The following is a 56,580-nucleotide window of genomic DNA, read 5'->3' as shown; positions in this document are numbered from 1 at the left end:
TTCACGCTGCCCGCCCAGCAGTTCGCGTTGATCTGGGACGCGTTATTCGATCGTTCGCCGCAAAACCTGTTGCTGAAAGGCTATCTGGCGGTGCAGTTTATCGGTTTTAACCCGGATAACCTGCCGGTGATACTGGCGCTGGATGCCAAATATCAGAGTAAAGTACGTGACTTTATCAAACAGACGGCACCGGTCGACATCTACAAAACCATTGAATTCAGAAGCGACAGCGGAGCTTACGATCCCTCTGGGCCGCGACCTATCAAACGCATTTTGGTGAATATCGATAACCAAACCGTTGAGTTAAACAGGGAGCACCCTAATCATGACGTCACGGTCAAGGTCTCGGCATTGGATCTGATCCTCAACCCGGATAAAAAGCTGATTTATCATTACGACCTGCAGGTTTTCTACGTCGATGGCGGCATGACGCCCTACTACGATAAAACTTCCAGCTTTGAGATCATTTACGTGCCGTGAAGAGCGATCAGTCTGCTGTTGGCATCCACAGCAGACTGCGCAAAAACAACATAATCAACCGGCCCGAGGGATCAGCCCCCCCATGGGTACGTTGCAAAGCCAACCCGTGCGCCATCGCCATAAAAGCCGCCGCCAGCTCATGGGGTTCCGCGGGCGGCGTCTTACCCACCTGCTTAAACAACGAGGCTATCACCACGCCAATTTTTGCCTGATGGGTATCCCAGACCTTTTGATACTCGATGGCGAAGGCCGGGCTGCGCTGCGCATGCAGTTGCAGCTCTATCGACAGCATGCACCAGTCCACCTCCAGATTCAGGGTCGCCGACCAGGCCTCCAGCGCCGCAACGACCTGCTCCGGACTGCCCATATCACTCTGGGTCAGGCGGGTGAGCTGTGCCGCCTCGGTTTCCATATGCCGCTGCAACAGTTGCAACAGCAGATCCTCCTTGGAGGCGAAATTGGAATAGAACGCCCCCTGTGAATAGCCAGCCTCGCTGGCAATATCACGGATCGAAGTGCCGCCATAACCGCCGACAATAAATAATTGGCGAGCGGTTTCAATCAGCCGTTCTCTGGTCTGATGTTGGCTCTCCTCACGGGTTAATCGTTTTTTGATCGTTTTCATCTGTATCAACTTTACGCGGATTGTCACTACTCTATAAGCATTCAAGATATCACTTGATATTTTAAACCTCTACCACTAGATTTGGATATCACTTGAACTTTGAAATTCACTTAAGATTTTAATCATGATGAAAATAGAAACGGCATTTGTCACCGGCGCGACCGGTTTGCTCGGTAATAATCTGGTGCGTGAGTTGATCTCTCGGGGTGCCAGGGTCAAAGCTCTGGTTCGTTCCACGGAAAAAGGTCGCCAGCAGTTCGGGGGGATCGAAGGCGTTGAATTAATCGCAGGCGATATGACTGACGTCGCCGCCTTCGCTGAACACCTGCAAGGCTGCGACATCTTGTTCCATACCGCGGCCTACTTCCGTGATAATTACAAGGGCGGTAGCCATTGGCCGAAGCTGAAAGCCATCAACGTCGAGGGTACCAGACATCTGCTGGAACAGGCTTACCATGCAGGATTACGTCGTTTTATCCATACCTCATCTATCGCCGTGCTCAACGGCGAACCGGGCCAGTCGATCGATGAAACCTGTTTACGGCGGCCCGAAGACGCCGATGATTACTACCGCAGTAAAATACTGGCGGATGACGTGGTTTTGGAATTCCTGCGGCAGCATCCAGAAATGAACGGCAGCCTGATCTTGCCGGGCTGGATGTGGGGGCCGGGCGATCTTGGCCCCACCTCTTCCGGTCAGTTGGCCAATGACGTGATGCAGGGGAAATTACCGGGACTGGTGACGGGCAGTTTTTCTGTGGTTGATGCACGAGATGTGGCAATAGCCATGATACTGGCGGCAGAGCGAGGCCAACGAGGTGAACGTTATTTGGCCGCAGGGCAACACATGACCATGCACCAGTTGGTCCCCATGCTGGGGGATATTGCCGGTGTCAAAAACCCCACCCGCACGTTGCCACTGCCGTTACTCTACCTGCTGGCGACGCTACAGGAGGCCTACGCCCGCCTCAGTGGCAAACCGGTGTTGCTCAGCCTGGCCACGGTGCGTCTGATGGTAAAAGAGGCCAACCGTTCTCATTTCAATCACGCCAAAAGTGAACGTAACCTGGGGCTGACATTCCGACCACTGGAACAAACGCTTCAGGATACCGTTGCCTGGCTGCGTAATAACAGGCCAACCTAATCCCCCGGCCAAGGGGAAACAGGGTTCCCCAGCCGTTGTCAGTTACGCCGTCTGCGACTCCACATAGCCCAGGGCCGAGCGCAATGTGGTTTCGTTAAGCGCCAGCGGCAGCAGATGAATCGACTCTCCCGCTTGCAGGGTACGCTCAATCAACCGTTTGATTTGCTCCTCATCGTGAATATCCACCTGCAGGGCAGCCAGACTCACCGGCAAATCCAGACGGTGATAAAGCGCTTTCAACTGCGCCACGGTTTCCGTCTGCCCCAACAACGCGCTTTGCACCAAAATGCCATACGCGACTTTGGTGCCATGCAGGAAGACATCGGTCTGCGGCAATGCGGTCAGGCCGTTATGCACCGAATGCGCCGCGGCGATGCGGGTATAACGATCGCCCAGTCCGCCCACCAAACCGCCGCCGGCAATAATCGCCTCCAGCACATTAAGGAAAGCCTGACTCGATTGCCCTTCTGCCTGGGCTTTTAGCGCCGCTTCGCTTTCGTTGAGCAATACATCGCGCAGCGTCAGCGCGGTATTAAGACCCAGCTGGACGGTGAGCGGCAAACGTTCCGGTTGTGGACTGAGTACCACGGCTTCGTACCATTTCGCCAGGGTGTCGCCGATACCGGCCAGCAAATACTCTTTTGGCGCACGCAGGATAATTTCCGGCTCCACCAACACCAGATGATTGGCATCGTCGAAAATCTCATAGCGCAGGGCCTGCCCCTGATCGTTATACCAGACCGAAAGCGGCGTCCAGGCGGCACAGGTCGCGGCAATGGTCGGGATCGCCACCAACGGCAGCCCCAGCCGACGCGCCACCACCTTGGCGGTGTCCAGCACCGCACCGCCACCAACGCCAATCACCACCTGCCGGTCTGTTCCCGCCTGACGCACGATGTCTTGTACCGTGCTTTCACTGCAGTGGCTGTTAAACAACACCCGGCGGGCATCGGCAGCATCAAACACCGCCGGCAGCCAGGGTTTGGCCGCGGCCAGCGCACGTTCGCCATACAACCACAGCGCGTTGTTCAGCTGTTGCGGGGAATAAAATTGCGTCAGTTGGTCAATGGCCCCGGGGTAAGCAAAATAGTTGGCGGGGCCGGCGACCACGCGAATGTGGCTATCACTCATGTTCAAGTCCTTATTTTGTCTGATCTTGCCATCATAAAGGCGAGTTTAGCGTTGCCTAATACTCTTTAGCATTAGCTTATGATTTTTCGTTCATTGTCATCCGTTCAGCCCGCGTGGAAACTGACGGCTTCAATTCATTCTTTGAATAAACAACCATCCCAATGGTGACGATGAATTGTCCTCCCGTTTTTTAATGATGCTTAACCATGCAGGGTAAAACTTAATGAAACTGTTCAACACCTCATTACTGGCGTTAAGCCTGTTCGCCGTGTTTCCCGCGTTCTCCGCCTCAACAACCGCACCCGTCCCGGCGGCGATCGCCAATCATCAGGGGCCAATCCGCATCGCGGTGATCCGCAATCTGGGTTCAGACGACAATACCACGCAGTTTGTCTCCGGGGCGGTGCAGGAAGGCCGCAAATTGGGTTTCCAGGTCAATACCTTCCTGACAAACGGTGACGACGCCAAGTTCCAGGATTTCGTTAATCAGGCGATCAGCCAGAAGTACGACGGCATTATTCTGTCCCAGGGGCGCGATCCCTATTCCACCGCCCTGCTGAAACGCATTGCCGACAGCGGCATTGCGGTTGCGGCCTTTGATACCGCAGTACAGGGCGAGATCCCAGGCGTTACCGTCAGCCAACAGGATGATGCTTCGTTGACCGATCTTTCATTCGGCCAACTGGTGAAAGACTTCGACGGCAAAGCCAATATCGTCAAGCTATGGGTGGCGGGTTTCCCACCGATGGAGCGGCGTCAGGCGCAGTATCAGAAACTGCTGAAAGATCAGCCTGGCATCAAAGAGCTGGAGTCAATCGGCGCGGTATCCTCCGACGTACAAGGCGACACGGCCAACAAGATCGGCGCTATTCTGGCCAAATATCCAAAGGGTAAAATCGACGCTATCTGGGGAACCTGGGATGCCTTCAGCCAGGGGGCTTATAAAGCCCTGCAGGAAAATGGCCGTACCGAAATCAAACTCTACAGCATTGATATTTCGAACCAGGATTTGGCGCTAATGCGTGCCAAGGGCAGCGCCTGGAAACTCAGTGTGGCCGTAGATCCCAAGCTGATTGGCGCCGTTAACCTGCGTTTGGTCGCCAATAAGATTGCCGGTGAGAAAACCCCGGCAACCTATGAATTTAAAGCCGCCGCCATCCCGCAAGACCTGTTGCTCAGCCACCCGGAGGCCACCAATGTCGCTTCTTTGGTAAAAGTCATTCCTGGCTGGGGCAAATCGGACGATTTTATTGCGCCGTGGTTCGCCACGCTTGAAGCGCAACAGGCTAAAAAATAAGGAGCGATGATAATGGCATCGCCAGCGCTTCCCCAACCCGAATACAGCCGCAACATGCGGCTGATCGGTCACAGCGATCAGGGCGGTAAGCCTGACGGTGTGCAGGTTATGGTTCACCGAGGCTATGCCTATGTCGGGCATATGGTTTCGCAGGGGTTTTCTATTATCGACGTGCGTGACGTGAAAAATCCGCGCGCTGCCGGTTTTTTCCCCGCGCCACCGGGCACCTGGAACGTACATTTGCAGGCGCATGATGATTTGTTGCTGGTGATCAACGCCCGCGATCTGTTTGCCGACACCCGTTTTGCCGATGAAAAGGTCTACTACACCCGAGCCATCAGCCAGACGGTGTCAGGCAATGATGCCCGCGGCTGGAGCGCCGGGGTGCGCATTTTCGATATTTCAACGCCGGACCAGCCGCAAGAGATCGGTTTTTTGGCGCTGGAGGGGATCGGTGTCCACCGCATCTGGTATGTCGGTGGCCGCTGGGCCTATGTTTCCGCCCTGATTGACGGCTACAGCGACTACATTTTTCTGACCGTCGATTTGGCCGATCCACGTAACCCGCAGATCGCCGGACGCTGGTGGCTGCCAGGCATGCACAGCGCCGGGGGTGAAACGCCCAACTGGCCGGAAGGCAAACGCTACGCCCTGCACCATGCGATTATCAGCGGCGACACCGCCTATGCCAGTTGGCGCGACGGTGGGTTAACCCTGTTGGACATTAACGATCGCAGCCAACCGCAGCTAATTGCCCATCGCAACTGGAGCCCGCCGTTTGGCGGCGGCACCCACACCGCACTACCGCTGCCGGATCGGGATCTGCTGGTGGTGCTGGATGAGGCGGTACTCGACAATCAGCAGGACGGCGAAAAGCTGATTTGGCTGTTTGATATTCGCCAACCGGCCAACCCGGTGAGCATCGCCACTTTTCCGCAACCGGATGAGCGCGACTATGTCAGTAAAGGCGCGCACTTCGGCCCGCATAATCTGCATGAGAATCGCCCCGGCAGCTTTGTCAGCTCAACGCTAATTTTCGCCACCTACCAAAATGCCGGTGTCCGCGCCTACGACATCAGCAACCCGTATCAGCCAAAAGAAACCGGCGCGTTGGTGCCCGCTGCACCGGAAAGGATGATGGATAAACGCCCTGACCGACCACGGGTGATCCAGTCCTGCGACGTGTTTGTCGACGCACAAGGGATTATCTACAGCACGGATTACAACGGCGGTTTGTCGATTATCGAATATTTGGGTTGAATATTCAGCGTTGTAACGATCATTTTGCGCCGATTGGCATAAGATGATTGGACGTCAAACAGGATCAACATAAGGGGCAACATGTTTAGTCATATCACCGTAGGCGTCAGCGATCTGGATAAAGCCGCCACATTTTACGATGCCATTTTGTTGCCGCTAGGGTTAAAACAACGCCCGGTCACGCCAGATGGCGGCCCCGCCGCACGTTGCTGGGTGATGCCTGAACAGGCATTGCCGCGCTTTTATGCCTACCAGCCGTACAACCGACAGCCGGCCAGTGCCGGCAACGGTAGCATGGTGGCGTTTACCGCCCAAAATGAACAACAGGTGCGTGAAGCCTATTCCGCCGGCATCGCGGCGGGCGGGACTTCGGAAGGTGAAGCCGGCGAACGCGCTCATTACGGCAAAGGTTATTTTGGTGCCTACCTGCGCGATCCCGACGGCAACAAGATCCATATCGCCTACCGGGGTGACCTGCTGTAATCAGCGTCCCGTTTAATGGCGGCACGGCTCCTGATAGTCATTACCAGCGCAATGGCCACCAATACGCCAGCCGCCAGATAGGTCACTCGCATGCCATTGGATATCGCCTCTGCGGTCGCCAACTTGATATCGTCGGCGTTCGCCGCCAGCATAAACAACGCGCCCATGGCGGAAGCACCGGTGATCAAACCCAGATTGCGTGAGAGATTGATCATGCCGGAGATCACTCCGCGCTGCTCAGATGCCGCATGCTTCATCAGCGCGGTATTATTGGCCACCTGAAATAGCGAGTAACCCAGGGTAATCAGGCAAAGAGGGGCCACGTAGCCGAAAACACCCTGCCTGATTGACATCATCGACATCACGCCCGCCCCCAGGGCCATGATCGCCAGCCCCACGGCAGTTGTTCTTGCCGCTCCCAGGCGATCAACCAGTCGGCCGGCAGGCACACCGAACAAAGCGGCCACCAGCGGCCCGGCTGACATCGCCAACCCGGCCTGTCCCACCGTCAAGCCCAAACCGCGCGTCAGGTAAAACGGCCCCACTACCAGCGACGTCATCATCACCGTCATCACCAGTGCGCTCATCATTAACCCACTGCTCAGCCCTGGCTGGCGGAACAGTGCCGGCTGTATCAAAGGCGATGCCGTGGTATTTTCCAGCCGCACAAACAGTCCGATCCCCAGCCCCGCGCACAGCAACAACAGCAAATTGATGGCACCGAAATCACCATGCCCCAGCGTCATCGACAGTGCATAGCAGGCCAGTGTCACACCAAGCAGCAAAGTGCCGGGCAAATCAAACCTGCCGCTCTCCGATTGCGGTTGCGGCCGACCGTGCGGCAGATAACGGTAAGCCAGCAGCAAGGCCAGCAGGCCCAGCGGAAAGGTAACCAAAAACACCGCACGCCAGCCAAAGCCAAAAATCAATGCGCCACCAAGCGAAGGGCCCAGCGCGGTGCCAATCGCCGACATGCTGCCAAGCAGCCCCATGGCACGGCCGGTATTTTCTTTCCCCAACGTCTCACCGACCAGCGCCATGGTCATCGCCATCATCACTGCCGCTCCCAGCCCTTGTGCAATACGGGCGGAGAGCAGCAGCCAGATATCAGGTGCCATGGCACAGAGTGCGGAAGCGACGCTGAACAGGCCAATCCCCAGCAGCAACAGGCGACGTCGGCCAATGCGGTCGCCCAGACGCCCGACCGCGATGATGGAGGTGGTAATGGTCAGCAGATAGACGATCATTACCCACTGCACCGCCTGAAACGAGGTGTTAAACGCCAGCGCCAGCGAGGGCAAACCGATGTTGGCGATACTGGCACCCAGTGAGGAAACCAGCATGGACAAGGAAAGGCTGGCGAGGATCCCACCGATATGGGGGCTGGGGGCGGTATGCTGAGTAATTGGCTTCATAGTCTGACTCCTGAAAGAACCTGTCAGTAGCCTATGCCAGCCGATAACCTGGCGGAAGACGCAGCATATGCAGTTTATTAGTGCATGCTACGCCATATCACTGTTTGTACTGGGCAGCATTAAGGAGCAAACCTCAAAACCGGATCAGGCAGATGATGGGCAATACCCTCAAGGAGACAATATGAACATGGACCTGCTGTTTGATGATCTGTCAGTACGCGCGGTGCAATACAATGCCCGCAACTCGGTAGAGGATTTTGACGCCTGCATGACGCAATACGCGACGCTGGCTACCCAGGCCAAGGCGCAAACGCCGGGGATTTATGACATCCACTACGGCATGGGCATTGCCGAACGTCTGGATCTGTTCCCGGCCGCCAACCAGCCTGCGCCACTGTTGGTCTTTATTCACGGTGGATATTGGCACTCCCAACGTAAGGAAGAAGCCTGCTCGATGGCCGCCAGCTTCACCCGCCACGGCGTAGCGGTGGCCACGCTGGAATATACCCTGCAGCCGGAAGCCACACTGGCGGAAATCGTTCGTGAGGTGCGCAGCGCGATAGCCTGGCTTTATCACCATGCCGGCCAATATGGCATCGATCCCGAGCGTATTTTTGTCAGTGGCAGCTCGGCGGGCGGCCACCTGAGCGGCATGCTGATCGCCGATGACTGGCAGCATCTTTATCAGGTGCCGGTCAATGTGATTAAAGGGGCGCTGGCGCTCAGTGGCTTGTACGATATTCGCCCGCTGTGTGATATCTACGTGAATGACTGGATGCGTCTGACGTCAGAACAGGCGGCAATGCTCAGCCCGCTATTTATGCTGCCGGAAAAGGCCAATGCGCCACAGATCCTGCTCGACGTAGGAGCCAAAGAAACCCAGGGCTTTAAAAACCAGACGCTGGCCTACTACGCCGCCTGCCGCGAAAAAGGGCTTAATGTCACGCTGCTGGAAGACCGACACTGCAACCATTTCACCCTGGTGAACGAGTTGGCTAATTCTGACAGTGCCATGTTCAAACGCGTCATGGCGATGATTATGTAACGCCGCCCAAACGGCAGAATAGCGCCCGGCTATTCTGCCAAGGTCATTTTATTAAGATCAATTGCGCCTTTGCTATGCACAAAATTGACTAAGGCGAAGGCAACTCCGTATTGCTTCGCTCTCTCTGGGTTACCTGCTCCCTTTCATATTCCATTTGGAAATATGAAAGTCCCGTTCGTTCTTTCGGCCCCCGCAAAATCGCCACACAATGAAGTCTGAATTGCAGCTCCATGCATAACCGCATAAAAAATCAGGTTTATATCTTGTCATCGCTCATAACCGCTCAATTTGCCCGTCTGGTGCTGGATAGCCGGCCCGAAGCCTCCGCCCTGCTGGCCGCCCGTGTTGGGTTGATGGATTATTTCGCCTGCGCATTGCCTATTGCCCAGGGCGCAATCACCGACAGCGGGCTGGCGGCGGTGAAAACGGTATTCCCACCTGTCGGGCCAGAGAACCGCGCGCTGTACTTTGGCTATGTCAGCCACTCGCTGGATTTTGATGATTATCACCCCGCGCTACGCGGTCACCCGACCACGGTGGTGCTGTCTGCGCTGTTAGCGCTGACCGGCGATACCCCGGACGTTAATGCGCTGCTGAGTGCCTATGCCGTCGGCGTTGAAGCCGCCGGGCGACTGGGGTTGGCAGCCGGTACACAGCATTATCAGTTGGGTTTTCACAGCACCGCCACCCTGGGCGCGGTGGCCGCCAGTGCGGCTGCGGCGCGCTATTTACAACTGACACCACAACAAACCCAGATCGCACTCGGGCTGGCCGCCACCCAGGCCGCCGGGTTGCGTAGCCAGTTTGGTTCGGCCGCCAAACCGCTGCATGCGGGACTGGCGGCACGCGCGGCGGTAAATGCGGTGTTGCTGGCTCAGGCGGGTTTTATCGGTCAGTCGGAAGGCGTGATAGACAGCCTGTTGCACGCGCACGGTGACGGACGGCAGCGGCCGGAACTGCTGACCGCCGACTGGGGCGCACCCTGGCGCATTCTGCAACCGGGCCTGGAGTTTAAACGCTACCCGACCTGCGGCGGTACCCACAGCGCCGCCGAAGCGGCATTCATCCTGCGTGAGCGCCTGCTCGAACAAGGCATTACCGCCGCTGATATCCCTGCGGCAATCCGCCACATTCAGGTCAGCTTTCCACCTGGTGCCGATACCGCGCCCTATATTCGTCGCCCGTCAAACGGGGTCGAAGCACGTTTCAGCCTGGAGTATGTCATCGCCGATGCGCTGTACAGCGGTAGTGTGCCGCTGATGCACTACGGCGAAAACCCGGTTGATCCGCTGATTGCTGCTCTGGCGGCGCGGGTTGAGCGCCACGCCGACCTGACGGCTCCACCGGATGAACTGGATGCAGAATTACGCTTCCACCGCGTGACCTTAACCCTGCATGACGGCCGCCAGTTAAGTGACATTGTCACCAGAAAGCAAACTGCCGCCCGCCAAACCGACGTCAACGCCAAGCTGCGCAGCATTCTGCAACTGTTGCCGCATTTGGACAGTGACCGCGTGATCGGCGACTGCGCCTTAGCGCAGCCCGAGGCGCTGCTACGTTTAATCAAATTATTAAATCAATAATAAATATAGGAATAATTATGAGTACTTCACCTTCAACACCATCGCGTCAATTACGTCTCGGCCTGTTTGTGCAGGCGCTGGGCCACCACGTCGGCGGCTGGCGTGCCGCCGGTGCCAGTGGTTCTCCTACGGACATTGACTGGTTCACCTGGATCGCTCAAAAGGCCGAAGAAGGCACCTTTGACATGTTCTTCGTCGGCGATGCGCTGGCAACCAGCGTACACCGTTTGCCCTCTACGATGTCGCGCCTGGAGCCGCTGACACTGTTGGCTGCGCTGGCGGTGAATACCCGTCATATCGGGCTGGCGGCTACCGCTTCCACCACCTTCGATCAACCCTTCCATCTGGCACGAGCCATGGCCTCCATCGACCATATCAGCCACGGCCGTGCCGCCTGGAACGTGGTGACCTCATTCTCCAGCGATGCCGCTCGCAACTTCAGCCGTGACGATCTGCCCTCACACGCCGAGCGCTATGAAGTGGCACGCGAGTTCCTGGAGGCCAGCTACAAACTGTGGGACGGCTGGGAAGAAGATGCCATCGTGCGTGACAAAGAAAACGGTGTGTACGCCATTGACGAGAAAATTCATGCCGCCAACCACAAGGGCAAACATTTCTCGGTACAGGGGCCGCTGAATATTTCACGCTCTCCGCAGGGCCGCCCGGTGATTATCGAAGCAGGTTCCTCACCGGCCGGGCAGCAGTTGGCGGCAGAAACCGCCGAGGTGGTGTTTACCGCCGCCGCCACGCTGGAAGAAGGCCAGGCTTTCTACCGCAGCCAGAAGAAGTTTGTCGCCGATGCCGGTCGCAACCCGGATCACTTGCTGATCCTGCCGGGCGTGATGCCGATCATCGGCCGTACCAAGGCCGAAGCGCAGGAAACCTGGTATCAACTCAATCAGTTGGTAGATATCGATAACGGCATCGAACAACTTTCTGCCCGTTTTGGCTTCGATTTGAGCGGCTTGCCGCTTGACGGCCCGGTACCGGACGTTGGCGCGACCGAAGGCGGCCAAAGCCGTGTGAAACTGCTGACCGATCTGGCAGCGCGTGAAAACCTGACGCTGCGTGAACTGGCTGCCGTGGCCGCAGGTTCTCGCGGACATCGCGTGGTGGTGGGCACCGCCGAAGAGATCGCCGATGACTTCCAACTGTGGCTGGAACAGCAAGGCGCCGACGGCTTTAACATTATGCCTGCGGTGCTGCCGAACCAATTGGAACTGTTCGTCGAACTGGTGATCCCGGAGCTGCGCCGTCGCGGTCTGTTCCGCGAGGAGTATCAATACTCAACCCTGCGTGAAAACCTGGGCCTGCCGCAACCGGCAATCAACTTCGCCAACGTTAAATCGGCTTAATTCGCAGGGGAACATCATGAAAATCACCATTAAACGCACCGCTCTGTCCCTGCTGCTGGCCTCCGCTGCACTGGCACCGCTGGCCAACGGCTTCGCCGCCGAAGGCGATGTGCCCTTCCGTGCCGCCGTGAAAGCCAGCGCCGATCCGGCGCTGCACGACAGCCTGCCTGAAGCCATCAAAAAGGCCGGTTACATTGTGGCGGGCACCAATCCGAATACCCCACCCACCACCTTCTATGAAGCGGATAACAAAACGCTGGCCGGTCGTGAAATTGATGTGATGAGCGCGATTGCCGATCGTCTGGGCGTCGCCATTCACTGGAAAGATACCGGCGGTTTCGACAATATCATTCCCGGCCTGAAATCCGGCCGCTATGACGTGGCGCTGGCCAATATCGATGCCAACAAAAAACGCTTCCAACAGGTTGATTTTGTCGGCTATTACAACGCCTCCAAACTGGCACTGATTGCCCGTAAAGATGCGGCTCTGGGGCCATATACCGATCTGGCGCAGCTTTGTGGCCAGACCGTCGGTGCGGGTGCAGGCACTTCGCAAATCACCCGTTTGCAGCAGGCCAGCGAACAATGCGTCAGCGGCGGCAAACCGGCCATTACCATTCCGATTTTCCCAGACCGCCCGGCCGGGGTTCAGGCGGTGATCAGCGGCCGGGTGCCGATGTTCTTCGGCCCTTATGAAGGCTTGCGTTACCAGGCGACCCACGTTAAACCGCTGGCGCTGGCCGGTGATATCAACATTGAAGGCACTACGGTGGCCATCGCCTTGCCGAAAGGCTCCGAGCTGGTGAAACCGGTACAGGCGGCGCTGAACTCGCTGATTGCCGATGGCAGCTATCAGAAAATCCTCGACGGCTGGGATATCGGTTTTGGCGCGGTGAAAACCGCCGGTATTAATGAAGAGATCGCAAAATGAGTGGGCAATACCCTACCGACGATGCCGAGCTGCGCATTGTCGGTCATCGGCATTACGGCCGCTGGTTCAGCGCACTGCTGGTGCTGCTGATCGTTGGCATTATCGCCCATTCGATGCTGCATAACCCGCGTTTCGAATGGGCCGTGGTGGCGGAAAACTTCACCGAAGAGTCGATTATCAACGGCGTGATCATGACGCTGAAGCTGACGGTGATTTCAGTGATCTTCGGCTTCGCCGGCGGCGTGCTGCTGGCATTGATGCGCCTGTCTGCTAATCCGGTGCTGGTGGCGGTGAGCTGGTTCTATACCTGGTTCTTCCGCGCGGTACCGATGCTGGTGCAGCTTTTCCTGTGGTACAACATCGCCGCGCTCTATCCGCGCATCAGCCTGTGGATCCCGTTCCTTGGGGAAGTTGCCAGCGCGCCGACCAATACCATTATCAGCACCTTCAGCGCGGCGGTGATCGCCCTGGTAATGCATCAATCGGCTTACGCGGCAGAGATTGTTCGTGCCGGTATCCAAAGCGTCGGCAGCGGTCAGTTGGAAGCCGCCAAGGCCCTGGGTTATCGCCGTGGGCAAATCCTGTGGCGGGTGGTTTTGCCGCAGGCGATGCGCACTATTTTGCCACCGGCCGGTAATGAGGTGATCGGGCAGCTTAAAACTACCGCGGTAGTGTCGGTGATTGCCCTGCAGGACGTATTGTATTCGGCGCAGATCATCTACCAGCGCACCTACGAAGTCATTCCGCTGCTGCTGGTGGCCACGCTGTGGTATCTGGTGATGACCTCAATTTTGTCGATCGGCCAGCACTACGTTGAACGCTACTTTGGTCGAGGCAGCCAGGCCAGCCGCAGCAACTGGCTGTTTCGCCGCCGCAAGGCGTCGGTTAGCCAGCCACAGGGAGCTGAATCATGAGCGCTGCCATTCACATTAATCAGGTTCGCAAGTCCTTCTCCGGCACCGAAGTGTTGAAGAATATCAGCCTGCAGATCCCGGCCGGCTCGGTCACGGTGATCCTTGGCCCTTCCGGCTCGGGTAAATCGACCTTGCTGCGCTGCATCAACCACCTGGAAAAACTCGATGGCGGCACCATTCGCGTAGGCGAACAGCTCATCGGCTATCGCCAGAAAGGCAATCACCTGTATGAACTGAAGGAGCGTGAAGTCGCCGAACAGCGTAAAAGCATCGGCATGGTGTTCCAGCAGTTCAACCTATTCCCCCACCGCACGGTGCTGGAAAACGTGACGGAAGCCCCGCTGCTGGTTAAAAAGGAAAAGAAAACCGTGGTGCTGGAGCGCGCAAAAGCATTGCTGACCCGCGTCGGGCTTGAACATCGCATTCACGCCTGGCCACGCGAGCTTTCCGGTGGCCAACAACAGCGGGTAGCGATTGCCCGCGCGCTGGCGATGAACCCGGAGGTACTGTTATTCGATGAGCCAACCTCTGCGCTCGATCCCGAACTGGTAGGTGAAGTGTTGCAGGTGATGAAAGGCCTGACGCATTCCGGCATGACCATGGTGGTAGTAACTCACGAAATCGGCTTTGCGCGCGAAGTGGCGGATCAAATCATCTTTATGGATCAGGGGAAAGTGGTGGAAACGGGGACGGCACAGCAGGTGCTGGATGCACCACAGCACCAAAGAACGCGGGACTTCCTGGCAACGGTACTCTAAAACTGCATCGGGGGCATTGCGCCCCCGATCATTAAATTCAGTCTTTTTTTCGGCCAATGGCAGAGAAAAGATTACACAGCTCACCCAGACCATAAATCGAGCCAAGCAGTACGGCTATCATTACCGGCACCAGGATCACCACGGTTGCCAAACTCTCAATCATTTCTAACATCGTCGTTTCCTGGTTTTAAACAGAGAACCCTCTTCCGAACCCGAGGTTTCCCCTTATTTATCTTGAGGTTATTTTTTGGTTGGTTCCAATCTGTGATACAGATCACACCACCATTTGGCTAATGTAACTGACACAGTTGCATTACCGCAATACAAAAAAATGCTCTCTCCCGGGGGCCAGAACACGTGCCTTTCCGTAGGGGCATCTTCAAGCAGCGAACAAGGGTATGCCCGGCAGCTTGGGTTAACTAAATCCTCAGCGTTATCCGTCAGTACCTCAATAAATACGATTAGCATTGTATTAATTCAAAATTTAATTTTATTTAACAGGCGGGAATTCTCTCTCCATCCAATTGTTTTTGATGGGAATACATATTTTTAATTTCCACAAAAAGCAATTATAAGGAATCAACAGCAAGAATGAAGTAGTTGATGCTGTCCAGATTATGCAAAAATAATAGATGTAGCTTATCGTTAACTCAGAAAGCATTATTAAATTCAGATATAAAACCTCAAGTTGTTAAATTTTTGTTTCAGGGAGAGACTAATGAAATTAAAAGAAAAGAAACGTTTAGGGGCTTCAGCGATCAAAATCCCGTTCGCACATATGAATAGAATACAAGTCGTTAGCCGCCACAATCGCCAGCAAAAGCCTAAGCCAGGGATAATCACCAAACTGACATCAATGACCGTCAATCATCGGGCATCGACGTCACCGGTAAAAATGAAAAAAACGGCCGTTCAATGGATGGAAAATTATGCCTGGCATGGCGTATTTATAATCAGTGGGTTATTTTGGCTGGCGGTTATGGGGTTTATTTGGTTTTTAACTTCACTGTAGAAACCGGTATGGTATTTCATCTCCAGTCCAACCAGATGAAATACCCTACGTATAAGTAACACGATTCTGTTTTATATTTACATCCATGTTTATCAGTCATGTGTAAATGTGTTGGATACATGTTGCACCGCGGTGCCCATCCGCAACATCTTGCTGCTTTGCACCAGCACCTCACCCAATGTCCCCTGACCGGAAACCATAATGTGCGGATGAACCTTCGGATTTTTCACGGTTCCGCATGATGACCGTTCCAGTCGCCGTACAAACTGGCGATTTAATCAACAAACCAGCGTATGACTGCAACGAGTTAAAATCTGGCCGCTCAAAATTAAGAATATTTACCTATTCTAATTTCCTGCGCAGGAATACATTCATCTCAACTTTTACCGGCCGATTAACCTGTGCTTTCTTTGTCGGTTAATTAGGCAATTTACCAGGAAACTCTTATGAACTTTAAACGTGCCGCAGGTGTGATGGTTGTTGTTATGGCAACTCTTTGCGTAACTGCATGTGGGAATATGTCTCACCGCGATCGCAACACCGCGATCGGTGCCGGCGTCGGTGCATTGGGTGGTGCAGTATTGACCGACGGTAGCACGCTGGGGACCTTGGGCGGCGCAGCGTTGGGCGGCATCATCGGTCACCAGACCAGTCGCTGATCCCAGCAGCAAAAAATATCAGTCTCAGATCGGTTATTATCTATTTAAAATAACCGATCTGAAATTCACACCATTCTATTACTTTTATCATCTGAGCTAAAAACTTAATACCCCCCACGTCATTTCATCCCAATAAAATAAAACCCACTTATAATAGAAACTCTGACACTACCGCCACCCACTCTCGCTTTTCAACGACGCCACGACGGATGTTGCTGCTGTTCTTATCCGGCCATTTTTATTTCTTGACTTACACAATCTCAGGATTATAGTTTTCAAATAAAATTTGAAACAAAGTTTCGCATTTGAAACTTTACCAAACTTAAAATAATAAACACTTAACTAAAACTTGTCTCATATATAAAACTCAGCGAGAAATTCCATTATTTCATGGCGGAATAGGCTCGTTTTTTAAAACGTCAGCTTTCATCAGGGGAAAGTCATGCGCAAAGCCTTTATCGCATTTTTACTATTTTCACCAATGAGTTATGCTAACACCATCACCCCCGTCAGTGAGAAGCCTGCCACGAAACCTGAGGCAAAAAAGAGTAGTCCGGCATTCCCGCATCTGCATTGGCAAAATGAGGAAAATAATAAAAACATTGATATCGGTGGTGCATTACGCGCCAACTATCGTTATGAAGACTGGGGCAGCAGTAATTACCGCAACCCACCCCACTTGCGTTTTGATACCTTTCGCATCGATGCCAGTGGCAATTATAATGACGCCTTCTTTGATTCGGGCTTTTGGTTTCAGGATCGCCGAAAATACGCCATCGACCGTGCCTATGTCGGCTATCACCTGAGCGGGAATTCTGACCTGCAGTTGGGCGCACCTTTCAAACCCTTTGGTTTGCAGCCTTATCCCCAGTTTGGCTGGTCCTACGGCATCCCGTTTTATCTCGGTTTCGGGGTCAATAACGGGCTGGGTGCCAAATACCAATTCCATGACCATGGTTGGGCGCTGGATGCCGCCTATTTCCCCCGCATGATGCCGGCAGGCGTGCGCTATGCACCGGAAGTGGGCAATTTCGACGATCTGAAAAATACCAACTACGGTTCGCAACATTTGCAAGCTAACGAGAAGCGCGACCAGGTGAACCTGCGCCTGGCGCGTGAATTCCATCAGGGTGACTGGAACAACGAACTCGGCGCTTCGCTGGCGGTTTCCCGGCTCTATAATCATGACACCGGGGATAATGGCACCTACTGGGCGACAGGTCTGCATGCTTTGGTGAACTACGATCCGTGGCATCTGTCGTCACAAGTAATCCGTTATTCTTATGACGCCAAGGGACCTGAAGGAGCCAACAACTCGGTAATCTTAATGGGGGGTAACGGCCTGACGCCTGCCTATTTAATTCCGGCGCAGGCCACCACGGCGTCAATCAACCTGGCGCGTGATGTCGAGGTGCCCTGGGGGCCGGTGAAAAAACTGCGTTTTTATAACGACTACAGCGTGCTGTGGAAGGATAAGGACGGCGGTTCTGATTCTAAAATGAATACCCTTGGGGTGCAGATCTTTGCCCTGCCGGTGATGGTGTGGGTTGATCTGACCTGGGCGCAAAACGCCAATCCCTGGGGAGGTGCCGAAAACGCCACCGGCTGGACCAGTACTCAGTCTTCCGGCAGCAATAAATGGTATTTCCGCACTAACCTGAACATTGGCTATTACTTCTGATCCTTTTCCCCCTCCAGCGAGGGGGAAGATGGTGTTAGCCCTTAACCTGAGACACCACATTCAACGGTTGGGCGTCAGGCAGGATATTCATATGTTCCAGTACCTGAGCCATGATTTTGCCAAACACCGGGCCAGCTACCGAACCACCGAAGTGTTTGCCGGCTTTCGGGTTGTTAACCATTACCACCAGCGCTACCTGCGGATCGCTGGCCGGGGCGACACCGGCGGTGTAGTTGATGTAACCGCCGTCGTATTTGCCATTAGGCCCCATCTTCTCTGCGGTACCGGTTTTAATCGCCAACCGGTACCCCGGCACTGCGGCGCTGAGCCCGCTGCCGCCAGGCAAAGCATCGCTTTCCATCATATGCACCACGGTTTTTACCGTATCCTCCGGCAAAATGCGCTGCCCCATTACCGGTGGCGTAACTTTGGTTATCGACAATGGACGATAAACGCCGTAGGAACCGATGGTCGCATATTCACGCGCCATCTGTAGCGGCGTTACCCGCAGGCCATAGCCGAAGGAGAAGGTCGCCCGTTCGATATCCGCCCAGCGCTCACGGTGCTGCGGCAGGTAGCCGCTGCTCTCGTTACCAATCCCCAGGTCAGTCGGCAGCCCCAGGCCAAAGCTTTTGTAAACGGCCGGCAACACGGTGGCAGGCAGTGCCAGCGCGATATGTGAAACGGCGATGTCACTGGATTTTTGCAGTACCCCGGTAATGGTCAGTTTCGACCAGTGGCCCACGTCCTTGATTAAATGACCATTGACCCGGTAAGGCGTGGTATCCAGCACGGTATCCGGCCTGATTAAGTGGTGCTCCAGCCCAACCATCACCACCACGGGTTTTACCGTGGAGCCTGGCTCGAAACTGTCGCTGCTGCATACGTTGCGAATATCTTTTGACGGCGTATCCGCATAGTTGTTTGGGTTAAATGACGGGTAGCTGGCCATGCCCAGCACCTCGCCGGTGTTCACCTTCACCAGCACGGCGCAACCGGAGTCTGCCTGGTTGGCGACCACGCCGTCGCGGATCTGCGCATACAGCACGTACTGGATAAATTTGTCGATGCTCAGCGTGACGTTCGGCGGCGGCACAGGATCGACGTTCTTGATCACGCCAATCACCGCCCCGCTGCCATCCTTCTGGTACACGCGCAATCCGTTCTTGCCTTGCAGCAGGTGGTTAAAGCCCAGCTCGATGCCTTCCAGCCCCTGATTATCCTGTCCGACAATACCGATCAGCCCGGCGGCATCCTGGCTCATCGGATAAAAGCGGCTGAAGTCCTGCTCGGTGCTGACGCCGGTCAAATGCAGCTTACTGATATAGCTGGCATTATCATCTTCAACCTTACGGGCCAGATAGACAAAACGCTTATGGGCGTTGGTCTGGATCTGCTTTTGCACCTCAGTCAGCGGCATTTTCAGCACGTTGGCCAGGCTCTGCCAACGTTCATTGGTGAGGTCGGTATGGCTATCGAGAATATGTTTGGGATCCAGCACGATATCGCGTGAAGACACGCTCACGGCCAGCGCTTCACCATTGCGATCGGTGATCATTCCCCGGTTGGTCGGCAACACCTGGGTGCGGATCGAACGCTGATCCGCCTGGTCAGTCAGTTGTTGATGCTCCAACAGTTGTAAATAGCCCACTCGAAACGCCAGCAGGAAAAAGCAAACCAGTATCCCGGCGCAAATCCAGCCAAAGCGAAGGGTTGAATAATTTTTACCGCTTTTTTTTATTAATGGCGCCACTGTTAACCCTGCGTTTTTATTAAGGTTATGTAATGATTTCAGTCTAACCTGACGAAAATCTTTAGAAGATTGCAGTTTGTAAGAAAGTAAAAACAAACGCGTTTACTGTTGCACATCCGCGCTGTCGTTTAACTCCGGTTTAACTTCTTGCCCTTGTTCAGGCTGCGGGGCGTTGGCCGGGTCAAATATATGGTCGAGGATCGCCCGCGCGGTCGGCCCTGCCACCACACCGTCTCCACCGCCGTTTTCCAGAATCAGCGCCATCGCCACCCGTGGATTTTTATAGGGGGCAAACAGCGTATAGAAGATATGGTCACGCAGCCGCACCGGGATCATTTTGGCGTTATAGGTCTGATTTTCTTTCAGCCCAAACACCTGCGAAGTCCCGGACTTGGCGGCAATTTGGTACGGCGCGGTGTGGAACAGCTTGTAGCCGGTCCCGTTTGGCAGGTTGGCCATGCCATACATGCCGTTGCGCACAATGCCCCAATACGGCGATTTGGCATCGCCAATCTGCGCAGCCTGCTTCGGCGGTTGATAGAGGTTCACCTGGCGCCCCTGACGCATGGAATACAACAGATGAGGCGTCTTCACCTTGCCGTTATTGATAAGCGTGGTGAGTGCCTTCACCATCTGGATTGGCGTGGCGACCCAATAGCCCTGGCCGATGCCCACCGAGATAGTGTCCCCCTGGTACCAGGTTTTTTTATGCACCCGCTGCTTCCATTCGCGGCTTGGCAAGACACCGCGATATTCTTCGTTAAGGTCAATTCCGGTAGCCTGGCCGTAACCAAACTTGCTCAGCCAGCTATGAATGCGGTCAATGCCCATTTCATAGGCCACCTGATAGAAGAAAGTATCGGCGGACTCTTCAATCGCCTTGGTCACGTTCAGCATCCCATGGCCGCTTTTTAACCAATCGCGATAGCGACGCTGGGTACCCGGCAACGTCCAGGTCGGTGCGCCAAAGAAGGTGGTATTGGGGGTGATCACCCCGGCGAACAGTGCAGAGGTCGCCATGTAGGGTTTCACTGTGGATGCCGGTGGGTACAGCCCCTGGGTTACGCGGTTTATCAGCGGCAAATCGGGGTTAGCCAACAGAGATTTATAGGCGGAGTAACTGATGCCCTTCACGAAAGGATTGGGATCGTAGCTGGGGCTGGAAACCATCGCCAGAATACCGCCGTCATGCGGGTCTTCAACCACCACTGCCGCTCGTTGCCCTTTGAGCACCGATTCGATATATTGCTGCAGCGTCAGATCGAGCGTCAGGTAAATGTTTTTGCCCGCCTGTGGCGGTTGTTCTTTCAGCAGGCGTATCACCCGGCCGTGGTTATCCACCTCCACTTCCTGATAGCCGGTGGTGCCGTGCAGTTCAGACTCGTAATAAGCCTCAATGCCCTGCTTGCCGATATTGTGGTCGGCGGCATAGTTCTCACTCAGACCGGCTTTATCCAGCCGCTTCAAGTCACTATCGTTGATTTTCGACACGTAACCCACCACGTGGGCCAGTTCGGCACCGTACGGATATTCCCGTTGCTGGTAGGTATCGATGGTTACCCCATCAAAGCGGTACTGATTGACCGCAAAGCGCGCCACCTCGGTCTCGGTCAGCCCGCTTTTCAGCGTCACCGGCTTGTAGCGACCGTTATGGTGCATATCATCGCGAAAGGCGGTGATATCTTCCGGGGTCAGATCGACAATCGGCGTCAGCTCTTGCAGCAACGCGGTCATGTTTTCGATTTTGCTGGGAATGATCTGGATTTGGTACAGCGTAATATTACGCACCAGCGGAGTGCCATTGCGGTCGAAGATCAGCCCACGACTCGGGGCAATCGGCACCATTTTAATGTCGTTCTGATTGGAGCGAGTTTGGTAGAACGCGTGCTGTTTGACCTGTAATCGATACAGGTTGGCGACCAGCACGCCAAAACAGGCAACGACCAGCACCATTGCCACGCCGGCACGGCGAATAAACAGCATTTCCTCTGCGGAATGGTCACGAATTTTATCTTTTAATAGGGCCATACGTGGCGAGTTACCTGTCAGACGTCACAATTTCCCAAGATAAATCAGGGCAGTGAAAAGTCGGCAAGCATAGCGTTATTGGCAAAGGCTCCCCATTAAAAGGTTGCTAATGAAATGGCATAAATGTTTCAGCATGTTGGAATGTTACCAAATGCCGATTTTTCTGCCGCTCAGGGATTGAGCCGTGATTTATGCCGGGCTACAATGTGACGCAGATCACACTAATTCATTTTTGCCCGCACGGCCCCCCACCGACTGCGGCTTTTTCCAAGGACCATGTTCGATGAGTGCCATTGCCACAGGTTTTATCATGATGCGCTGGGAGTTACTGAGCGCCGTTATGATGTTTATGTCCAGCCAGCTAAACGTCGTTTGCCGCAAGACCAGCCGCAACGGCATGGCATTTATGTTCAGCAGCCTGGGGCTGTTCACCACCTGCTGGTTCGTCATGGGCCTGATGGGCATCAGTTTCAGCCAGGAAGGCTTTACGCAGTTCTGGTCCCACGCCTGGGATATGTATGTCGAAGTGGTCAGCAACACCCCCACCGACTGGCCACTGCCCTGAGCCAGAATGGAGAGGCAAGGCGTGACGCGTTTTGCCTCTCCTCTTTTTGCGTTTGAGCGTCGGTGGTAACATCCCGTTATTACCCAAAGGTTCATAAAATAAATAAAATATAATCGGGTGGTCTGAGACCGGCAGGGGCTTATGCTGGCCCCAGACAACCTTGTCACACTGACGGGAAGGCAAACTTCCTGCTCACCTTTCCTGTTCCCCCCTTAATTAATCCAGAATCCGGCTTAATACTTAACCGATGACTGGCCTGGCTGATGGATAGCCATGCGCCGCCATCAGGATGCGTCATGATTTCTGCTTCTGCCCGTATTGCCGACAACAGCGTGATTGAGCCTGGCGTGATTATCGGTGCCCACGTGAGTATCGGCCCTTTTTGCTTCATTTCCGCCGGGGTTGAGATAGGTGAAGGCACCACTATCGCCTCGCACACGGTGATTAATGGCCTGACGCGCATCGGCCGCGACAATGTTATCGGTCAGTTTTCCTCGATCGGCGAAGCCAGTCAGGATCTGAAATATGCCGGTGAGCCGACCACGCTGACCATCGGCGATCGCAATCGCATCGGCAAATACGCCACCCTGCATCGCGGTACGCTGCAAGGCTGCCAACGCACCGTCATCGGTCATGACAACGACCTGCGCGACAATGTGCATGTTGCCCATGACTGCATCATCGGTGACGGCGCTTACCTTGGCGATCACAGCGGCCTGGCGGGTCATGTTGAATTAGGCGATGCCGTCTGGGTCGGTGTTCGGTGCGCGGTACATCAGTTTTGCATTATCGGTGCCCATGCGCGATTAGCCGACGCCACCCTTCTGGTGCAGGACCTGCCTCCCTTTGTGCAGGCTGGCGGTCATCGCGCCAAGCCTGATGGTCTGAATCTGGCTGCACCGGCTTTTCTGGCCGCCGATCCGCAACAGCAACGGGTGATTCACTCGCTGTATGACATGCTCTACCACCGGGCGATGCCGCTGGAGGAGGTTCGGCAGGAAGTGACTCACCTCAGCGTGGAATACCCGCTGCTGAGCCTGTTCCTCGATTTCTTCACGCGCTCGACGCGCGGCATTATCCGCTGAGCAACGTGGCCGCTATGCCACCTTATGGCAACGCACCGCTGAGCCACCCAGATTAACCCGCAAGTTTTGCGGCAGTTGGCAGCCTTCTCCGGCATAAGGGCAACGTTCGCGGAAGAAACACCCCTGCGGCAACTGGCGGTTGCCCGGCAGTTCGCCCTTGCGATCTTCAATCGTGCTGTCGGTCAATGAGCGCCCTGCGCGAGGCACCGAATCCAGCAGCAACCGGGTATAGGGATGCTGCGGCTGGCGCAGTACCTGCGCGGTCGGCCCCAGTTCCACAATTTGCCCCAGATACATCACCGCGACACGGTCACTCATGTGCTGAATCACCGAGACGTTATGCGAAATCAGCACATAGGTCAGATTGCGTTGGCGCTGCAACTCCACCAATAAATTGAGGATCTGCGCCTGCACCGAAATATCCAGCGCCGAGGTAGGTTCATCGAGCACGATGATATCCGGTTGCGAAGATAGCGCACGAGCAATGGAGATACGCTGCCGCTGTCCGCCGGAAAACTCGTGTGGCAAGCGGTCAATCGCCTCCGGCCGCAGACCGACCTGTTGCGCCAGTTCCGCCGCCTGTGCCCGTCGCTGCGCCACGCTGGTATGCTGCTGCACGTACACCGGTTCAGTAATAATGCGCCATACCGGCAGGCGGGGATCGAGCGACGACTGCGGATCCTGAAACACCATCTGCATACCGCTGCCAAACCAGGATCCATCGTTGCGCGCCCGCAGCAACTCACCGCTACTCGGTTTCAACAATCCCATCAGCAACTGCGCCAGCGTACTCTTGCCGCAGCCGGATTCGCCAACGATACCCAGGGTTTCCCCGCGCATGATGTTGAGATCCAACCCGTTGAGCGCGTGGACATACTCACGCGGCTTGCCACGCCAGTTATAACTGGCGGGAAAGCGTAGCCGCACGTCGCGCAGTTCCAGCAGCGCTTCAAGGTTCATTTCGCACCTCCAAATCAATAGACTGCGGATGCCAGCAGGCCACCCGCTGGGCCGGTTCTGCGGCTAATGGCATTAGCGGCGGTGTTTGTCGGCACTGGCCGTCGGCGTGGCTGCAACGGTTGCTGAAGGCGCAGCCCAGCGGCAGCGCACTCAAATTAGGCACCGTGCCGGGAATGGCCCGCAGCAGGCTGCGCGGCTCGGCGCGTTCCGGCGCCGCCAGTAACAGCCCAATGGAATACGGGTGGCTTGGGTGTTCGATCACCCGCTCTGTAGTACCACTTTCAATCACGTGCCCGGCGTACATCACATACACCCGGTCGCAAAGCTGCGATACCACCGCCATATCATGGGTGATAAACAGCACCGCCGTGCCGCTGGCACGCGCTTTTTGTTGCAACAACCTCAGCACCTGGCGCTGCACCGTTACGTCCAGCGCGGTGGTCGGTTCATCGGCGATAATCAGCTCCGGCTCGCAGGAAAACGCCATGGCGATCAACACCCGCTGGCGCATACCGCCGGACAGTTCGAACGGATAACGTTCCATCACGCGTTCCGCGTCGGCAATTTGCATCTCCTGCAACAGTTGAATCGCCTTGTCACGCGCCGCCCTAGCCGAGAGCCGCTGATGCAGACGGATCACTTCACACATCTGGCGACCAATCTTGCGCGTCGGATTCAGTGCGCTCATCGGTTCCTGGAAAATCATCGATACCCGCGCGCCGCGCAATTGACGCATTTGCCGCTCACTGGCATTGAGGACGTCGGTGCCCAGCATCTGCAGCGCTCCGCCGGTCACGCTGTAGCCGTCCTCTGCCAGCAGCCGCAGGGTCATCATCGCCGTCACCGACTTGCCGGAACCGGACTCACCCACCACGCCAACAATCTCGCCGGCCTTAACCTGCAGCGAAACGCGGTTAAGTGCCTTGACGCTGCCGCCGTAGACCGGGAATTCCAGTTGCAGCTCTTCGATAGATAAAACGATAACTTCACTCATCAGCGCCCCCGGGTTTTAGGATCCAGCAGGTCGCGCAGACCGTCGCCGAACAGATTAAAGCCGGTGGCGGTGATCAGGATCGCCGTACCGGGAAAGGCCGAATACCACCACTGGTCGAGCACATAGTTGCGCCCGTTGGCCACCATCGCCCCCCACTCGGCGGTCGGCTGTTGGGCACCCAGGCCGATAAAGCCCAGCGTGGCCGCCATCAGGATCGCCGTGCCAATATCCAGCGACGCCTGCACCACCAACGGCGGCATTACGTTACGCAGCACATGCCAACCGATCAGGTGCCAACGCGAGGCACCAAAGGTGCGCGCCGCTTGCATATAGGCCTGATGGCGTAGCGTCAAGGTTTGGCCACGCGCCAGCCGCACATAAAACGGAATGCGCACCACCGCGATAGCCAACATGGCATTGAACAGGCTGGGGCCGAGCGCCGCCGCCAGCGCCATGGTCAGCACCAGCGAAGGCACCGACAGCATAATATCCATGCAACGCATAATCAGCGCATCCACCGTGCCGCCCATCACGCCGGAGAAGCAGCCAAGCAGCGAGCCAATGCCCCCCGCCAGCACCACCACCGCCAGCCCGGCGGCCACCGACTGACGGCTGCCGACCAGTACCCGGCTGAACAGATCGCGGCCTACTTCATCAGTACCGAACCAGTGTTCTGCCGAAGGCGGCAGCAGGCGTGCGGTAAGATCAATCGCATCCGGGTTGTGCGGTACCAGCCACGGCGAGAACAGCATCAGGAACAGTACGGCAATCATGATAGCGGCACCCAGTAACGTCAGCGGGCTACGCCGCACGCGGTACCAGGCACGGCGCAGGCTGACAAAACGCAAGGCCGGTTGCGCCGCCGGCGGTTGTTCGATTTGAGTCATTGTCATTATCCCTCGCGCCCCATTCGCGGGTCGATCCACAGATAAAGCAGATCGACGATCAAATTCACCATCACGTAGGCGAAGGACACCACCACGGCAAAGCCCATTACCGCCGGGAAGTCCAGCGCCTGAATGGAGTCCACCACATAGGCACCCATACCCGGCCAGGCGAATACCGTTTCGGTCAGTACCGCGCCATACAGTAAATCCCCCAGCGCCAACCCCAACACCGTCACTGACGGGATCAGGGCGTTGGGCAGCGCATGCCCGAGCACCACGCGCCAATGCGAAAGACCGTTGGCGCGCGCAGTGCGGATATAGTCTTCTCCCAACTGTTCCAGCATCGCCGATCGAATTTGCCGCGCCACCACCCCGAGGTGAACAAAGGCCAGGGTCAGCGCCGGCAAAATCAGGTGCTGCAGGCTGTTCCAGAAGGCTTCGCCATTGCCGGTCAACAGGGAATCGAGCAGGTAGAAGCCGGTGATATGGGTTGGTGGATCCAGCCAGTCGTCCAGCCTGCCGCCGCCGGGTAACAGATTGAGTTGGCCGTAAAAAAGGATAATGACGCCCAGCCCCAGCCAGAATGCCGGAGTGGAGATACCGGTCACCGACAGTAACCGCACCAGATGATCGGGCCATTTATTGCGATAAACCGCCGATACCACGCCAAGCGGTACCCCCAGCGCGATTGCCAGCAACAAGGCGCAAAAAGCCAGTTCCAGCGTGGCGGGAAAGAAGGCCCGCAGATCTTCCAGTACCGGTCGCCCGGTGCGAATGGAAGTTCCCAGATCGCCATGCAACAGATCCAGCACGTAGCGGCCAAATTGCACATATAACGGCTGATCCAACCCCAGTTGCTGGCGAATATGCTGGACAATTTCTTCGCTGGCGCGGTCACCGGCCAGTAACCGCGCCGGATCGCCGGGGATCAGGTGAGAAATGGTAAAGGTGATAACGCACACCCCGAACATCACCAGCACCAACCCCCAGCAGCGCTGACGGATAAGGCTCCAAACGTTCATAGCGATTTCCCATGGTGCAGGGGCAGCCAAACGGCTGCCCGAAGAAGATTACTTGCTCATCTGCCCAACGTTGAACACCTGCTCCAGCATCGGGTTATATACAAAGCCCTTCACCTCTTTGTTCATCGCCACCTGATAGTTTTTCTGGAACAGATAAACATAGGCCGCCTGGTCGATGACAATTTTCTGCGCCGCCTGGTAATCGGCAGTACGCACCTGCTGATCGGACACCGCTACCGCTTTCTTCAGCAGCGCATCCACCTGCGGATCGCTGTAGAACGAACGGTTGCCCGGCAACCCTTTCTTGTCGGATTCGAACCAGTAGTTCATGAACATGTAGGGGTCGGCGAAGTCCGGGCTCCAGTTGCCGATGGCGATGTCGTAGTTACCCTGGCCGATACGGTCACGCATGGTGGCGTTGGCCAGTTTCTCCAGCTTGACGTTGATGCCCACCGTCGCCAGGCTGGCCTGTACCGACAGCGCTATCGCCTCCCAGTTGGGGTCGCTTACCGAATACAGGAAATTGAGCGAAGCCGGTTTGTCCTTCACCGCCGCCAGTGCTGCTTTGGCCTTGTCCGCATTCTGGCTATATTGCTGCGCGGTGGCGTCATATCCCCACATGCCTTCCGGGATCGGGCCACGCATCTGTTTGCCGTTGCCGCCAAGAATGCCCTTCACCATGCCCTGGTAATCCACCGCGTAGGAAATGGCGCGGCGCAGATCAACCTGATTCAGCGGCGCTTTGCCGTTGTTGAGATATAAGTAGGTCACCCGCAGCGACGGATACTCATTGACCGCCACCTTGTTTTCGTTCTTCAACGCCGTAAGCTGGTCGATCGGCAAGGATTCGGCAATATCCAGGTCACCACGGGTCAGTTGTAAACGACGGGTGGCGCTTTCGCCGATGATTTTCACCGTTACCCGCTTAAAGGCCGGTTTGGCGCCGCTGTAATGCGGATTCGGTACCAGCACCAGCTGCTGGCCTTTTTGCCAACGGTCTAATTTGTACGGGCCGGAACCGGCGCTGTGGTTCGCCAGCCAGGCTTTACCTTCGTCCGCCGGATTAGCCTTGGCGATGGCCGGGTTAACAATACCGGCCCCGTCGTTGGCCAGGGTGTACAGGAACGGTGCAAACGGGGTTTTCAGAGTGAACCGCACGGTTAGCGGATCCACCGCCGTCACCTGCAAGTCTTTCGGGAAAGCTTCGGAAGGCCCCTGACCAATTTTCATCAGGCGTTCGAACGACCACTTCACCGCCTCGGCATTAACGTCCGAACCATCATCAAACTTGTTGCCGGGTTTGAGTTTAAAGGTCCACACCAGCTGATCGTCAGAAGCCGTCCAGCTTTCTGCCAGCTCGCCCTCCACCTGAGTCGAGCCTTTGCCACCCTCGGTTTTGTACTGTACCAGTCGTTGGTAGGCCGGATAGGTCACCGTCCAGTCGTTGTTATCTATGGTCACCGCCGGATCCAGCGTTTGCGGGTCGGCCGCCTTGCCAATCACCAGCATGTCTTTGGGTACAGCGGCCTGCGCCTGCCCCATTACCGCCATGCCCAACGTCACTGCAGCCGCCAGAGCGGCGTATTTGATCTGATTCATAAACAAAGCTCCTGATGCGTTGAATGTGTGTTGTTTTAATCGTAAGAAAAACAGCCGAAGCGATCGGCCAAAAGCGGATACTCGCCCGCGTTGGGCAGCTCAAAATGCCACCATTCGCTGGCGATAGCGCGAAAACCTCCGGCGGCCATCACCGCATTCAGCAGCAGCCGGTTGCGCTGCACCTCCGGAGGGAAATCAGGGTAAAACGGGTGGGATCTTTCGCTCATCTCATCAAAAGCGGTGCCCATGTCCAGCGCCACACCGGCGGCATCCAGCAGCGTCACGTCAATCGCCACGCCCCGGCTGTGGTGCGAACCGGTTAGCGTGCTGGTGACATATTGCGGATCCGGACACGCCTGCCACAACAATGCCTGCGCCTGCTGTGGCCGATAAGCGTCGAACACCAGCAGGGAAAAACCGGCCAACCGCGCCGCCAGCAAACAGCGCCCTAATCCCTGCACCGCGTCGGGATGCAGCAGGCAGCGGCTCTCAAGATAAATCGCCCGGCCGGTCAGGTTGTCGGCGCTGGCGTATTTCAAGTCGATAGGCAGCTCGGGAAAGGCTTCGGTCAAATCGACTAACGTTACATTGTCACTCATTGCGTTTTCCCATAGTGATTAAATAGTGATTAAGATTCAAATTGCCCCAGCTCTTTTTGCAGGCTGCGGTTATTGGCCAGCCGTTGCTCCACCGCCGCGCCGCCCTGTTCCAGCACCGAAGACAGCAGCAGATTGAACAGACAGCTCAGCGGTGCCAGTGAGTCCCAAAACTGGCCGGTGTCGGTTTTCACCTGCAGCAGATCAATCGGGTAATCCCTTGCCCACGGGCAGTAAATATCGGTGATCAGCGCCAGCCGCAGCCCGCGGGCACAGGCAGCCTGACAATATTTTTGGGCGATAGTGGAATAGGCGCGGGTGTCAGTCAGCACCAGATAAGGCGCGCTGAATTCCGAATTGAGTGATTCCACGTAGGTGCCGGACAGTCCGTCGGCGTAATAGACTTTGGGCCGCAGATATTCCAGATGGCTGTAGAAGGCGTTGGCGATGCCGCGCGTGGATTGAATACCGATCACAAACACCGCTTCCGCCTGCGCCAACTGTCGGCTGACCTGGGCAAAGGCATCACCGCCGGCCAATTGGTAAACATGCTCGACAGCCTCCAGCTCCAGCGTTAACGACTGGCGCAGTTTTTGCGGCTGTGGCTGTTCGCGACGTTGGCGATAAGCGCCCAGACGGTCGGTCACGCCCCAGGGCTGATACAGCGCCGTCCCCTGTTCACGCAGCGTGCGTTTCAAATCGTCAAGATTGCGGTAACCCAGACTACGCAGGTACCGTCCCACAGAGATGCCACTGGTGGCGGTGCTGCGGGCGATGCTGTCTGCCGTTTCAAACGGTACCTGCGCCAAGTTGGCCAGCAGATATCCGGCGATACGTTTCCCGGTCGGGGTCTGTACCGCAAATGACGCTTCTATTTGTGCGATCACATCTGGATGCTCAGCCATAGTTCGCCCGTTGTTGTTGAGTTGTCATTATGCCACCCTCTGTTACTCAGGTAACAAAGACTGATGATGACAATGCATGGCCCGTGCCAATGGCGAACTGCTGGGGGAAAATTATCGCATGGCGGCGTATGGCGCTGCAGAAGCGGTAGCGCATGCGGTTACAACATAGTCATCAGTTGATAACTATTGCACAACAATTGGGCAATGCATCTGGCAATGCACCGCCGTGAACCCTTAATTTCAATTTTATGACCAGGCTTGCGAAACCAGTGCAAAAGTCTGTGCAAGATGGCAATCCGGTCTATGAGGTGTACCACGAACCATGATGGTGGGCGTATCCACGCAAGGCAGGCCGCGCTGGTTCAGCCATTCGCCAAGACCAGTGGTCAGCGGCGTATCTACCCGCACGAACTGGCCGCTGCAGGGGTGGCATAAGGCATCAATCAGGATAACCGCGTCGGCAAGTTCAGGCGCCACCACCGGGCCGATCATGCTGCCATGGCCAAAACGACGGCGCAAAGCAAAACCGACGGCCATCCCGTGGCGTTCCAGCACCAGCGCCTGCTCGGCGCTGGCCAGTATCTCCGCCAACAATGGCTGACGTCGCAGGCCACTGGCGGCAAAATCCAGCTCACTCAGTAAGGCAATATCCGATGCTAATGCCGGGCGCAGGAGTAAACCTTCCGGTAAAGGCTGGGCATTGCGCATTGGCAACTCCCGGCATTGATGTTGCGCCAACGTCCCTTGTTCGATAAACCCCAATTGCCGATACAGCGGTTTTCCCTGTTCAGTCGCTACCAAATGAATCTGATAAGGCGTCAATGGTGCCATCAGCTGCTGCAACATGGCCCTGGCGATACCTTGCCCGCGCTGCTGCTCGGCAACAATCACCAACCCCAGCGTGGCACGCTGTTCACCCCACAGCCAGCGCAGCGCACAGCCCACCACCTGCCCTTCGGCCTCGGCTATCACACCGGCACCCAACGACCACGCCTGCTGCCAATCCTCCAGCCGGTGGGGCCACTGTATCTGTTGCGACAGTTCGAACGCGGCCAGAAGATCCGTGTCGATCATTGGGCGCAGAATAATGCTCGGTTTTTCCTGGGGCACCTTTACCTCCTGATTCATTTAGCGGCGAAAATCGCCCTGTCACAAAGTAGCAAATTCGGTTGTGTCTGGCACATTGCTTATGGTCTTAATATGGACTAAATTTGACACATTCGTTCAGCGAGGAGAGCAGTATGAAAGTTGAAACCATTAGCTATGTAAAGAAACACGCCGCCGCGCTCGATTTGTCTGAACCTATTCTGGTTACGCAAAATGGCACACCGGCTTATGTGATCGAGTCTTATGAAGAGCGCAAGCAACGGGATGACGCTATTGCCTTGCTTAAATTGCTAACGCTGTCTGAAAAAGACAAAAAAGAAGGGAAAGTTTATACCCGCGACCAGTTACTGGCTGATATAGATAACTAATGCGGTAAAAAGGAGATGTCGCATGAAGGAACAGCTTGATATTGAGTATACCGCAACGGCAAAAAGCACCCTGGTCGAGATTATCCGTCATCTTAAAGCCAATAATGTCCCTCCGATGCCTGTCGTGGGCGAGATCATCACCGCGTTTGAAGCAAGGGTAAGTCAGTTCTCAACCGGTTGTCAGATATGCCCTGAACTTTTAAAGATTGGCTGCGATAAATACCGTGAATGTAATACGGTAAATGGTTATCGCGTCATCTATTCGCTCGAAGATTCACTCATTACCGTGCACGCTTTTCTTGCACAAAAGCAGGATATTCAGCAAATATTATTTAATCGACTGATAGCGCCTTAAGCCCGCAGGGCTCCCTGATACTTCCTCATTTTGCCGCGCAAAAGCAAAGGTTCCCTGTCACCCGCGTTGGCCAAAACTTGCGCCCCCGCCGATAACCCGTTAGGGTTAATTGTGATTTGCATCACAGTTTTAAGGTGCGTGCGGCGATAAATCTCCCTCTCGGTCTCCCGCGTTAAAACAAAGTAATCCGCCTATTTATCAGCGAATTGTGCACGATAGAATGGAGATGAAATGCTGAAACTGAGTCCCGACCTGTTGATTTTTACCGATCTGGACGGTTCACTGCTGGATCACCACAGCTACCGCTGGCACGCGGCGCAGCCCTGGCTGGATCGTCTGGCACAGGCCCAGACGCCGCTGATCATCACCACCAGTAAAACCGCCGCCGAGGTCTGCACGTTGCAACAGCAACTGGGGCTGAGCCACTGGCCCTTTATTGCCGAAAACGGCGCGCAGATTGTTTTTCCCGAGGGATGGCACGACCAACCCGACTACCCGGCGAAAACCCTGGGGGCCGATTACCACAGCCTGACGGCAACCTTGCGGGCATTGCGCCACCAGACCGGTTTCGCCTTCCAGGGATTTGCCGATGTGGATGCCGCGACGGTGGCAAACTGGACTGGCTTAACCCTGCCCCAAGCCCGCCAGGCACGGCAACGTGCCGGTTCTGAACCGCTTCGTTGGGCAGGCACCGATCGCCAACTTGAACACTTTCGCACCCTGCTGGCGCAACACGACCTGCATCTGACTCAGGGGGGACGCTTTTATCACCTGATGAGCCGAGAGGTCAGCAAGGGCAATGCCGCCCGCTGGCTGGCCGCGCGTTATCAATTAACCCGGCGCCAGCCTTTAACCACCCTCAGTCTGGGCGATGGCCCCAATGACCTCTCCCTGCTGCACGCCAGCAATCTGGCGGTATTGATCCGTGGCCAGCAGGCCCAGCCGCTTACTTTACCGAACGACTTCTCCGGCCGGCTGTACCGCACGCAACAGCAAGGCCCACAGGGCTGGTGCGAAGGATTGGATCATTTTCTGCTTAACGGGAGATCTCAACATGAGTGAATTTTACCAGGACGGCATCATCACCAACTTCCACAATCTGGCCCAACGTGACTTGGCCGAGCTGGAATATGAGCTGCAAGTGTTCTCCGGCCGCAACACCATGGGGTTGATTTTGCCTTCACTCTATTCCGAGCTGGAGGGCCCCGCGCTGGACAAGATCGTCGATACGCTGGCACAGGTGCCCTATCTGGAGGAAATCGTGATTGGCCTGGATCGCGCCAACCATCAGCAATTTCTGCACGCCAAAGCCTTCTTCTCGCGCCTGCCACAGCGCCACCGGATTTTGTGGAATGATGGGCCGCGCCTGACGGCGATTGCCGAACAGCTCAGCGCCGAAGGACTGGCACCCAACGAGCCGGGCAAAGGCCGCAACGTATGGTTCTGCGTCGGTTATACCCTGGCATCGCGCCGCAGCAGCTGTGTGGCGCTGCACGATTGTGACATTGTCACCTATAATCGTCGCATGCTGGCGCGTCTGCTGTACCCGGTGGCCAACCCGCAGTTTCATTACGACTTCTGCAAGGGCTATTACGCCCGGGTGGCTGGCGGCAAGCTGAATGGCCGCGTGGGTCGGTTGCTGGTGTTTCCGCTATTGAAATCACTGCAAAAGGTCTATGGCAACTCGGATTTTCTCGACTATCTGCGCAGCTACCGCTACCCGCTCTCCGGTGAGTTCGCCATGCGCACCCATATCCTCAATGACTTGCGTATTCCCAGCGATTGGGGACTGGAGATTGGCGTACTGTCGGAAATCCACCGGAACACCGCCACCAACCGAATTTGTCAGGTCGATATCGCCGACCATTACGACCACAAGCATCAGCCAATGTCGGAGGATGATCCGAACACCGGCCTGCAACGTATGGCGAGCGACATTACCAAGGCGTTGTATCGCAAGCTGGCGATCCAGGGGGTGCCGATCACCAGTGATTCTTTCCGCGTGCTGCGCGCCACTTATTACCGCACCGCATTGGATATGATCGACGCCTTCGAGCACGACGCCAAAATGAACGGCCTGGGTTTCGATCGTCACAGCGAAGAATCGGCGGTCGAACTGTTCTCCCGAGTCATTTCTCAGGCTGGCCACGCCTTTAGCGAAAATCCCGGTGACAAACCCTTTGTGCCTAGCTGGAACCGCGTACAGTCCGCCTTCCCGGACATCCTGCAACGGCTGTATGACGCAGTGGAGCAGGATAACCAGCAGTAAACGCACCCGCCGCCCGGCGGGTTTTACTTTTGTTCACTGATTTCGCCCGGCAGCCTCTGATAACCGGTGTTATTATTACTCTGCTCAATAAATTCCTCCCAATTCAAAGTGGTACGACAAGCTGATGGAAGCGTGGAAACTCAATCTGATCTCAGTCTGGCTCGGCTGTTTCTTCACCGGGCTGGCAATGAGCCAAATCCTGCCTTTTCTACCGCTGTACGTCGAACAGCTCGGCGTCAGTGGCCACCAGTCGCTGAGTATCTGGTCCGGACTGGTGTTCAGTGGCACTTTTTTGGTCTCAGCGCTGGTATCACCGCTGTGGGGCAGCCTGGCAGACCGCAAGGGCCGCAAGCTCATGCTGCTGCGTGCTTCGTTGGGAATGGCCGTCGTGATTGCGCTGCAGGGTATGGTCACCAACGTTTATCAGCTGTTTGCACTGCGCGCACTGATGGGGCTGACCTCCGGCTATATCCCCAATGCCATGGCGTTGGTCGCTTCACAGGTACCGCGTGACAAAAGCGGCTGGGCTTTGGGCACTTTGTCTACCGGCCCGGTGACCGGGGTGATCGTTGGCCCACTGTTGGGTGGCCTGATGGCCGACCATCTGGGGCTGCGCGTGGTGTTCTTCGTCACCGCCGTGCTGATGTTTGTCAGTTTCCTGATTACCCTGTTCCTGATAAAAGAACGCCATATCGAGGTAAAAAAAGCCGATCGATTAAGCGGTAAAGCGGTATTCCAGTCGCTGCCCTATCCGGCGCTGATTGTGACCTTGTTTGTCAGCACTCTGATGATCCAATTAGCCAACTCATCGATCAGTCCGATACTGACGCTGTTTATCAAGGATTTGTCCGGTGATAGTGGCAATCTGGCCTTTATTAGCGGCATGATCGCCGCCGTTCCTGGCGTTGCCGCATTGATGTCTGCCCCGCGCCTCGGCCGGCTTGGCGACCGTATCGGCACCGCACGCATTTTGTTGGCCGCATTGGGATTGACTACGGTGCTATTTGCCATCATGGCCTGGGTGGAAACGCCGCTCCAGTTGGGGATCCTGCGTTTTCTGTTGGGGTTTGCCGATGGTGCCTTGATGCCTGCGGTGCAGACGCTGCTGCTGAAGTACTCTTCCGATCAGGTCACCGGACGCATCTTCGGCTATAACCAGTCATTTATGTATCTCGGTAACGTGGTGGGGCCGCTGATTGGCTCTGGCGTTTCGGCGCTGATGGGCTTCCGCTGGGTGTTTGTGGTCACGGCGGTGCTGGTGCTGATTAACTGCCTGCAACTGCGCAGCCAGTTTAACAAGGTCGAAGCGAAGTCCTCTCCCTCCGGCCAAGAGGGAGAGCGTTGATTAACGGTTAATCACGTAACCAGGGGGTAAAGGTCACGCCGATCAACAGCCCTTCCGGGCTGAGCAACCGGGTGACGCTCTGGCCCCAGGGTTCTTTGCGGTTGGCTACCAGCAAACGATAACCGCGATCGATCAACCCCTGAGTCGCCAGTGCCATATCGGCAACGTCAAATTCCATCCAGGCCTGCGGCACCGGCAAATCGGCAGGCCATTGCTCACTGCCGAAGCAGGACTGTGCGGCCTGCGCCAAAGGCCACAGGGCGAAGTGTTTAACCCCCTCCAGTGCGCCATGCTCGGTCAGCAAATAATCGGCATTGCCGTCCATGGGCTTCAGCGGCAGCCCCAGCGCGTCAGCGTAGAACGCCTTGCTTTGTTCCGTATGCTGAGTAATCGGCCCAAATCCGGCGATAAACAACACGCCCAGTCCTGCGAACTGCTGTTCCATGTTCTCTCCTGTTGGCTATCAACGCCCCTGACGCATTTGCGTTGGGGAAAATCCATAGGCCGCCTTGAAGCGGTTGCTGAAATGGCTGGAGGAGCTAAAACCGCACTCCAGCGCAATCTGCGTCAGTGGCAGCAGGCTGTGGCGCAGCAGTTTTTCTGCCTGCTGCAGCCGCGCGCGCATCACAAACTGATGTGGTGCCAGGCCCGTGTCATGTTTGAACATCCGGGCAAAATGGAACTCACTCAGCCCTGCCTGTGCCGCCAGGTCTGCCAGCAACAACGGCTGGTCGAGATGCTGCTCAATATACCCTTTCACCCGTTTGGCGACCGCCGGAGCCAGGCCGCCGCGGACCTGCGGTAACGCCCATTGCAATTGGCTGTAACGCTGGATCAGGTGTGACATCAGCAGGGTTGTGGCGCTGCTGAGTGCCAGTTGATTGGCGCGCTCATGCCAGTCGCAGTTGAGTAAAAACTGGCGATACAGCAGTGTGATCTGCGGATCCTCGCCAAAAGCGTAGGGTTCGAGATTGATCGCCGCCGGGCTGCGATCCCAGGTTTGCTCTGCCACCTGACGCAAATGCTGGTCGGTGCAGTAAAGGTGCACGAAAGACAAATCGCTGCGCACGTCCCAGGTAGATTCATACTGACGCGGCATAATGCAGAAGCGATCCGGCCCGCCGCCGTTCTTCCAGCCACCGGGCACTTTTTGATAGCACTCATAACCGTCGGCAATATACAGACTCAGAGTATGGTGATCGGCGCTTTCCTGGGTAATACGGTCATTGCAGTTGGACCAGGCGGCCAGTTCCACGCCAGAACCCAGCTGCACGCTGTTGTGCAACCGCGCTTTATGTTCCCGCAGTGTTTCAAACGCCTTGTAGCCGGACATCGCCGTCCCCTTTTTCACCCATCCACCCAGTGTAGAGAGTGGCGCAGCGCCACACCAGCCGTCAGCCCGCGCTTTTGCCAAAAAAAGCGCAAGAATATGCAATTGTACGCAAAGCGCTGAAAGCACGCCGACAGGCAACGACGGATACTGAGCCGGTCTATTTTGCTGGAGTCTATTATGAATACGCTGCTGTACCTTGCCGTGGTGCTGATTTGGGGCACCACCTGGATTGCGATTACCCTGCAGCAGGAAGGCCCGGTGGCTATTCCCGTGTCCATCAGTTACCGCTTTGTGGTCGCCGCGCTGATAATGTTGGTTATTTTGCTACTGGCGCGCCGCCTGCGCCGCATTACGCTGCGTGACCATCTGTTTTGTATCCTGCAAGGCTGCTGTGTGTTCGGGTTCAACTTTTACTGCTTCTACCATGCGGCGGCCTATATCAGCAGCGGGCTGGAATCGGTGATTTTCTCAATGGCAGTGCTGTTCAACGCGGTCAACGGGTTAATTTTCTTTCGGCAACGTCCCAGCCCGAACCTGCTGCCGGCGGCGGTGCTGGGTATCACCGGGATCGTCGCCCTGTTCTGGCAAGATCTGGTCACCACGCAACTGGCGCCGGAGCTGTTGAAAGGCATTGGGCTGAGCGCGCTCGGCACTTTCGGTTTTTCTCTGGGCAATATGATCAGCTCCCGGCACCAGCGGCGCGGTCTGGATATTCTGTCTACCAATACCTATGCCATGAGCTATGGCGCTATCCTGATGGCGCTGATCGCCCTGGCCCAGGGTGCGTCATTCCAGATTGAGTTCAGCACTCGCTATATCAGCTCACTGCTGTACCTGGCGATATTCGGTTCGGTGATTGCCTTTGCGGCCTATTTCAGCCTGCTGGGCCGTATCGGTGCCGGTGCCGCAGCCTACAGCACCCTGTTGTTCCCCCTGGTGGCACTGAGCATTTCGACAATTTATGAAGGCTACCAGTGGCACCTGAATGCGGTGATTGGCCTGTGCCTGATCCTGCTGGGTAATCTGGTGATGTTCGCCAAACCGGGCCGGTTCACTGGGTTATGGCGACGCCGGGCGGCATAAAATGAGTAAATAACGCCTTCTGGAAGGCGTTTTATCCTGTTCTAAACGATCACAAGTGAATCCCCCTCTTTATTATAACCAATAAAAATTAACAATTAATGCTGAAAGCCTGAGATCAGCATTGACATTCATGCCATCAAATCAATACATTTAATACTAAACCGTTACAGTATTATGGTAATTTTTTGTATTTTATTAACCAATTGGTTTGGAAAATAAAGATGAGCAATAAGATTCCTCATTTAATGATAAAGATCATCGCCGGTTTTATCGTCACGGCAATCTCTTTATCTACTTCTCTGAGTTACGCTGAAGTTGTCGATGCAGGTAAGGATCTCAGGCTGATAAAAGGCCGCTATTTAGCTATCGCCTCTGACTGTGTGGCCTGTCACACGGCATCCGGAGGCAAACCTTTCAGTGGCGGCTTAGCCATGCCTCTGCCGATGGGAAATATCTATTCTACCAACATCACGCCAGATAAAACCTACGGCATTGGCGAATATTCACTGGACGACTTCAAGAAAGTGTTGCGTGAAGGTATCAGGCGCGACGGCTCGAATCTTTATCCGGCAATGCCATTCCCGTCTTATACCAAGCTGACTGATGATGATATTGCCAGCCTTTATGCCTATTTTATGCATGGCGTTGAACCTGTTAATCAAGAAAATAAGGAGCCAGACTTCCCGTGGCCACTCACTATGCGCTGGCCGCTGATCGCATGGAATACCCTGTTCCTGGAAAAAGGCGCTTATCAATACAAATCTGACCGGAGCCCAGAGTGGAACCGTGGCGCTTATTTGGTACAGGGCGCGGCGCACTGCGGCTCCTGTCATACCCCCCGCGGGCTAGGCATGCAGGAAAAAGCCTATGACGAAAGCCAGAAAGGTTTCCTGGCCGGTGCGAAGATTGGCGGCTGGGAAGCTTTTAACATCACCAGCAACACGGCCTCGGGAATCGGTAGCTGGTCACAGCCGGAAATCGTGCAATATCTGAAAACCGGCAATGTGCCGTTTAAGGCTCAGGCTGCCGGTTCAATGGCTGAAGCGGTCACCCATAGTTTTAGCAAAATGGACGATGCGGACCTACAGGCTATCGCTTTGTATTTAAGAGATATACCGTCCGTAGGTGATAACCAAACGCGACCTCGCTCATCAAAGATTCAGCCAATAGAAAATAACGAGCCCACCGGAGCCAACGTTTACCTAAACAACTGTGCCAGTTGCCATGGCAGAACAGGCAGCGGAACAACGGACGGCTATTACCCTTCCATGGTCGGCAACAGCGTTGTCGGTGCCATGGACACCAACAATCTGATCAAAGTCATCTTACAAGGTGCCGAGGTGAACAATGGCAAGGAACACTACTTCATGCCCGCGTTTGCCGACCAATTAAGCAATGAGCAAGTGGCACAACTGGCTGAATACCTGGTGGAAAGTTTTGCGGGGCACAAGCTCACCGTGGACGCCGATCAGGTTAAAAAGCTCCGTGATTCCAGCAATTAGGACGTCGTATATGAAAAATAAATCGAGCTATGGCTTATCCCGACGTCGCCTGCTGAAAAGCAGCGCTATCGTGGGCGCCACCTTGCTGTCTATCAATGTCGTTTCAGCCCCGCTCAAGTTGGTGGATGATAGACCTGGTGTGGATGCCTTTTTGAAACTGGCCCGGTTGCTGACCAACAGGCCGACACTCGAACCCGCATTTTCCGCCGCTATGTATTCGGCCCTGGTCTCCCATACGGAGCAGTTTAATCACCGCCTCAACACCCTGGAAAAAGCGCTGTCTATCAGCGGCGCGCAAGACGTTCAATCCTTCATTTCTGCCCTTCCCTCCGAGGATGAAAACCGAAAACTGGCGTTGCTTATTATAGAAAGTTTTTATACCGGCAATGTTGGGCGCGGTCGCCAGGCGGTAGTGGTGAGTTATGAAAAGGCATTGATGTTCCAAAAGACCATTGATGTCACCGTGATCCCTACTTATATCCGCGCCCAGCCTAATTACTGGGTGGCTACGCCAAATTTAGACAATTAAAAATTTATAGTGAGCAAATATGGCCATTGAATATGATTGCGACATTCTCGTCGTGGGTGCCGGTATTCTGGGCGGAGCCGTCGCCAACAGCCTTGCCAAACAGGGACGATCAGTCACCATTTTAGAGGCTGGCCCTCGCGTTAAGCGTTCGGAAATCCTTGAAGCATTTCGCCAATATGGCAATAAATCGGACTATAACGGTCCTTACCCTGATGTACCCTGGGCGCCCAAATCCGCTTCGGGTAAATATTCTGACGACTATATCGAGAGCGTAGGCAATATCACCCAAAAGCCTGCTTTCTTGCGTTTGGTCGGTGGAACCACCTGGCACTGGGGCGGTGCAACCTGGCGAAATCTGCCCAGCGATTTCAAATTAAAAACGCTGTACGGCCATGGCCGTGACTGGCCGCTTGACTACGATATGCTGGAACCCTGGTATCAACAGGCTGAAGAAGAGATTGGCGTGAGTGGTTCAAACACCGACGATCAGCGAGGTCTGGGGCAACAACCTTATCCCCCGCGCTCTAAACCTTATCCCATGGCAATGCAGCCCTGGAGCTATTTGACTCAGCAAGTGGCCGAAAAGGTATCAACAGTCAATCACCACTTTGTTGATGAACCTAATGCACGCGCGACGCGCCCCTATCAAGGGCGACCGATCTGCGCGGGCAACAATAACTGTGCGCCTATCTGCCCAATTGGTGCACAGTTCTCCGGCGATAAACCTGTTGTATGGGCCGAACAGAATGGCGCTAAACTGTTAGTCAATGCAGTGGCTTACCGCATTGAAAAAGGACCGGATAACAAGATTGTCGCTATCCACTATAAAAATCCGCAGGGTGAAAGCACACGCCTTACTGCACGTTACTTCGTATTGGCCGCACATGGGGTAGAAACGCCGAAACTGATGCTGATGTCGGACATCGGTAATTCATCCGATCAGGTAGGTCGTAACATGATGGGGCACACCGGGCGGTCTATCTCTATGCTGGCGAAAGATCCCGTTTGGGCGGGACGTGGTCCCACGCAACAAGGAAGCATCAACACCTGGCGCGACACGCCGCTGCGGCACCAGCATGCGGCTATTCGCCACTTCCTGGATAATACCGTTCCTAACGAACTGATTACCCTCCGGTTGCTGAGTCAAGGTATTGTAGGCCCGGAGCTTGATCGTTTGATCCGCCACAATTCCGCGCGCTACCTGAAGATTGCATCTTACGTCGAGGTATTGCCCGATCCGACCAACAGGGTCACCTTGAGCAATAAGCGCGATGCACTGGGTCTTCCTACGCCACGCATCAACTATGACATTGCCCATGAATACACCATGAACGCCATGGCTTTGCTCTATAAAGACTATGACCAATTCAGGAGTCTGTTCGGTGCGACTGAGGTACTGAATGATATTCAGGCTTGGGTACCAAGTTCCCATATCATGGGCACCACCATTATGGGGAGTGACCCACGAGACTCCGTGGTCAACCATGAATGCCGCTCTTTCGATCATGCCAACCTCTTTATCACCAGTACCAGCGTACACCCGAGTTCCACCGTGGTTAATCCAACCCTGACCGGGTATGCGATTGCGCTGCGCGTCGCCGATATTATTAATAAAGAGATTTAATAACGCATCGCCGTTGCGCTGGCAGGGCTGAACCGCAGCGCACTGGCCGATGTCACGTCTGGCAATGCGCCATTCGTCGCTCCAACCGCAGATAATCCGATCTGCATCAGCTTCAACGAAAACCCGCTCGGCATGTCACCCAAGGCACAAGCGGCGGCGTCGCCCTGAAAACTCAACCATTAGGGCTATACTCAGACTCTTGCCGATTTTTCATAAGGACATCAGGATGCTGAGATTTCCCCGTCGTTGGCTGCTATCCGCCGCCCTCACCGCTTTTACCGCCACAGCAGCGACCGAATCGCCAAAATACGGCCAAGAGCTGCAGGGTTTTCATTACCCTTACCCCTTGCAGCAGTTTAGCTTCACCTCTCAGGGGCAGCAGTTAAGCATGGGGTATATGGACGTGCCGCCAGAAGGTGAAGCCAACGGTCACACTGCAGTGCTGATGCACGGTAAGAACTTCTGCGCCGCCACCTGGCAAGACACTATCAAAGCGCTGAGCAAAGCCGGTTACCGGGTGATCGCACCGGACCAAATCGGCTTTTGCAGTTCGACCAAACCGCAACATTACCAATACAGTTTCCAGCAGTTGGCGCAGAACACCCACGCGTTGCTCAATAACCTGAAAATCAGTAAAGCGACTATCGTCGGCCACTCCACCGGCGGCATGCTGGCGACGCGTTACAGCCTGATGTATCCGCAGGCGGTTGAGCGACTGGTAATGGTGAACCCGATTGGGTTGGAAGACTGGAAGGCCAAGGGTGTTCCCTGGCGCAGCGTCGATCAATGGTTCGAGCGTGAACTGAAAACTTCCGCGGCAGGTATCAGGCAATATGAGTTGAATACCTACTACGTCGGCCGCTGGAAACCAGAGTATGACCGCTGGGTCGATATGCTCGCCGGGCTGAACAACGGGCCGGGGCATCGCCTGGTGGCCTGGAACTCGGCGCTGATTTACGACATGATTTTTACCCAGCCGGTGTACTACGAATTTAAGGATCTGCAAACGCCAACCACGCTGATGATTGGTACCGCCGACACCACCGCCATCGGCAGCGACATTGCCCCGCCGGCGGTCAAGGCTACACTTGGTCATTACAATGTGTTGGGCAAACAGGTGGCAAAACTGATCCCGCACGCCCGCCTGATCGAGTTTCCGGGACTGGGCCATGCGCCGCAAATGGAAGAACCCGCACAGTTTAATCAGGCGTTGATTAAAGCCTTGCAACCATAACGATTCGATACAGGACAGGAAATTAAAACCTCTTACCCTTCACTCACCCGGAACCTGGGATCGTGCTATGGTATTAACGGATTTCAGTAAGGAGTGGCCGATGCCGAGATTTCTCTCTATACGCGCAGTACGGCGCGTTGCCCTGACAGGAGTTGTTATGAGCATGATGTTAAGCAGCACTACCTTTGCCAGTTCACTGCCCCTGCTGGCCCCCTCTGCGCTGAAAGGGCACTGGCAGTTGAACGATGCCGAAGGCAAAGCCGCCGCCTGCGAAGTTGAGTTAAGCGATGAATTGATCGAAGGCACCAACGCCTACCGTTTTACCGCCTCTGCACAATGTCTGCAGCCGCTGGCCCTCGCCGAACTGCCGGTCGCCTGGCGTCCAACGCCGGACGGTATGACGTTAACCAACGCCGACGGCAGCATGGTCGCGTTTCTGGCGCTGACGGCCCCCAAACGCTACGAAGTGATAAATCATCACGGCAAGCCGCGCTTTACGCTGACGCCACGCCAATAACCGTCTTTTCTGGCATGACGGCAGCGTAAAAAACCTGTCGTCACGCCACCAACAATCCCATTAACGCACCGCCCGCCAAAACCCACAGCGGATGAATACGCTTGCTCATACTCACGACCGTGGCCAGCAGAATAATCGCCGCCAGCGGCCAGCTTGGCGCGGAAGCCTCGGCAATCAGCACCCCACTCGCCGCCACCAAACCGACGGTAACCGGCACCAGGCCACTCTGCACTCTGCGCCGCCAGGGTTTATCCTTGAAGCGTCGCCAGGCCCCCATCACCAGCAGGGTGACGATCGACGACGGGCCGAACTTGGCAACCGAAGAGACCAACAGCCCGGCCCAGCCGGCCACGTGCCAGCCAATCAGCGGCACGATCATCATATTCGGCCCCGGTGCGGCCTGCGCCATGGCAAACAGCGCACTGAACTCCTGCGCGCTCATCCATTGATGAACCTCCACCACCTGGCGCTGCATTTCCGGCAGAATGGTCATGCCACCACCGAACGCCAGCAGCGACAATTCGGTGAAAATCAATGCCAGTGAGATCAAGATAGCGATCATGATGGATCCCTCCACCACAGCAGCAGAATGCTCAGCGGTGCCAGCACCAGCATGGTCGGTAATAACGGCAAACGCAGCCAGGCAATGGTAATCAGGCTGAGCGCTACAATCACCAGTGCCAGCCATTTACCGCGCAGCGGTAACAGCATTTTTATCCCGGTGGACAACAGCAAACCGGCCGCCGCAGCGGCCAATCCGGCAAACACGTGTTGCACATGGGCATCGTTCTGGAAACGGGCGTAGACCATGCCCAACCCGACCACAATCGCCGTTGGCGCGCTGATCAGCCCCAGCAGCGCGCACAAGGCACCGCGTACCCCACGAAACTCCATACCCACCGCCACTGAAAGGTTGATCACGTTGCCGCCGGGCAAAAACTGACACAACCCCAGCAGTTCGGTGAACTGTTCACCGCTCAACCAGCGCCGGTCTTCCACCAGCATGTTACGTGCCAGCGGCAGCACGCCGCCAAAACCAATCAGCCCCAGCATCAGAAAGCCCAAAAATAGCTCACTGTTACCCGGAGGGGTCGCTAGTTGGCTGTTTTTTACTGCATCAGATTCAGACATTGCCGCTTCCAGATTGCTTTTTATGATGGCTGGTATGATGCGCGCCGCCATGTCATGCTGTCTAATGCATTTCATAAGCAACAAGGATACCTTCAAGGTATGTCTATGATTGAACTCCGTCGCCTGCGGGCGTTCGTTACCGTGGTGGAAGAAGGCAATATCACCCGCGCCGCCGAACGACTGTTTATTCAGCAGCCGCCGTTAACCCGCCTGTTGCAAGGGCTGGAAGATGAGCTGGGGGTAAAGCTGTTGCAGCGTCTGCCACGCGGCGTGCGCGTCACCGAAGCCGGCAATGTGCTGTTCAATGAAGCTCGTGCCCTGTTGGCACGGGCAGAGCAACTGACCGAGGCGGTGCACCGTGCCGCACGGGGTGAACAAGGGCATATTGCCATCGGCTTCACCAGTTCGGCCGCTCTGCACCCGTTTGTGCCCAATTTGCTGCGCCGCTACCGGGAGATCCTGCCGGGCATTACCACCCAGTTGGAAGAGGCCGGCAGCGGTGAACTATTGGAGGCGCTGGTGGATGAACGCCTTGACGTGGCCTTTGTGCGCTCGCCGGTGGGCGGCATTCCAGGGTTGACGATTGAACCGGTGCTGCGCGAACCTATGCTGGTCGCCCTGCCGGTTGGCCATCCGCTGGCCGTCAACAGTGAGCAACCCTTGCCGCTGGAGGCATTAACCCAAGAAGCCTTTATTCTTTATCGTCGGCCTGCGGGTCAGGGTTTGTACGACGCCATTCTGGCGGCCTGCCACCGCGCCGGGTTCAGCCCGCGGGTGATTCAGGAGGCCCCGCGCCTGCCCGCGACCCTCAGTTTGGTCGGTGCCGGTTTGGGGCTTTCCATCGTGCCGGCCTCGATGCGACGTTTGGGGGGCGACGGCATTGTCTACCGGACGATTGACGATCGGGCCCAGCTCAGTGCGCCGCTTTATCTGGCGCTGCGCAACAACCGAACATCGGCCATCATCACGCGTTTTCGCGATTTGGTGACCGAAGCGGTCAGCGAGCAGCCACCCGGCTAATCTTCCTTGTCGGCGATGCGCGTCAGGTGGATCACCAGATACAGCAGCTCATCGTTCGACATTTCCATTTGCAGCAGATTTTTCACGTAGTCGCGGATCAGCAGCGCACCACGGTAGGCGTGCGGATACTCTTTGGTTACCTGAGCAAAGATAAAATCGTCTTTCGACGTCATCTGTTGCCCCTCGACCATACGCTGAATAAAAAACTGCATATGCACCAGAAAACGCGAGTAATTGAGCGAATCGGTGTCGATATTGATGCGAAAATGGTATTTGATGATATTGAAAATATCTTTCAGCATCTTCACCGCCAGCAGCGTGTGCTCCATGTTTTGCACATCGGTCTGGCCATTAACCAGATGGAAAGCGATGTTGCCCGCCTCTTCTTCCGGCAGGCTGATGTTCAACCGCCGGTTGATGTGCGCCAGCGCCTGCGTGGCCACCGCGAATTCCTGCGGATAAAAGCGCTTTACCTCAAACAGCAGCCGGTTTTGGATAGCAATCCCTTTGTGGTAGCGCTCAATGGCGAAGCTGATATGGTCTGCCAACGTGAAGAAAATCTGCTCGTTAATCCGCCCATTGAGCTGGCGGTTAGCCTCGGCAAGGATCATCTGCACGATCTCAATGTGCTCTTCCGGCGTGGTTTCTATCAGCCGCAGGTAATCGCGGCCCTTTTGGCTGTTTTGCACCACATACACTTTCTCTATCGTGGCCGGGTCGAGAACGTCACCCACCTTGCTGTTAAAGCCAATACCCTTGCCCATCACGATAACTTCATTGTTATCGCCGTCAGTCGATAGCACCAGGCTATTATTGAGTACCTTAATGACTTTCATCGTCGCGGCCATCACCCTTTATTTTTTAGCGTTGCCGGCCATCGGAGGCAATCAGCCGTTGATACCAGTCAAAACTGCGTTTTTTAATTCTCCGCAGATCTTTCAGATCCTGCTCACCCCGGTTGACATAGACAAACCCGTAACGCTTGGCATAGCCCTGATGAGTGCTGACCACGTCTATCGCCGCCCACGGACAATAGCCGATCAGTTCTACCCCGTCGTTGATCGCCAACTGCATCTGTTCGACATGCTGACGCATAAACTCAATGCGGTAATCGTCGTTAATTGTACCATCGGCCTGTAACTCATCCGGAGCACCGATACCGTTTTCAGTAATTAATATTGGCAAATGATAGCGTTCGGCCGTTTTGCGCAGCGTTAGCCGTAATCCGACCGGGTCGATCACCCAGCCGTAGCGGGTTTTACCGACGAACGGATTCTCCGCTGCACGGTAAACTCCCGATTCCCCCAGCATGATTTGCTGATCGCCGGCGCGCGCGCTGATATCGGAGGCGTCGCCACGGCTGGCGGCAATGGTGGCGGTAGAATAGTAGTTTATCGCCACATAGTCCGGTTTGCCCTGCAGCAACAGCGCCGCATCGCCCGGCTCCATCTGCGGAGCCAGTTCGCGGTCCAGCAAATAACGCCAGGCCAGCGGGTTGTAGCGGCCATGCACCGCCACATCGAGGAAACTCCAGCAACGCAGCGTCTCCCAGTTATGGGCGGCGATAGCATCCAGCGGATGGCAGGTTTCCTGATACATCGAAGTGGTGTTAATCGCCGGGCCAATCTTCCCTGCGGGGCAGCGCTGGTGACACAGCGCCATCACCCGCGCCTGGGCCACCAGCATATGGTGGCTTTGCTGATACAACACCCGTTTGGACGGCAGTACGCCACCCTTTGGCGTACCAATGGCCCCAGGGTGCAGGATCATGGTGTTTTGTTCGTTGATAGTCAGCCAGTACTTCACCCGGTCGCCAAAGGCGTCGAACAGCACCCCGGCATAATCGACAAAGGCGTCGATGGTGGCGCGATTAGACCAGCCCCCCTGCTGCTCAAGCACATAGGGCAGATCGAAATGATACAGCGTCACCACCGGCTCGATGCCATGGCTCAGCAGTTCATCAATCAACTGGCGGTAGAAATTCAGCCCGGCAGCGTTGACCTCGCCAGTGCCATTGGGCAGCACCCGCGTCCAGGCAATGGAAAAGCGATAGGCCTTCAGCCCCAACTCGGCAAACAGTTTCACGTCCTCGCGAAAGCGATGATAGTGATCGCTGGCCACCTTAAAGTCGGCGGTGCCTGGCGGATGATCGAGCATATCTACAATCGACGGGCTTTTGCCATCTTCGTCCCAGGCCCCTTCTACCTGATAGGCGGAGGTAGAAGCCCCCCACAGAAAATCTTTGGGGAAATCGTTCAGTCGTTGATAAATCATGCCGGCTCCTGCTGCGCATTATTCAGGCTGATAATCGGTTCGCCAAAGCCGATTCGACCCGGCTGACGGCAACTCAACTGTGGGAAATCTTCGCTGTTGACCACCAGTACCGGCGTGGTGAGGTCGTAACCCAGCGCAGCAATCGCCGCCAGATCAAAACGCACCAGTTCATCCCCCATCTTGACCCGGTCGCCAATTTTCAGGTTGGAGCTAAAATGCTGCCCTGCCAAATTAACCGTGTCGATACCGATGTGCACCAGCAGTTCAACGCCATTATCCCCCTTGATACCCACCGCGTGCATTGAAGGCAGGAAGGTCACCACCTCACCGTCCAGCGGCGCACGCAGCAGCCCTTCCTGCGGCCGTATCGCTACGCCCTGGCCCAGTAACCCCTGGGAAAAGACATCGTCGTTCACCTGGTCCAGCGCTACCAGTTGGCCGGACAGCGGGCTGAAAATCTGCTGTTCAGCGTCGCGGTGAGAGGCCGTCACCGCCGTCTCCTGCTCTTCGACCGGATCTTCAAAACCGAGGATCCAGGTCAACGCAAAGGTCACTACGATAGCAATGGCGCAGGTGACCAGCGCATGGACGAAATTCATCGGGTTTTCACCGATAAACGCCGGTAGTGCTGCCAACCCCGGGGAGACAAAGGCATAACGCACCAGCCCGCTCAGCCCGGCATAAACACCGGCACAGCCACCACCGATCATCGCGGCAATCAGCGGTCTGCGCAGCTTAAGCGTCACGCCGTACAGCGAAGGCTCGGTGATACCCAGCAGCGCGGTGAAACCGGCAGAGGACGCCAGTTGGCGCAGGTTTTTGTTTTTGGTACGGAAGGCCACGCACAGGGTGGCCGCGCCCTGCGCAATATTGGAGGCCAGCATGCCCGGCCCGTTAATCATTTCGAACCCGTTTTTGCTCAACTGACCGGTCGCGATCGGCGTCATCGCCCAGGCGGTGCCGGTGATCACCAGGAAGGGTTGCAGCCCGCCCATCAGCATCGGGATCAGCCAACTGGCCTTACCGTCGACGATCGCCGCGCCGGCGGCAACCAGATCGTTAAGGAAAATGCCGAACGGGCCTACCACCACCAACGCCAGTGGCGCGGTGACCAACAGAATAATCATCGGCTTGGTGAAGAACTTGATCATCGTCGGCGAAACTTTTTCGGCAAAGCGCTCGATATAAGACATCAGCCAGACGGTGAAAATAATCGGCAGCACCGAACCGGCATAGTCGGCCATTCGCACCGGGATACCAATAAAATCAATCGGAGCTCCCGCCGCCAGCATCTGCGCCAGATTGGGGTGCAACAACACCCCGGCGATGGTCATGGCCAGTATCGGGTTACACTCGAACTTGATCGCCGCGCCATAGGCCAACAGCACCGGCAGGAAGAAGAAAGCCGCATCGGCAATGGTGTCGAGCAGGTGATAGGTCGGGCTGGCGGCGTCTATCGTCCCGGTCAGTTTGAGGATCGCCAGCAGCGCCTTAATCATCCCCGCGCCGGTGATCGCCGGGATCACCGGGGTAAAGGTGGTAGAGATCACGCTGATGATCTGTGAAACCACTCCGCCGCGAGCCTGTGATTTCTTATCGCTCTGTCGCCCCTCGAGAGCGCCGATTTCTTTTTGTAGGGTGCGGAAAGTTTGCTGCACGTTGTTGCCGACCACGATCTGGAACTGGCCGCCGCGCTCCACCACGCTGATTACCCCCGGCAGGGCCTCAATCGCTTTCGCCTCTACCAGGCTGTCATCGTTAAACTCCATGCGCAGACGAGTAGCGCAGTGCGTCAGTTTGCTGACGTTGCCCTTGCCCCCTACCCGCGCCAGTATTTCCAGGCCCAGCTGTTTGTAATCCATAAAGTTTCCCCGTAAAAAAACAAAAAAAAAGACCAAAATCAAAATGCGCCTCATCGCAATGAGAGGTGCATTCCTATTTTGGTCTTGCCTGCCTGAGCAGTAACACGCCGTAATAAAAATGTCTGGCGATCGCTAAGATCGCGGCGAAAGTATCGTCATAGTTGTGATTTTTCGGCAATAGCCTGCGTTAAGCTTTGTGATTAACATCACTAATTTTCGAAAATGCACTGCAATGTTGCCCACCACGCCCCACTTTAGCGCATTGGTTGAATTAACCGATTAAAATAACACTGACAAAAAAATGCCCGCCTAAATAAATTAACTCTGTTTATTATTTATTGAACAAAAAACACAATTAAATTGATACCGATGCATTATTATTTAATAGTAAATACAATAATTACAGCCTCTCTCAATTGGTAACACAAACAAATAAATTATTTGCGGTGAATACGGCCTAAGCCACTATGATTTAACCGTCGCCGAGCATTTTAATGCGGCAATAACACACCTGAATCCAATAAAACCAACAGATAAATCCTGCCGATATTTTGGCAGGCATTCTATATATTGGAGAAAGTCATATGTTATCGCGTCGTGATATATTAAAAGCCTCTGCGGTCAGCGCAGCCGCAGCCAGCGTAATGGGCGGTATGCTTAAATCCGCCAGCGCCGACGAACATCGCAATATTGTCCCGCCCAGTACTTTCCAACCCGCCGCAGAGGCACAAGACCTTTATAAATATGTCTTTGCCAACAGCAAAAAACGCAGCCTGCCCAGCGGGTGGGCCAGAGAGGCCACCGTCGAACAATTCCCGATTTCTGAAGGCGTTGCCGGGGTGGATATGACGCTGGAGCCGGGCGGTGTCCGCGAACTGCACTGGCACGCCATTGCCGCCGAATGGGCGTTTATGCTGGAAGGCCATGCCCGCATCACCATCATCGACCCGGAGGGCAAGTGTGAAGTGGCGGACTTCGGCGCAGGGGACGTTTGGTATTTTCCCAAAGGTTACGGGCACTCGATCCAGGCGCTGGCGGACGGCGCGCACTTTGTTTTGACCTTTGATAACGGCCATTTTTCCGAGTTTGGTACTTTCAGCATTACCGACTGGGTGGCACACATGCCCAAAGAGGTGTTGGAAAAAAGCGTCAATATGCCGGCAGCGGTATTTTCCAAAGCAAAACAGGGTGAGGCCTATATTGTCGGCGGTGCGGTTCCCCCAGCTCTGCCTCTGCCCAGCAGCGACGGCGGCTTGAATAACTCTCCGTTGGCCCACCGTTATGAACTAATGAAGCAAAAACCTTTTTTTGAAAATGATGCAGGCAGCGTTCATTTGGTATCGTCAAAAGAATTTCCCATTTCAACTACCATGACAGGAATTATCGAAATCGTTAAACCCGGTGCCGTTCGGGAATTGCACTGGCATCCCAACGCCAATGAGTGGCAATACTATATTTCCGGCAAGGGCCGCATGACGGTATTCAGTTCACACGGCCATGCGCAGACCGCAGAATATGCACCGACAGACGTCGGTTATGTCCCGCAGGGTTTTGGTCATTACATTGAGAATATGGGCGATGAGGATCTCAAAGTGCTAATCGTACTGGATAACGGTATTTATCAGGATATTTCGCTGTCTGACTGGCTGGCAAAAACCCCGGCCTATCTACTGGCAGATAACTTCAATAATCAGATTGCCGACTGGCAAGATCGTCCCAGGGACAAACTGGTAATGTCCCGCCGTAAAAGCTGATGGGTAGCGAGGGGGCGTTAACCCCCTCGCCAAGGGTTACTGCTTACGCTGCTCCGTCACCTGTTTGGCGGTCACCTTGCCTTGTTTTTCACCAAACTGGCCCACCACGTAGTTGGCTACCGCAGCCACTTCTTCGTCCGAGTATTGGCTACCAAAGTCCGGCATAAACTCGTGCTGCTCACCAATGCTGATGCGCGTACCTTTGAGGATCGCCTGCACCACGCTACGGCCCTGCGGATCGTTAACCGCGGTGCTGCCAACCAACGAAGCATATTTACTCTGGCGACCGGTACCGTTCCACTGGTGACAACCGCTACAGTCCCCGGCGAACAGCCTGCGGCCCAGCGAATCTTCCTGCCCACCCGGTAATACCGCGCTGGAAGAGGTCGCGCCCTTCGGCTGCAGATTCACCGCGCTGGCACTGTCGGTGGCGATCGGCTCGATATTGCGCAGATATTTCACCAGGGCCTGGTTGTCCTCCGGCGTCAGGTACTGCAGGCTGTTTTCCACCGCTTCCGCCATCGGGCCGGAAGCACTGCTGCGCCCTTCCGCATGGCCGGTGGCCAGATATTGCGACAGTTGCTGTTCGCTCCAGGCGCCAATACCGGTCTGCCGATCCGGGGTAATATTGCCGGCGAACCAGCCCTGGATCACCTCACCGCTGAGGTTTTTGCTCTGATTAATGCCAAAACCCAGATTGCGCGGGGTATGGCATTCGCTGCAGTGGCCCAGAGCCGTCGCCAAATAGGCCCCGCGATTCCATTGCTCATCCTGATTGAGGTTCGGCTCGAAGCGTTTTTCGTTGAAGAACGCCAAATTCCAGAACTTCATGCCCCAGCGCTGGTTGAACGGGAACGACAGACCGTTTTCCGGATTCGCCTGCTTCACCGGCGGCAGGCTGAACAGATAAGCCTTGATTGCCAGCACGTCGTCACGGCTTAACCCAGTGTAGGAAGTATAAGGCATGGCCGGATACAGATTCCCCTGTGGACCGACGCCTTCACGCACCGCACTCACAAACTGATCGTCACTCCAGCCACCGATCCCGGTTTCCGGGTCGGCGGTAATGTTGGTGCCGTAAATGGTGCCGAATGGCAGTTTAAAGGCAAAACCGCCGGCGAAAGGTTTGCCGCCAGGCGCCGTGTGGCAGGCCACGCAGTCGGCGGCACGTGCCAGATATTCACCGCGGGCCAGCTTATCGCTAATGCTCGCCGGGGCCCCGGCGATAGGAGCAGCAGGCTCCGGGCCGACCGGACGTAACAGGGTATAAAGCGCGTAACCTCCCGCTAACACCACTATTGCGACAATCAGCCATAACAGCCATCTCAGGGCGTTGCTCATGGGTTTCTCCCTTAATCCAACGCCTTGGCGGCCTGGTGAATGGCGGCGCGAATGCGCACGTAGGTAGCGCAGCGGCAAACGTTGCCACTCATCGCCGCGTCAATATCTGCATCGCTCGGGTTCTTGCTTTGGGCCAGCAGTGCGCTGGCGCTCATGATCTGGCCGGACTGGCAGTAGCCGCATTGCACCACGTCCAGATTGACCCAGGCCGCCTGCACCGCTTTGCCCGTCGGCGTTTCGCCGATCGCTTCGATGGTGGTAATTTTCTTGCCCTCGGCGGCAGAGACCGGCGTCATGCAAGACCGCACCGGCACGCCGTCCAGATGAACGGTACAAGCGCCGCACATCGCAATGCCGCAGCCAAATTTAGTGCCGGTCAGCCCGGCTTCATCACGCAGGAACCACAGCAGCGGCATATGCGGGTCGCCATCAAACGTCAGCGGTTGGTCGTTCACGGTTAAAGTTATCATGCTGTTCTCCTTGTCAGACGCTGGCGTCACTGTTGGGACGGTGTAAAGGCAGGCTCAGTGAACTGCGGGGCCGCCCGAGCAGCGCCAGAGCATTCCCGACCGCCGGGGCAATGGTCGGCACACCCAGTTCACCCACGCCGGTCGGGGCCTCGCTGGAAGGCACGATAATCACCTCTATTTCCGGCATTTCATCGATACGCAGCGGGCGGAAATTGTTGAAGTTGGACTGCTCAACCACCCCGTCTTTTAGCGTAATGTTGCCGTACAGTGCGATGCTCAGACCGTAACCAATGCCGCCTTCAATCTGCGCGCGGATCACATCCGGATTGACCGCGACGCCGCAGTCCACCGCACACCACACCTTGTGCACCCGTGGAATGCCGCCTTCGCCGATCGACACCTCGGCAATCTGCGCCACCCGGGTATTAAACGCCTTGGCGACGCCAACCCCCCGCGCCCGGCCATCCACCACCTTCGCGCCCTGCCAGTTAGCGGCTTTCGCCACCGCCCGTAATACGCCAGCCTCACGCGGCGCATCCCCCATCAGTGCCAATCGCCCCTCTACCGGATCCTGCCCGGTTTCCTGCAACAGTTGGTCGATAAAGCTTTCCACCGCGTGGCCGGTGTGGGTACTGGCCACCGACCTCAGTGAGGTAGTGGGTACCTTGCCCGGCACGATATGGGCGTCGCAGCGGAAACTCTCGAAGGTATAAGGAACTTCGCTGGCACCTTCGATCATCATCTGATCGACACCGTTAACCACCAGTGCCGTCATCGCACTGTTGAGCGTCCAGGAATGGCCGACGACGGTGTCACTCCAGCCCACCACCTTGCCGCCGCGGATCGCCCCGCGCAGCCGGTGCAGGATCATCGGGCGATACCAGCCGTTGCGGATATCGTCTTCACGCGTCCACACCACCTTCACCCCGTGCCCAGGGCCAATCGCCTTGGCGGCCGCCGCCATGTCTGCGGCCAGATCCGGCCCCAGCTTCGGGTTACCCAGATCGATACGGCGACCAAAACTGCCGCCGGCTAAAATGGTTTCAATTTCTACCTTCTCCGGCGGCAATTGGAACAGATCGCACAGTTGCTGGTGATCGAGGGTTTGGATCTGGCAGCCATAACGCGCCTTGACGCTTTCGCCGTCCCAGAACAGATAGCCGTCCAACGGCTCCATCGGCGCATGGGCCACATACGGGAAGGTGTATTCCGCTTCGATCACTTTGTCTGCTTTATCAAAAACCTCGTCCGGCTGGCCGTGACTTTTCGCCACCGCACCGGGCTTTTGCGCCACCTGACGGAACTCGGCGAAAATCTGCTCGGTGTTGCGTCGCTCGGCCTGCGAGTCGTCCCACTCCACCTGTAATTTTTCACGCCCCTGGATCGCCGCCCAGGTATTTTTGGCGTACACCGCCACGCCGGTATCGGTCTGCTTCACCGCCACGACGCCCGCTACCGCCAGCGCCCGACTGGCGTCAAATGAGGCCACCTTGCCGCCGAAACGCGGTGGCTTTTTGATGGTCACGGTCAACATATCCGGCTCATGAATGTCCTGAGTGAATTGCGCCGAACCGTTGGTTTTGGCCAGCGAATCCACCCGGTGCAGGCCGCTGGCCTTGCCGATCAACGTAAAATTGGCGGGATCTTTCAGTGTCAGAGTCGCGGGGTCGGGTGGCGGTAACTGGCTGGCCAATACGGCAAACTCGCCGAAGCCCGCTTCACGCCCACTGGCGGCATGGCGGATCTTGCCCGCCTGCACGGTAATTTCCTGCGCGGAGGTTTTCCAACTTTGCGCGGCGGCCTGCACCAGCATTGCACGCGCCATGGCCCCCATGCGACGCATCTGCTCATAGGCATTGGCCACCGAACTGGAGCCACCGGTGCCCTGGAAACCGAACGACAGATTTTTATAGACGTTGGTATCAACCGGCGCGGCAACCACCCGCACCTGCGACCAATCGGCGTCCAGCTCTTCGGCGACCAATGTCGCCATGCCGGTATACACCCCCTGGCCCACCTCGGTATGTTTACTGATAACGGTGACAATGCCTTCCTGATCAATCTGCACGAAGGCATTGGCTGCATGAGGATTGTTTTCAGGCGCCGTGGCGGAGTTGGCTCGGGCCAGCGCACCGGTAGACGGCAGATAGGCACCGATCACCAGCGCACTGGCGCCGACGATAAAACGCCGCCGGGTAAGCGGGACTTCGGGTAGATTCATTGCTCATCGCTCCAAAATGCCGATCAACCTTAATCAATGCGGCGAAATCATTCTTTTTATGCGCGCCGTCTGCATACACCAGCGCGACGGGCTAATAGTTAGCGTAGTCTATTATTTTGTCTGTCTGGCATTCATGCGGGGTTTTCTATTGTGGATTTGTGCTATGCGCAATTGCATGCCTGGAACAGCTAAGGATGCCCCGTCACGGCCCATGGATTGCACCAAATTGCATCAAGCAACTGCCCGATAGCGCGCCAGCGCTCGGTTTGCGGACTGGTATGGAAATTGCTTCTCCCGATCATGGCTATGAGGGAGAAGCAGATGAAAGCAATTGTCATTGGTGGCGGCATCGGCGGCCTGTGTACCGCCATCGCATTACAGCGTGTCGGTATCGACACCGAGGTTTTTGAAGCGGTCAAAGTAATCAAACCGGTCGGGGCCGCCATTTCCATCTGGCCCAACGGCGTAAAATGCCTTAATTATCTGGGGATGAAAGAACCGCTGCGCGCGCTCGGCGGCCCGATGCACTATATGGCCTATCAGGAATACCTGCACGGTCAGACCCTGACGCGCTTTAGCCTGGATCCGCTGATCGCCAGCGTCGGCGAACGGCCGTACCCGGTGGCCCGAGCCGAGCTACAGGCGATGTTGCTGGACACCTATGGCCGCGATCGGGTGCATTTCGGCAAACGCGTCAGCGGCATTGAAGAAACTTCGCAGGGCGTGACCGCCTGGTTTGAAGACGGCAGCCAGGCCAGCGGTGATTTTCTGATCGCCGCCGACGGCACTCATTCCGCCATTCGCCCTTATGTGCTGGGCCACGGGGTGGATCGTCGCTATGCCGGTTACGTTAACTGGAACGGGCTGGTAGCCATTGATGAGTCCATCGCCCCCGCCGACCAGTGGACCACCTTTGTGGGTGAAGGCAAGCGGGTGTCATTGATGCCCGTCTCCGACAACCGCTTCTACTATTTCTTCGACGTTCCTCTGCCCACCGGGCTGGCGGAAGACCGCAGCACGGCGCGCGCCGATCTGCAGCGTTACTTTGCCGGCTGGGCCGAACCGGTGCAGAAA

The 56,580-nt window shown here is 55.9% G+C and carries 54 protein-coding genes (2 of these 54 only partly in view); 30 read left to right on the top strand and 24 right to left on the bottom strand.

Annotated elements, in window-relative coordinates:
• A protein-coding gene (locus ACNT1W_RS14115; RefSeq protein ID WP_012145102.1) for a hypothetical protein crosses the window boundary here: on the top strand, positions 1-480 show its 3' end. The gene continues 942 nt to the left of window position 1, outside the view; only the last 480 of its 1,422 coding nucleotides appear in the window; the start codon falls outside the window, past its left edge; the stop codon is at positions 478-480.
• A 7-nt stretch (positions 481-487) separates the two neighbouring features.
• On the opposite strand, the gene ACNT1W_RS14110 is transcribed toward ACNT1W_RS14115, so the two are convergent.
• Positions 488-1,105, bottom strand: coding sequence for a TetR/AcrR family transcriptional regulator (locus ACNT1W_RS14110; protein WP_115184695.1), 618 nt, complete (start codon positions 1,103-1,105; stop codon positions 488-490).
• 124 nt (positions 1,106-1,229) lie between these two features.
• Here ACNT1W_RS14110 and ACNT1W_RS14105 point away from each other — a divergent pair, with 124 nt between their 5' ends.
• Complete coding sequence (locus ACNT1W_RS14105) at positions 1,230-2,249, top strand: SDR family oxidoreductase (RefSeq protein WP_419245728.1); 1,020 nt, start codon at positions 1,230-1,232, stop codon at positions 2,247-2,249.
• Positions 2,250-2,291: 42 nt separating this feature from the next.
• On the opposite strand, the gene ACNT1W_RS14100 is transcribed toward ACNT1W_RS14105, so the two are convergent.
• On the bottom strand, positions 2,292-3,380 hold the full coding sequence (locus ACNT1W_RS14100; protein ID WP_261413816.1) for an oxidoreductase: 1,089 nt from the start codon (positions 3,378-3,380) through the stop codon (positions 2,292-2,294).
• Positions 3,381-3,603: 223 nt separating this feature from the next.
• Here ACNT1W_RS14100 and ACNT1W_RS14095 point away from each other — a divergent pair, with 223 nt between their 5' ends.
• The 3 genes from ACNT1W_RS14095 to ACNT1W_RS14085 all read left to right on the top strand — a co-directional run bounded on the left by ACNT1W_RS14095 (position 3,604) and on the right by ACNT1W_RS14085 (position 6,420).
• Positions 3,604-4,677, top strand: a complete 1,074-nt coding sequence (locus ACNT1W_RS14095) for a sugar ABC transporter substrate-binding protein (protein WP_017892798.1) — start codon at positions 3,604-3,606, stop codon at positions 4,675-4,677.
• Between the two features lie 12 nt (positions 4,678-4,689).
• Complete coding sequence (locus tag ACNT1W_RS14090) at positions 4,690-5,937, top strand: LVIVD repeat-containing protein (RefSeq protein ID WP_112363389.1); 1,248 nt, start codon at positions 4,690-4,692, stop codon at positions 5,935-5,937.
• 81 nt (positions 5,938-6,018) lie between these two features.
• Complete coding sequence (locus tag ACNT1W_RS14085; protein WP_259189256.1) at positions 6,019-6,420, top strand: VOC family protein; 402 nt, start codon at positions 6,019-6,021, stop codon at positions 6,418-6,420.
• On the opposite strand, the gene ACNT1W_RS14080 is transcribed toward ACNT1W_RS14085, so the two are convergent.
• Positions 6,399-7,835 carry an MFS transporter gene (locus tag ACNT1W_RS14080; protein WP_419245727.1) on the bottom strand — a complete coding sequence of 479 codons (1,437 nt, stop codon included), beginning with the start codon at positions 7,833-7,835 and terminating at the stop codon, positions 6,399-6,401. The genes ACNT1W_RS14085 and ACNT1W_RS14080 overlap by 22 nt on opposite strands.
• Before the next feature lie 181 nt (positions 7,836-8,016).
• Here ACNT1W_RS14080 and ACNT1W_RS14075 point away from each other — a divergent pair, with 181 nt between their 5' ends.
• From ACNT1W_RS14075 to ACNT1W_RS14050, 6 genes are all read left to right on the top strand, one after another.
• On the top strand, positions 8,017-8,880 hold the full coding sequence (locus ACNT1W_RS14075) for an alpha/beta hydrolase (protein WP_419245726.1): 864 nt from the start codon (positions 8,017-8,019) through the stop codon (positions 8,878-8,880).
• A gap of 263 nt (positions 8,881-9,143) precedes the next feature.
• A complete protein-coding gene (locus ACNT1W_RS14070; protein WP_419245725.1) occupies positions 9,144-10,463 on the top strand; it encodes an MmgE/PrpD family protein in 1,320 nt (439 codons plus the stop codon).
• Positions 10,464-10,480: 17 nt separating this feature from the next.
• On the top strand, positions 10,481-11,818 hold the full coding sequence (locus ACNT1W_RS14065) for an LLM class flavin-dependent oxidoreductase (protein WP_112363392.1): 1,338 nt from the start codon (positions 10,481-10,483) through the stop codon (positions 11,816-11,818).
• 16 nt (positions 11,819-11,834) lie between these two features.
• A complete protein-coding gene (locus ACNT1W_RS14060; protein ID WP_261128934.1) occupies positions 11,835-12,749 on the top strand; it encodes an ABC transporter substrate-binding protein in 915 nt (304 codons plus the stop codon).
• Positions 12,746-13,663: an amino acid ABC transporter permease gene (locus tag ACNT1W_RS14055; protein ID WP_012145090.1), complete on the top strand. Its 918-nt coding sequence runs from the start codon at positions 12,746-12,748 to the stop codon at positions 13,661-13,663. Before ACNT1W_RS14060 ends, ACNT1W_RS14055 begins: the two co-directional genes overlap by 4 nt.
• Positions 13,660-14,421 carry an amino acid ABC transporter ATP-binding protein gene (locus ACNT1W_RS14050; protein WP_012145089.1) on the top strand — a complete coding sequence of 254 codons (762 nt, stop codon included), beginning with the start codon at positions 13,660-13,662 and terminating at the stop codon, positions 14,419-14,421. Before ACNT1W_RS14055 ends, ACNT1W_RS14050 begins: the two co-directional genes overlap by 4 nt.
• Before the next feature lie 37 nt (positions 14,422-14,458).
• Here ACNT1W_RS14050 and ACNT1W_RS14045 read toward each other — a convergent pair whose 3' ends face one another.
• Entirely contained in the window at positions 14,459-14,593 is a 135-nt protein-coding gene (locus tag ACNT1W_RS14045; protein ID WP_017892788.1) for an AcrZ family multidrug efflux pump-associated protein, read from the bottom strand.
• Positions 14,594-15,139: 546 nt separating this feature from the next.
• On the opposite strand from ACNT1W_RS14045, the gene ACNT1W_RS14040 reads away from it, so the two are divergent.
• The 3 genes from ACNT1W_RS14040 to ACNT1W_RS14030 all read left to right on the top strand — a co-directional run bounded on the left by ACNT1W_RS14040 (position 15,140) and on the right by ACNT1W_RS14030 (position 17,773).
• Positions 15,140-15,433, top strand: a complete 294-nt coding sequence (locus ACNT1W_RS14040; protein ID WP_419245724.1) for a hypothetical protein — start codon at positions 15,140-15,142, stop codon at positions 15,431-15,433.
• A 446-nt stretch (positions 15,434-15,879) separates the two neighbouring features.
• Entirely contained in the window at positions 15,880-16,092 is a 213-nt protein-coding gene (gene osmB, locus ACNT1W_RS14035) for an osmotically-inducible lipoprotein OsmB (protein WP_012145087.1), read from the top strand.
• A gap of 442 nt (positions 16,093-16,534) precedes the next feature.
• Entirely contained in the window at positions 16,535-17,773 is a 1,239-nt protein-coding gene (locus ACNT1W_RS14030; protein WP_419245723.1) for a hypothetical protein, read from the top strand.
• A 34-nt stretch (positions 17,774-17,807) separates the two neighbouring features.
• On the opposite strand, the gene ACNT1W_RS14025 is transcribed toward ACNT1W_RS14030, so the two are convergent.
• Together ACNT1W_RS14025 and mrdA are read right to left on the bottom strand one after the other, a co-directional pair.
• A complete protein-coding gene (locus tag ACNT1W_RS14025) occupies positions 17,808-19,526 on the bottom strand; it encodes a penicillin-binding transpeptidase domain-containing protein (protein WP_017892784.1) in 1,719 nt (572 codons plus the stop codon).
• A gap of 102 nt (positions 19,527-19,628) precedes the next feature.
• Positions 19,629-21,554 (bottom strand): penicillin-binding protein 2, encoded by a 1,926-nt coding sequence (mrdA, locus tag ACNT1W_RS14020; RefSeq protein ID WP_419245722.1) that lies wholly within the window; start codon positions 21,552-21,554, stop codon positions 19,629-19,631.
• Positions 21,555-21,837: 283 nt separating this feature from the next.
• Between mrdA and ACNT1W_RS14015 the strand changes: the two genes are divergently transcribed.
• A complete protein-coding gene (locus ACNT1W_RS14015; RefSeq protein ID WP_012145083.1) occupies positions 21,838-22,119 on the top strand; it encodes a YjcB family protein in 282 nt (93 codons plus the stop codon).
• A gap of 296 nt (positions 22,120-22,415) precedes the next feature.
• A complete protein-coding gene (gene lpxA, locus ACNT1W_RS14010; protein ID WP_261128956.1) occupies positions 22,416-23,204 on the top strand; it encodes an acyl-ACP--UDP-N-acetylglucosamine O-acyltransferase in 789 nt (262 codons plus the stop codon).
• Positions 23,205-23,216: 12 nt separating this feature from the next.
• On the opposite strand, the gene ACNT1W_RS14005 is transcribed toward lpxA, so the two are convergent.
• The 8 genes from ACNT1W_RS14005 to ACNT1W_RS13970 all read right to left on the bottom strand — a co-directional run bounded on the left by ACNT1W_RS14005 (position 23,217) and on the right by ACNT1W_RS13970 (position 31,277).
• Entirely contained in the window at positions 23,217-24,164 is a 948-nt protein-coding gene (locus ACNT1W_RS14005; protein ID WP_012145079.1) for an oligopeptide/dipeptide ABC transporter ATP-binding protein, read from the bottom strand.
• Positions 24,154-25,158 carry an ABC transporter ATP-binding protein gene (locus ACNT1W_RS14000; protein ID WP_419245721.1) on the bottom strand — a complete coding sequence of 335 codons (1,005 nt, stop codon included), beginning with the start codon at positions 25,156-25,158 and terminating at the stop codon, positions 24,154-24,156. The genes ACNT1W_RS14005 and ACNT1W_RS14000 overlap by 11 nt, the downstream gene beginning before the upstream one ends.
• The gene (ddpC, locus tag ACNT1W_RS13995) at positions 25,158-26,045 is read right to left on the bottom strand and encodes a D,D-dipeptide ABC transporter permease (protein ID WP_012145077.1); all 888 of its coding nucleotides are present in this window, start codon (positions 26,043-26,045) and stop codon (positions 25,158-25,160) included. Before ddpC ends, ACNT1W_RS14000 begins: the two co-directional genes overlap by 1 nt.
• Positions 26,046-26,050: 5 nt before the next feature.
• A complete protein-coding gene (locus ACNT1W_RS13990; protein WP_012145076.1) occupies positions 26,051-27,067 on the bottom strand; it encodes an ABC transporter permease in 1,017 nt (338 codons plus the stop codon).
• Positions 27,068-27,115: 48 nt separating this feature from the next.
• Positions 27,116-28,666, bottom strand: a complete 1,551-nt coding sequence (locus tag ACNT1W_RS13985) for an ABC transporter substrate-binding protein (RefSeq protein ID WP_419245720.1) — start codon at positions 28,664-28,666, stop codon at positions 27,116-27,118.
• Between the two features lie 35 nt (positions 28,667-28,701).
• Complete coding sequence (ddpX, locus tag ACNT1W_RS13980; RefSeq protein WP_012145074.1) at positions 28,702-29,265, bottom strand: D-alanyl-D-alanine dipeptidase; 564 nt, start codon at positions 29,263-29,265, stop codon at positions 28,702-28,704.
• A 29-nt stretch (positions 29,266-29,294) separates the two neighbouring features.
• Positions 29,295-30,167, bottom strand: a complete 873-nt coding sequence (locus ACNT1W_RS13975; protein ID WP_419245719.1) for a MurR/RpiR family transcriptional regulator — start codon at positions 30,165-30,167, stop codon at positions 29,295-29,297.
• A gap of 246 nt (positions 30,168-30,413) precedes the next feature.
• Positions 30,414-31,277, bottom strand: coding sequence for a GNAT family N-acetyltransferase (locus ACNT1W_RS13970; protein WP_419245718.1), 864 nt, complete (start codon positions 31,275-31,277; stop codon positions 30,414-30,416).
• Between the two features lie 131 nt (positions 31,278-31,408).
• Here ACNT1W_RS13970 and ACNT1W_RS13965 point away from each other — a divergent pair, with 131 nt between their 5' ends.
• The 5 genes from ACNT1W_RS13965 (at position 31,409) to ACNT1W_RS13945 (ending at position 35,611) form a co-directional block, all read left to right on the top strand.
• A complete protein-coding gene (locus ACNT1W_RS13965; protein ID WP_012145071.1) occupies positions 31,409-31,642 on the top strand; it encodes a type II toxin-antitoxin system Phd/YefM family antitoxin in 234 nt (77 codons plus the stop codon).
• 22 nt (positions 31,643-31,664) lie between these two features.
• On the top strand, positions 31,665-31,997 hold the full coding sequence (locus tag ACNT1W_RS13960; RefSeq protein WP_112362704.1) for a type II toxin-antitoxin system RelE/ParE family toxin: 333 nt from the start codon (positions 31,665-31,667) through the stop codon (positions 31,995-31,997).
• A 231-nt stretch (positions 31,998-32,228) separates the two neighbouring features.
• The gene (locus ACNT1W_RS13955) at positions 32,229-33,059 is read left to right on the top strand and encodes a mannosyl-3-phosphoglycerate phosphatase-related protein (RefSeq protein ID WP_017892774.1); all 831 of its coding nucleotides are present in this window, start codon (positions 32,229-32,231) and stop codon (positions 33,057-33,059) included.
• Positions 33,052-34,266, top strand: a complete 1,215-nt coding sequence (locus tag ACNT1W_RS13950; protein WP_115184714.1) for a glycosyl transferase — start codon at positions 33,052-33,054, stop codon at positions 34,264-34,266. The genes ACNT1W_RS13955 and ACNT1W_RS13950 overlap by 8 nt, the downstream gene beginning before the upstream one ends.
• A gap of 124 nt (positions 34,267-34,390) precedes the next feature.
• Positions 34,391-35,611: a multidrug efflux MFS transporter gene (locus ACNT1W_RS13945; RefSeq protein ID WP_112362705.1), complete on the top strand. Its 1,221-nt coding sequence runs from the start codon at positions 34,391-34,393 to the stop codon at positions 35,609-35,611.
• Positions 35,612-35,618: 7 nt separating this feature from the next.
• Here ACNT1W_RS13945 and ACNT1W_RS13940 read toward each other — a convergent pair whose 3' ends face one another.
• Together ACNT1W_RS13940 and ACNT1W_RS13935 are read right to left on the bottom strand one after the other, a co-directional pair.
• Positions 35,619-36,056 carry a glyoxalase gene (locus ACNT1W_RS13940; protein ID WP_419245717.1) on the bottom strand — a complete coding sequence of 146 codons (438 nt, stop codon included), beginning with the start codon at positions 36,054-36,056 and terminating at the stop codon, positions 35,619-35,621.
• An 18-nt stretch (positions 36,057-36,074) separates the two neighbouring features.
• Positions 36,075-36,944, bottom strand: coding sequence for a helix-turn-helix domain-containing protein (locus tag ACNT1W_RS13935; protein ID WP_419245716.1), 870 nt, complete (start codon positions 36,942-36,944; stop codon positions 36,075-36,077).
• Between the two features lie 177 nt (positions 36,945-37,121).
• Between ACNT1W_RS13935 and ACNT1W_RS13930 the strand changes: the two genes are divergently transcribed.
• The 6 genes from ACNT1W_RS13930 to ACNT1W_RS13905 all read left to right on the top strand — a co-directional run bounded on the left by ACNT1W_RS13930 (position 37,122) and on the right by ACNT1W_RS13905 (position 43,433).
• Positions 37,122-38,027 (top strand): DMT family transporter, encoded by a 906-nt coding sequence (locus tag ACNT1W_RS13930; RefSeq protein WP_419245715.1) that lies wholly within the window; start codon positions 37,122-37,124, stop codon positions 38,025-38,027.
• Positions 38,028-38,248: 221 nt separating this feature from the next.
• Positions 38,249-39,529, top strand: a complete 1,281-nt coding sequence (locus ACNT1W_RS13925) for a c-type cytochrome (RefSeq protein WP_419245714.1) — start codon at positions 38,249-38,251, stop codon at positions 39,527-39,529.
• A 10-nt stretch (positions 39,530-39,539) separates the two neighbouring features.
• Positions 39,540-40,058, top strand: a complete 519-nt coding sequence (locus ACNT1W_RS13920) for a sugar dehydrogenase complex small subunit (RefSeq protein WP_012145062.1) — start codon at positions 39,540-39,542, stop codon at positions 40,056-40,058.
• Positions 40,059-40,077: 19 nt separating this feature from the next.
• On the top strand, positions 40,078-41,682 hold the full coding sequence (locus tag ACNT1W_RS13915; RefSeq protein WP_375190840.1) for a GMC family oxidoreductase: 1,605 nt from the start codon (positions 40,078-40,080) through the stop codon (positions 41,680-41,682).
• A 226-nt stretch (positions 41,683-41,908) separates the two neighbouring features.
• Positions 41,909-42,916 carry an alpha/beta fold hydrolase gene (locus ACNT1W_RS13910; protein WP_419245713.1) on the top strand — a complete coding sequence of 336 codons (1,008 nt, stop codon included), beginning with the start codon at positions 41,909-41,911 and terminating at the stop codon, positions 42,914-42,916.
• Between the two features lie 157 nt (positions 42,917-43,073).
• On the top strand, positions 43,074-43,433 hold the full coding sequence (locus ACNT1W_RS13905) for an AprI/Inh family metalloprotease inhibitor (protein ID WP_017892763.1): 360 nt from the start codon (positions 43,074-43,076) through the stop codon (positions 43,431-43,433).
• A 40-nt stretch (positions 43,434-43,473) separates the two neighbouring features.
• Here the strand turns inward: ACNT1W_RS13905 and ACNT1W_RS13900 are convergent, their stop codons facing one another.
• Together ACNT1W_RS13900 and ACNT1W_RS13895 are read right to left on the bottom strand one after the other, a co-directional pair.
• Positions 43,474-43,995, bottom strand: coding sequence for a chromate transporter (locus ACNT1W_RS13900; RefSeq protein WP_012145056.1), 522 nt, complete (start codon positions 43,993-43,995; stop codon positions 43,474-43,476).
• On the bottom strand, positions 43,992-44,564 hold the full coding sequence (locus ACNT1W_RS13895) for a chromate transporter (RefSeq protein ID WP_261407990.1): 573 nt from the start codon (positions 44,562-44,564) through the stop codon (positions 43,992-43,994). Before ACNT1W_RS13895 ends, ACNT1W_RS13900 begins: the two co-directional genes overlap by 4 nt.
• Positions 44,565-44,663: 99 nt before the next feature.
• On the opposite strand from ACNT1W_RS13895, the gene ACNT1W_RS13890 reads away from it, so the two are divergent.
• Complete coding sequence (locus ACNT1W_RS13890; RefSeq protein ID WP_261435662.1) at positions 44,664-45,584, top strand: LysR family transcriptional regulator; 921 nt, start codon at positions 44,664-44,666, stop codon at positions 45,582-45,584.
• Here the strand turns inward: ACNT1W_RS13890 and licT are convergent.
• From licT to ACNT1W_RS13875, 3 genes are read right to left on the bottom strand one after another with little or no spacing between them, the layout of a single operon-like run.
• A complete protein-coding gene (gene licT / locus ACNT1W_RS13885) occupies positions 45,581-46,420 on the bottom strand; it encodes a BglG family transcription antiterminator LicT (RefSeq protein WP_012145053.1) in 840 nt (279 codons plus the stop codon). The two genes, ACNT1W_RS13890 and licT, sit on opposite strands and share 4 nt — an antisense overlap.
• 25 nt (positions 46,421-46,445) lie before the next feature.
• A complete protein-coding gene (locus ACNT1W_RS13880; protein ID WP_017892759.1) occupies positions 46,446-47,858 on the bottom strand; it encodes a glycoside hydrolase family 1 protein in 1,413 nt (470 codons plus the stop codon).
• Entirely contained in the window at positions 47,855-49,720 is a 1,866-nt protein-coding gene (locus ACNT1W_RS13875; RefSeq protein ID WP_419245712.1) for a beta-glucoside-specific PTS transporter subunit IIABC, read from the bottom strand. Before ACNT1W_RS13875 ends, ACNT1W_RS13880 begins: the two co-directional genes overlap by 4 nt.
• Positions 49,721-50,304: 584 nt before the next feature.
• Here ACNT1W_RS13875 and ACNT1W_RS13870 point away from each other — a divergent pair.
• The gene (locus ACNT1W_RS13870; RefSeq protein WP_419245711.1) at positions 50,305-51,474 is read left to right on the top strand and encodes a cupin domain-containing protein; all 1,170 of its coding nucleotides are present in this window, start codon (positions 50,305-50,307) and stop codon (positions 51,472-51,474) included.
• 36 nt (positions 51,475-51,510) lie between these two features.
• On the opposite strand, the gene ACNT1W_RS13865 is transcribed toward ACNT1W_RS13870, so the two are convergent.
• Genes ACNT1W_RS13865 through ACNT1W_RS13855 form a run of 3 tightly spaced genes read right to left on the bottom strand, consistent with a single transcriptional unit; the run spans position 51,511 to position 55,506 of the window.
• On the bottom strand, positions 51,511-52,815 hold the full coding sequence (locus ACNT1W_RS13865) for a c-type cytochrome (protein ID WP_419245710.1): 1,305 nt from the start codon (positions 52,813-52,815) through the stop codon (positions 51,511-51,513).
• A gap of 11 nt (positions 52,816-52,826) precedes the next feature.
• Positions 52,827-53,285 (bottom strand): (2Fe-2S)-binding protein, encoded by a 459-nt coding sequence (locus ACNT1W_RS13860; RefSeq protein WP_012145048.1) that lies wholly within the window; start codon positions 53,283-53,285, stop codon positions 52,827-52,829.
• Between the two features lie 13 nt (positions 53,286-53,298).
• Positions 53,299-55,506, bottom strand: coding sequence for a xanthine dehydrogenase family protein molybdopterin-binding subunit (locus ACNT1W_RS13855; RefSeq protein ID WP_012145047.1), 2,208 nt, complete (start codon positions 55,504-55,506; stop codon positions 53,299-53,301).
• A 321-nt stretch (positions 55,507-55,827) separates the two neighbouring features.
• Between ACNT1W_RS13855 and hpxO the strand changes: the two genes are divergently transcribed.
• On the top strand, positions 55,828-56,580 hold the 5' portion of the coding sequence (gene hpxO / locus ACNT1W_RS13850; protein WP_419245709.1) for an FAD-dependent urate hydroxylase HpxO. Its footprint extends 405 nt past the window's final position; the window shows 753 of its 1,158 coding nt (coding positions 1-753); its start codon is at positions 55,828-55,830; the stop codon falls past the right edge of the window.

Origin of the sequence: Serratia sp. NFX21 (assembly GCF_048517035.1) — a bacterium.
Taxonomy (GTDB): Bacteria; Pseudomonadota; Gammaproteobacteria; order Enterobacterales; family Enterobacteriaceae; genus Serratia; species Serratia quinivorans.
Note: the sequence above shows the minus strand (reverse complement) of the source record. Positions and strands in the feature narration are given on the sequence as shown.

Excerpts from the sequence above, each read along its gene's own strand:
- ACNT1W_RS14095 (WP_017892798.1), top strand. The coding sequence starts at position 3,604 with ATGAAACTGTTCAACACCTCATTACTGGCGTTAAGCCTGTTCGCCGTG.
- ACNT1W_RS14060 (WP_261128934.1), top strand. The coding sequence starts at position 11,835 with ATGAAAATCACCATTAAACGCACCGCTCTGTCCCTGCTGCTGGCCTCC.
- ACNT1W_RS13910 (WP_419245713.1), top strand. The coding sequence starts at position 41,909 with ATGCTGAGATTTCCCCGTCGTTGGCTGCTATCCGCCGCCCTCACCGCT.
- ACNT1W_RS13905 (WP_017892763.1), top strand. The coding sequence starts at position 43,074 with ATGAGCATGATGTTAAGCAGCACTACCTTTGCCAGTTCACTGCCCCTG.
- ACNT1W_RS14080 (WP_419245727.1), bottom strand. The coding sequence starts at position 7,835 with ATGAAGCCAATTACTCAGCATACCGCCCCCAGCCCCCATATCGGTGGG.
- ddpX (WP_012145074.1), bottom strand. The coding sequence starts at position 29,265 with ATGAGTGACAATGTAACGTTAGTCGATTTGACCGAAGCCTTTCCCGAG.
- ACNT1W_RS13955 (WP_017892774.1), top strand. The coding sequence starts at position 32,229 with ATGCTGAAACTGAGTCCCGACCTGTTGATTTTTACCGATCTGGACGGT.
- ACNT1W_RS13900 (WP_012145056.1), bottom strand. The coding sequence starts at position 43,995 with ATGATCGCTATCTTGATCTCACTGGCATTGATTTTCACCGAATTGTCG.
- ACNT1W_RS14045 (WP_017892788.1), bottom strand. The coding sequence starts at position 14,593 with ATGTTAGAAATGATTGAGAGTTTGGCAACCGTGGTGATCCTGGTGCCG.
- ACNT1W_RS13880 (WP_017892759.1), bottom strand. The coding sequence starts at position 47,858 with ATGATTTATCAACGACTGAACGATTTCCCCAAAGATTTTCTGTGGGGG.
- ACNT1W_RS14040 (WP_419245724.1), top strand. The coding sequence starts at position 15,140 with ATGAAATTAAAAGAAAAGAAACGTTTAGGGGCTTCAGCGATCAAAATC.
- ACNT1W_RS13935 (WP_419245716.1), bottom strand. The coding sequence starts at position 36,944 with ATGTCCGGCTACAAGGCGTTTGAAACACTGCGGGAACATAAAGCGCGG.
- ACNT1W_RS13985 (WP_419245720.1), bottom strand. The coding sequence starts at position 28,666 with ATGAATCAGATCAAATACGCCGCTCTGGCGGCTGCAGTGACGTTGGGC.
- ACNT1W_RS13975 (WP_419245719.1), bottom strand. The coding sequence starts at position 30,167 with ATGGCTGAGCATCCAGATGTGATCGCACAAATAGAAGCGTCATTTGCG.
- ACNT1W_RS14075 (WP_419245726.1), top strand. The coding sequence starts at position 8,017 with ATGAACATGGACCTGCTGTTTGATGATCTGTCAGTACGCGCGGTGCAA.
- osmB (WP_012145087.1), top strand. The coding sequence starts at position 15,880 with ATGAACTTTAAACGTGCCGCAGGTGTGATGGTTGTTGTTATGGCAACT.
- ACNT1W_RS14105 (WP_419245728.1), top strand. The coding sequence starts at position 1,230 with ATGATGAAAATAGAAACGGCATTTGTCACCGGCGCGACCGGTTTGCTC.
- ACNT1W_RS13895 (WP_261407990.1), bottom strand. The coding sequence starts at position 44,564 with ATGTCTGAATCTGATGCAGTAAAAAACAGCCAACTAGCGACCCCTCCG.
- ACNT1W_RS13965 (WP_012145071.1), top strand. The coding sequence starts at position 31,409 with ATGAAAGTTGAAACCATTAGCTATGTAAAGAAACACGCCGCCGCGCTC.
- ACNT1W_RS14055 (WP_012145090.1), top strand. The coding sequence starts at position 12,746 with ATGAGTGGGCAATACCCTACCGACGATGCCGAGCTGCGCATTGTCGGT.
- ACNT1W_RS13855 (WP_012145047.1), bottom strand. The coding sequence starts at position 55,506 with ATGAATCTACCCGAAGTCCCGCTTACCCGGCGGCGTTTTATCGTCGGC.
- ACNT1W_RS14090 (WP_112363389.1), top strand. The coding sequence starts at position 4,690 with ATGGCATCGCCAGCGCTTCCCCAACCCGAATACAGCCGCAACATGCGG.
- ACNT1W_RS14100 (WP_261413816.1), bottom strand. The coding sequence starts at position 3,380 with ATGAGTGATAGCCACATTCGCGTGGTCGCCGGCCCCGCCAACTATTTT.
- ddpC (WP_012145077.1), bottom strand. The coding sequence starts at position 26,045 with ATGACTCAAATCGAACAACCGCCGGCGGCGCAACCGGCCTTGCGTTTT.
- ACNT1W_RS13920 (WP_012145062.1), top strand. The coding sequence starts at position 39,540 with ATGAAAAATAAATCGAGCTATGGCTTATCCCGACGTCGCCTGCTGAAA.
- mrdA (WP_419245722.1), bottom strand. The coding sequence starts at position 21,554 with ATGGCCCTATTAAAAGATAAAATTCGTGACCATTCCGCAGAGGAAATG.
- ACNT1W_RS14085 (WP_259189256.1), top strand. The coding sequence starts at position 6,019 with ATGTTTAGTCATATCACCGTAGGCGTCAGCGATCTGGATAAAGCCGCC.
- ACNT1W_RS13960 (WP_112362704.1), top strand. The coding sequence starts at position 31,665 with ATGAAGGAACAGCTTGATATTGAGTATACCGCAACGGCAAAAAGCACC.
- licT (WP_012145053.1), bottom strand. The coding sequence starts at position 46,420 with ATGAAAGTCATTAAGGTACTCAATAATAGCCTGGTGCTATCGACTGAC.
- ACNT1W_RS13875 (WP_419245712.1), bottom strand. The coding sequence starts at position 49,720 with ATGGATTACAAACAGCTGGGCCTGGAAATACTGGCGCGGGTAGGGGGC.
- ACNT1W_RS13945 (WP_112362705.1), top strand. The coding sequence starts at position 34,391 with ATGGAAGCGTGGAAACTCAATCTGATCTCAGTCTGGCTCGGCTGTTTC.
- ACNT1W_RS13860 (WP_012145048.1), bottom strand. The coding sequence starts at position 53,285 with ATGATAACTTTAACCGTGAACGACCAACCGCTGACGTTTGATGGCGAC.
- ACNT1W_RS13915 (WP_375190840.1), top strand. The coding sequence starts at position 40,078 with ATGGCCATTGAATATGATTGCGACATTCTCGTCGTGGGTGCCGGTATT.
- ACNT1W_RS13890 (WP_261435662.1), top strand. The coding sequence starts at position 44,664 with ATGTCTATGATTGAACTCCGTCGCCTGCGGGCGTTCGTTACCGTGGTG.
- ACNT1W_RS13940 (WP_419245717.1), bottom strand. The coding sequence starts at position 36,056 with ATGGAACAGCAGTTCGCAGGACTGGGCGTGTTGTTTATCGCCGGATTT.
- ACNT1W_RS13950 (WP_115184714.1), top strand. The coding sequence starts at position 33,052 with ATGAGTGAATTTTACCAGGACGGCATCATCACCAACTTCCACAATCTG.
- ACNT1W_RS13930 (WP_419245715.1), top strand. The coding sequence starts at position 37,122 with ATGAATACGCTGCTGTACCTTGCCGTGGTGCTGATTTGGGGCACCACC.
- ACNT1W_RS14015 (WP_012145083.1), top strand. The coding sequence starts at position 21,838 with ATGAGTGCCATTGCCACAGGTTTTATCATGATGCGCTGGGAGTTACTG.
- ACNT1W_RS13865 (WP_419245710.1), bottom strand. The coding sequence starts at position 52,815 with ATGAGCAACGCCCTGAGATGGCTGTTATGGCTGATTGTCGCAATAGTG.
- ACNT1W_RS13990 (WP_012145076.1), bottom strand. The coding sequence starts at position 27,067 with ATGAACGTTTGGAGCCTTATCCGTCAGCGCTGCTGGGGGTTGGTGCTG.
- ACNT1W_RS14005 (WP_012145079.1), bottom strand. The coding sequence starts at position 24,164 with ATGAACCTTGAAGCGCTGCTGGAACTGCGCGACGTGCGGCTACGCTTT.
- ACNT1W_RS14030 (WP_419245723.1), top strand. The coding sequence starts at position 16,535 with ATGCGCAAAGCCTTTATCGCATTTTTACTATTTTCACCAATGAGTTAT.
- ACNT1W_RS14000 (WP_419245721.1), bottom strand. The coding sequence starts at position 25,158 with ATGAGTGAAGTTATCGTTTTATCTATCGAAGAGCTGCAACTGGAATTC.
- lpxA (WP_261128956.1), top strand. The coding sequence starts at position 22,416 with ATGATTTCTGCTTCTGCCCGTATTGCCGACAACAGCGTGATTGAGCCT.
- ACNT1W_RS13925 (WP_419245714.1), top strand. The coding sequence starts at position 38,249 with ATGAGCAATAAGATTCCTCATTTAATGATAAAGATCATCGCCGGTTTT.
- ACNT1W_RS13870 (WP_419245711.1), top strand. The coding sequence starts at position 50,305 with ATGTTATCGCGTCGTGATATATTAAAAGCCTCTGCGGTCAGCGCAGCC.
- ACNT1W_RS14050 (WP_012145089.1), top strand. The coding sequence starts at position 13,660 with ATGAGCGCTGCCATTCACATTAATCAGGTTCGCAAGTCCTTCTCCGGC.
- ACNT1W_RS14065 (WP_112363392.1), top strand. The coding sequence starts at position 10,481 with ATGAGTACTTCACCTTCAACACCATCGCGTCAATTACGTCTCGGCCTG.
- ACNT1W_RS14110 (WP_115184695.1), bottom strand. The coding sequence starts at position 1,105 with ATGAAAACGATCAAAAAACGATTAACCCGTGAGGAGAGCCAACATCAG.